The 56,044-nt window shown below is 72.6% G+C and carries 55 protein-coding genes and 1 riboswitch (1 of these 56 cut by a window edge); of the genes, 14 read left to right on the forward strand and 41 right to left on the reverse strand.

Annotated features, from left to right (window positions below):
• The first annotated feature begins 188 nt into the window (after positions 1-188).
• The 5 genes from ACIRYZ_RS19475 (at position 189) to ACIRYZ_RS19495 (ending at position 2,791) form a co-directional block, all read left to right on the forward strand.
• Positions 189-545 (forward strand): DUF6204 family protein, encoded by a 357-nt coding sequence (locus ACIRYZ_RS19475; protein WP_402945758.1) that lies wholly within the window; start codon positions 189-191, stop codon positions 543-545.
• Between the two features lie 76 nt (positions 546-621).
• A complete protein-coding gene (locus tag ACIRYZ_RS19480) occupies positions 622-1,098 on the forward strand; it encodes a MarR family winged helix-turn-helix transcriptional regulator (protein WP_402945760.1) in 477 nt (158 codons plus the stop codon).
• A gap of 59 nt (positions 1,099-1,157) precedes the next feature.
• Complete coding sequence (locus ACIRYZ_RS19485) at positions 1,158-1,844, forward strand: class I SAM-dependent methyltransferase (RefSeq protein WP_402945761.1); 687 nt, start codon at positions 1,158-1,160, stop codon at positions 1,842-1,844.
• On the forward strand, positions 1,841-2,155 hold the full coding sequence (locus ACIRYZ_RS19490; RefSeq protein ID WP_402945763.1) for a sulfurtransferase TusA family protein: 315 nt from the start codon (positions 1,841-1,843) through the stop codon (positions 2,153-2,155). Before ACIRYZ_RS19485 ends, ACIRYZ_RS19490 begins: the two co-directional genes overlap by 4 nt.
• A 189-nt stretch (positions 2,156-2,344) precedes the next feature.
• Positions 2,345-2,791 carry a hypothetical protein gene (locus ACIRYZ_RS19495; RefSeq protein ID WP_402945764.1) on the forward strand — a complete coding sequence of 149 codons (447 nt, stop codon included), beginning with the start codon at positions 2,345-2,347 and terminating at the stop codon, positions 2,789-2,791.
• An 11-nt stretch (positions 2,792-2,802) separates the two neighbouring features.
• On the opposite strand, the gene ACIRYZ_RS19500 is transcribed toward ACIRYZ_RS19495, so the two are convergent.
• The 4 genes from ACIRYZ_RS19500 to def all read right to left on the reverse strand — a co-directional run bounded on the left by ACIRYZ_RS19500 (position 2,803) and on the right by def (position 6,852).
• Entirely contained in the window at positions 2,803-3,744 is a 942-nt protein-coding gene (locus tag ACIRYZ_RS19500) for a MerR family transcriptional regulator (protein ID WP_402945766.1), read from the reverse strand.
• Positions 3,745-3,792: 48 nt separating this feature from the next.
• Entirely contained in the window at positions 3,793-5,226 is a 1,434-nt protein-coding gene (locus tag ACIRYZ_RS19505) for an RsmB/NOP family class I SAM-dependent RNA methyltransferase (RefSeq protein WP_402945768.1), read from the reverse strand.
• 78 nt (positions 5,227-5,304) lie between these two features.
• Complete coding sequence (gene fmt, locus ACIRYZ_RS19510; RefSeq protein ID WP_402945770.1) at positions 5,305-6,264, reverse strand: methionyl-tRNA formyltransferase; 960 nt, start codon at positions 6,262-6,264, stop codon at positions 5,305-5,307.
• A 42-nt stretch (positions 6,265-6,306) separates the two neighbouring features.
• A complete protein-coding gene (gene def, locus ACIRYZ_RS19515; protein ID WP_402945772.1) occupies positions 6,307-6,852 on the reverse strand; it encodes a peptide deformylase in 546 nt (181 codons plus the stop codon).
• A gap of 255 nt (positions 6,853-7,107) precedes the next feature.
• On the opposite strand from def, the gene ACIRYZ_RS19520 reads away from it, so the two are divergent.
• The gene (locus ACIRYZ_RS19520) at positions 7,108-7,710 is read left to right on the forward strand and encodes a hypothetical protein (protein ID WP_402945773.1); all 603 of its coding nucleotides are present in this window, start codon (positions 7,108-7,110) and stop codon (positions 7,708-7,710) included.
• A gap of 121 nt (positions 7,711-7,831) precedes the next feature.
• Here ACIRYZ_RS19520 and ACIRYZ_RS19525 read toward each other — a convergent pair whose 3' ends face one another.
• From ACIRYZ_RS19525 to pyrR, 14 genes are all read right to left on the reverse strand, one after another.
• Complete coding sequence (locus ACIRYZ_RS19525; protein ID WP_402945775.1) at positions 7,832-9,916, reverse strand: primosomal protein N'; 2,085 nt, start codon at positions 9,914-9,916, stop codon at positions 7,832-7,834.
• A 91-nt stretch (positions 9,917-10,007) separates the two neighbouring features.
• Positions 10,008-11,216: a methionine adenosyltransferase gene (gene metK, locus ACIRYZ_RS19530; RefSeq protein ID WP_402945777.1), complete on the reverse strand. Its 1,209-nt coding sequence runs from the start codon at positions 11,214-11,216 to the stop codon at positions 10,008-10,010.
• 150 nt (positions 11,217-11,366) lie between these two features.
• A complete protein-coding gene (gene coaBC / locus ACIRYZ_RS19535; RefSeq protein WP_402945779.1) occupies positions 11,367-12,602 on the reverse strand; it encodes a bifunctional phosphopantothenoylcysteine decarboxylase/phosphopantothenate--cysteine ligase CoaBC in 1,236 nt (411 codons plus the stop codon).
• 163 nt (positions 12,603-12,765) lie between these two features.
• Positions 12,766-13,032 carry a DNA-directed RNA polymerase subunit omega gene (gene rpoZ, locus ACIRYZ_RS19540; RefSeq protein WP_030240625.1) on the reverse strand — a complete coding sequence of 89 codons (267 nt, stop codon included), beginning with the start codon at positions 13,030-13,032 and terminating at the stop codon, positions 12,766-12,768.
• Positions 13,033-13,069: 37 nt separating this feature from the next.
• Entirely contained in the window at positions 13,070-13,627 is a 558-nt protein-coding gene (gene gmk / locus ACIRYZ_RS19545; RefSeq protein WP_387625733.1) for a guanylate kinase, read from the reverse strand.
• A 49-nt stretch (positions 13,628-13,676) separates the two neighbouring features.
• Positions 13,677-14,003: an integration host factor, actinobacterial type gene (gene mihF / locus ACIRYZ_RS19550; protein WP_030290269.1), complete on the reverse strand. Its 327-nt coding sequence runs from the start codon at positions 14,001-14,003 to the stop codon at positions 13,677-13,679.
• A gap of 383 nt (positions 14,004-14,386) precedes the next feature.
• Positions 14,387-15,220: an orotidine-5'-phosphate decarboxylase gene (pyrF, locus tag ACIRYZ_RS19555; RefSeq protein ID WP_402945781.1), complete on the reverse strand. Its 834-nt coding sequence runs from the start codon at positions 15,218-15,220 to the stop codon at positions 14,387-14,389.
• A gap of 53 nt (positions 15,221-15,273) precedes the next feature.
• The gene (locus ACIRYZ_RS19560; protein ID WP_402945783.1) at positions 15,274-16,377 is read right to left on the reverse strand and encodes a quinone-dependent dihydroorotate dehydrogenase; all 1,104 of its coding nucleotides are present in this window, start codon (positions 16,375-16,377) and stop codon (positions 15,274-15,276) included.
• 134 nt (positions 16,378-16,511) lie between these two features.
• Positions 16,512-19,823, reverse strand: coding sequence for a carbamoyl-phosphate synthase large subunit (carB, locus tag ACIRYZ_RS19565; protein WP_402945785.1), 3,312 nt, complete (start codon positions 19,821-19,823; stop codon positions 16,512-16,514).
• The gene (gene carA, locus ACIRYZ_RS19570) at positions 19,816-20,973 is read right to left on the reverse strand and encodes a glutamine-hydrolyzing carbamoyl-phosphate synthase small subunit (RefSeq protein WP_402945787.1); all 1,158 of its coding nucleotides are present in this window, start codon (positions 20,971-20,973) and stop codon (positions 19,816-19,818) included. Before carA ends, carB begins: the two co-directional genes overlap by 8 nt.
• On the reverse strand, positions 20,970-21,542 hold the full coding sequence (locus tag ACIRYZ_RS19575) for a hypothetical protein (RefSeq protein ID WP_402945789.1): 573 nt from the start codon (positions 21,540-21,542) through the stop codon (positions 20,970-20,972). Before ACIRYZ_RS19575 ends, carA begins: the two co-directional genes overlap by 4 nt.
• Positions 21,539-22,843: a dihydroorotase gene (locus ACIRYZ_RS19580; RefSeq protein WP_402946064.1), complete on the reverse strand. Its 1,305-nt coding sequence runs from the start codon at positions 22,841-22,843 to the stop codon at positions 21,539-21,541. The genes ACIRYZ_RS19575 and ACIRYZ_RS19580 overlap by 4 nt, the downstream gene beginning before the upstream one ends.
• Before the next feature lie 26 nt (positions 22,844-22,869).
• Entirely contained in the window at positions 22,870-23,856 is a 987-nt protein-coding gene (locus ACIRYZ_RS19585) for an aspartate carbamoyltransferase catalytic subunit (RefSeq protein WP_402945791.1), read from the reverse strand.
• A 5-nt stretch (positions 23,857-23,861) separates the two neighbouring features.
• Positions 23,862-24,485, reverse strand: coding sequence for a bifunctional pyr operon transcriptional regulator/uracil phosphoribosyltransferase PyrR (pyrR, locus tag ACIRYZ_RS19590; protein ID WP_402945793.1), 624 nt, complete (start codon positions 24,483-24,485; stop codon positions 23,862-23,864).
• Positions 24,486-24,816: 331 nt separating this feature from the next.
• Here pyrR and ACIRYZ_RS19595 point away from each other — a divergent pair, with 331 nt between their 5' ends.
• The gene (locus tag ACIRYZ_RS19595) at positions 24,817-25,320 is read left to right on the forward strand and encodes a transcriptional regulator (protein ID WP_030056198.1); all 504 of its coding nucleotides are present in this window, start codon (positions 24,817-24,819) and stop codon (positions 25,318-25,320) included.
• A 115-nt stretch (positions 25,321-25,435) separates the two neighbouring features.
• Here ACIRYZ_RS19595 and ACIRYZ_RS19600 read toward each other — a convergent pair whose 3' ends face one another.
• The 5 genes from ACIRYZ_RS19600 to ACIRYZ_RS19620 form a co-directional block, all read right to left on the reverse strand.
• Positions 25,436-26,356: a hypothetical protein gene (locus tag ACIRYZ_RS19600; RefSeq protein WP_402945795.1), complete on the reverse strand. Its 921-nt coding sequence runs from the start codon at positions 26,354-26,356 to the stop codon at positions 25,436-25,438.
• 159 nt (positions 26,357-26,515) lie between these two features.
• Entirely contained in the window at positions 26,516-27,343 is an 828-nt protein-coding gene (locus ACIRYZ_RS19605; protein ID WP_402945797.1) for a thioesterase family protein, read from the reverse strand.
• Between the two features lie 123 nt (positions 27,344-27,466).
• Positions 27,467-27,904: a transcription antitermination factor NusB gene (nusB, locus tag ACIRYZ_RS19610; RefSeq protein ID WP_393031387.1), complete on the reverse strand. Its 438-nt coding sequence runs from the start codon at positions 27,902-27,904 to the stop codon at positions 27,467-27,469.
• Positions 27,905-27,908: 4 nt separating this feature from the next.
• Positions 27,909-28,472 carry an elongation factor P gene (efp, locus tag ACIRYZ_RS19615; RefSeq protein WP_393031390.1) on the reverse strand — a complete coding sequence of 188 codons (564 nt, stop codon included), beginning with the start codon at positions 28,470-28,472 and terminating at the stop codon, positions 27,909-27,911.
• 79 nt (positions 28,473-28,551) lie between these two features.
• Positions 28,552-29,658: an aminopeptidase P family protein gene (locus ACIRYZ_RS19620; protein WP_393031393.1), complete on the reverse strand. Its 1,107-nt coding sequence runs from the start codon at positions 29,656-29,658 to the stop codon at positions 28,552-28,554.
• Positions 29,659-29,887: 229 nt separating this feature from the next.
• Between ACIRYZ_RS19620 and rpmG the strand changes: the two genes are divergently transcribed.
• Complete coding sequence (gene rpmG, locus ACIRYZ_RS19625; RefSeq protein ID WP_402945800.1) at positions 29,888-30,052, forward strand: 50S ribosomal protein L33; 165 nt, start codon at positions 29,888-29,890, stop codon at positions 30,050-30,052.
• 36 nt (positions 30,053-30,088) lie between these two features.
• Positions 30,089-30,337 (forward strand): type B 50S ribosomal protein L31, encoded by a 249-nt coding sequence (locus ACIRYZ_RS19630; protein WP_402945802.1) that lies wholly within the window; start codon positions 30,089-30,091, stop codon positions 30,335-30,337.
• Between the two features lie 62 nt (positions 30,338-30,399).
• On the opposite strand, the gene ACIRYZ_RS19635 is transcribed toward ACIRYZ_RS19630, so the two are convergent.
• Complete coding sequence (locus ACIRYZ_RS19635; protein WP_402945804.1) at positions 30,400-30,972, reverse strand: helix-turn-helix domain-containing protein; 573 nt, start codon at positions 30,970-30,972, stop codon at positions 30,400-30,402.
• Between the two features lie 151 nt (positions 30,973-31,123).
• Here ACIRYZ_RS19635 and ACIRYZ_RS19640 point away from each other — a divergent pair, with 151 nt between their 5' ends.
• Complete coding sequence (locus tag ACIRYZ_RS19640) at positions 31,124-31,975, forward strand: EamA family transporter (RefSeq protein ID WP_402945806.1); 852 nt, start codon at positions 31,124-31,126, stop codon at positions 31,973-31,975.
• An 8-nt stretch (positions 31,976-31,983) separates the two neighbouring features.
• Here the strand turns inward: ACIRYZ_RS19640 and ACIRYZ_RS19645 are convergent, their stop codons facing one another.
• Positions 31,984-33,093, reverse strand: a complete 1,110-nt coding sequence (locus tag ACIRYZ_RS19645; RefSeq protein ID WP_393031402.1) for a HoxN/HupN/NixA family nickel/cobalt transporter — start codon at positions 33,091-33,093, stop codon at positions 31,984-31,986.
• Positions 33,094-33,124: 31 nt separating this feature from the next.
• Positions 33,125-33,318: riboswitch (cobalamin riboswitch) on the reverse strand.
• A gap of 81 nt (positions 33,319-33,399) precedes the next feature.
• Here ACIRYZ_RS19645 and ACIRYZ_RS19650 point away from each other — a divergent pair.
• Complete coding sequence (locus tag ACIRYZ_RS19650; RefSeq protein ID WP_402945809.1) at positions 33,400-33,783, forward strand: ArsR/SmtB family transcription factor; 384 nt, start codon at positions 33,400-33,402, stop codon at positions 33,781-33,783.
• Positions 33,784-33,852: 69 nt separating this feature from the next.
• Positions 33,853-35,526 carry a hypothetical protein gene (locus ACIRYZ_RS19655; RefSeq protein ID WP_402945811.1) on the forward strand — a complete coding sequence of 558 codons (1,674 nt, stop codon included), beginning with the start codon at positions 33,853-33,855 and terminating at the stop codon, positions 35,524-35,526.
• On the opposite strand, the gene ACIRYZ_RS19660 is transcribed toward ACIRYZ_RS19655, so the two are convergent.
• The 15 genes from ACIRYZ_RS19660 to ACIRYZ_RS19730 all read right to left on the reverse strand — a co-directional run bounded on the left by ACIRYZ_RS19660 (position 35,523) and on the right by ACIRYZ_RS19730 (position 53,130).
• The gene (locus ACIRYZ_RS19660; RefSeq protein ID WP_402945812.1) at positions 35,523-37,511 is read right to left on the reverse strand and encodes an AAA family ATPase; all 1,989 of its coding nucleotides are present in this window, start codon (positions 37,509-37,511) and stop codon (positions 35,523-35,525) included. The two genes, ACIRYZ_RS19655 and ACIRYZ_RS19660, sit on opposite strands and share 4 nt — an antisense overlap.
• Positions 37,512-37,598: 87 nt before the next feature.
• Positions 37,599-38,408: an Fpg/Nei family DNA glycosylase gene (locus tag ACIRYZ_RS19665; protein WP_402945814.1), complete on the reverse strand. Its 810-nt coding sequence runs from the start codon at positions 38,406-38,408 to the stop codon at positions 37,599-37,601.
• An 82-nt stretch (positions 38,409-38,490) separates the two neighbouring features.
• Positions 38,491-39,384 carry an AAA family ATPase gene (locus ACIRYZ_RS19670; protein WP_402945816.1) on the reverse strand — a complete coding sequence of 298 codons (894 nt, stop codon included), beginning with the start codon at positions 39,382-39,384 and terminating at the stop codon, positions 38,491-38,493.
• Between the two features lie 165 nt (positions 39,385-39,549).
• Positions 39,550-39,978 (reverse strand): type II 3-dehydroquinate dehydratase, encoded by a 429-nt coding sequence (gene aroQ, locus ACIRYZ_RS19675; RefSeq protein ID WP_393031526.1) that lies wholly within the window; start codon positions 39,976-39,978, stop codon positions 39,550-39,552.
• An 8-nt stretch (positions 39,979-39,986) separates the two neighbouring features.
• Positions 39,987-41,078: a 3-dehydroquinate synthase gene (gene aroB, locus ACIRYZ_RS19680; protein ID WP_393031417.1), complete on the reverse strand. Its 1,092-nt coding sequence runs from the start codon at positions 41,076-41,078 to the stop codon at positions 39,987-39,989.
• The gene (locus ACIRYZ_RS19685) at positions 41,071-41,592 is read right to left on the reverse strand and encodes a shikimate kinase (protein WP_402945818.1); all 522 of its coding nucleotides are present in this window, start codon (positions 41,590-41,592) and stop codon (positions 41,071-41,073) included. The genes aroB and ACIRYZ_RS19685 overlap by 8 nt, the downstream gene beginning before the upstream one ends.
• Positions 41,589-42,773 carry a chorismate synthase gene (aroC, locus tag ACIRYZ_RS19690; RefSeq protein ID WP_402945820.1) on the reverse strand — a complete coding sequence of 395 codons (1,185 nt, stop codon included), beginning with the start codon at positions 42,771-42,773 and terminating at the stop codon, positions 41,589-41,591. The genes ACIRYZ_RS19685 and aroC overlap by 4 nt, the downstream gene beginning before the upstream one ends.
• A gap of 164 nt (positions 42,774-42,937) precedes the next feature.
• A complete protein-coding gene (locus ACIRYZ_RS19695) occupies positions 42,938-43,768 on the reverse strand; it encodes a shikimate dehydrogenase (RefSeq protein WP_402945822.1) in 831 nt (276 codons plus the stop codon).
• 34 nt (positions 43,769-43,802) lie between these two features.
• Positions 43,803-45,614, reverse strand: a complete 1,812-nt coding sequence (gene mltG, locus ACIRYZ_RS19700; protein WP_402945824.1) for an endolytic transglycosylase MltG — start codon at positions 45,612-45,614, stop codon at positions 43,803-43,805.
• Between the two features lie 136 nt (positions 45,615-45,750).
• Positions 45,751-47,382 (reverse strand): IS200/IS605 family accessory protein TnpB-related protein, encoded by a 1,632-nt coding sequence (locus tag ACIRYZ_RS19705; RefSeq protein ID WP_402945826.1) that lies wholly within the window; start codon positions 47,380-47,382, stop codon positions 45,751-45,753.
• 238 nt (positions 47,383-47,620) lie between these two features.
• A complete protein-coding gene (mltG, locus tag ACIRYZ_RS19710; protein WP_402945828.1) occupies positions 47,621-48,877 on the reverse strand; it encodes an endolytic transglycosylase MltG in 1,257 nt (418 codons plus the stop codon).
• Positions 48,878-49,063: 186 nt separating this feature from the next.
• Positions 49,064-49,546 carry a Holliday junction resolvase RuvX gene (gene ruvX / locus ACIRYZ_RS19715; RefSeq protein WP_380614083.1) on the reverse strand — a complete coding sequence of 161 codons (483 nt, stop codon included), beginning with the start codon at positions 49,544-49,546 and terminating at the stop codon, positions 49,064-49,066.
• Complete coding sequence (gene alaS, locus ACIRYZ_RS19720; protein ID WP_402945830.1) at positions 49,546-52,215, reverse strand: alanine--tRNA ligase; 2,670 nt, start codon at positions 52,213-52,215, stop codon at positions 49,546-49,548. The genes ruvX and alaS overlap by 1 nt, the downstream gene beginning before the upstream one ends.
• Positions 52,215-52,646, reverse strand: coding sequence for a DUF6167 family protein (locus tag ACIRYZ_RS19725; protein WP_393031438.1), 432 nt, complete (start codon positions 52,644-52,646; stop codon positions 52,215-52,217). The genes alaS and ACIRYZ_RS19725 overlap by 1 nt, the downstream gene beginning before the upstream one ends.
• Positions 52,647-52,650: 4 nt before the next feature.
• Complete coding sequence (locus tag ACIRYZ_RS19730; RefSeq protein ID WP_402945832.1) at positions 52,651-53,130, reverse strand: DUF948 domain-containing protein; 480 nt, start codon at positions 53,128-53,130, stop codon at positions 52,651-52,653.
• Positions 53,131-53,351: 221 nt separating this feature from the next.
• Between ACIRYZ_RS19730 and ACIRYZ_RS19735 the strand changes: the two genes are divergently transcribed.
• Both ACIRYZ_RS19735 and ACIRYZ_RS19740 read left to right on the forward strand, forming a co-directional pair.
• Entirely contained in the window at positions 53,352-55,565 is a 2,214-nt protein-coding gene (locus tag ACIRYZ_RS19735; protein WP_402945834.1) for an ATP-binding protein, read from the forward strand.
• 48 nt (positions 55,566-55,613) lie between these two features.
• The gene (locus ACIRYZ_RS19740; RefSeq protein ID WP_402945836.1) at positions 55,614-55,931 is read left to right on the forward strand and encodes a tetratricopeptide repeat protein; all 318 of its coding nucleotides are present in this window, start codon (positions 55,614-55,616) and stop codon (positions 55,929-55,931) included.
• Between the two features lie 83 nt (positions 55,932-56,014).
• Here ACIRYZ_RS19740 and rpsD read toward each other — a convergent pair whose 3' ends face one another.
• Positions 56,015-56,044 carry the 3' end of a 30S ribosomal protein S4 gene (gene rpsD / locus ACIRYZ_RS19745; RefSeq protein WP_196952100.1) on the reverse strand. Its footprint extends 585 nt past the window's final position, so the window shows 30 of its 615 coding nt (coding positions 586-615); its start codon lies beyond the right edge, outside the window — the gene reads right to left on this strand; its stop codon occupies positions 56,015-56,017.

Below are 56,044 nucleotides of genomic sequence, written 5' to 3' on the forward strand. Positions count from 1 at the left end.
GCGGCCGGACCTCTTCCATCTCCTCAGGTGTCACACCTGAAAGAAAATCACAGCCTATCCAGTGACGATCACTTGGGGTACCTAACAAAGCCCTACTAGGGCCCGCGGGTCCCGCCGCCGGACCGGGCGGCGGGACCTGGCGGAAATCGCATTGGCGGCCCACCGCCCCTGCTGCCTATCGTCGGGGCATGACTACCCGAACCTTCCGCATCATGGTGCGCGGCGTCTTCGACGGCCTCACCGACGAGCAGCGCGCCGAACTCCTGGCGGCCGCGCCCGAGCACGACGTGCTGCACGCCGCCTTCACCCGCGAGGGCCACCTCAGCTACGACCTCTCCGCGCGAACCGCCTTCACCTTCCGCTTCCTCGACGGGGGCGAGGCCGAGGAGGACATCCTGGAGGCCACCGAACGGGCCGAGCAGGCCGCGCAGTCCTGGCTGACGGGCCGCGGCTACGGCTTCAGGAACCTCCGCTCCCAGGCCGAGGACCTCTCCCAGGCGCCGCTCGGCAAGCGCCGGCGCCGCGCCGCCAACGCCACCGGCTGACCCGACCCCCCTCCCCCTCCGCCACCTCCTTGACGGCTCCGCACAGGCGTATACTTGAGCAGTCAAGGAGGCGGCAATGACAGAGCCCACGACACCCGATCCCCTGCACACCGCCCTGCGCCTGGTCCGCGCCCAGACGGCCGTCGTCAAACGCTTCGACGCCGGCCTCAGCGGCCTGCACGGCGTCAGTCTGTCCGACTTCACCCTGCTGCTGCACCTCGCCCAGGCCCCCGGCGGTCGGATGCGCCGGGTCGACCTCGCCGAGGCGCTCGGCCTCACCGCCTCCGGCGTCACCCGCGGCCTCGCCCCGCTGGAGCGCATCGGCCTGGTCAGCCGCGAGGCCGCCGCCCGCGACGCCCGGGTCGCCTACGCCGCCCTCACCCCGACCGGCCGCGAACGCCTCACCGAGATGCTGTACACCGCCCGCCAGGTCGCCGCCGACGCCTTCGCCCAGTGGCCCGCCGAGGACCTCACCCTCCTCTCCGACCTGCTCACCCGCCTCGGCGGCAGCGCCCCCGACACCGCCCGCCCCGCCGCACCGCCCCACCCCTAAGCTGAACCCGTACGGCACGCACCACCGGCACCACCGCACACCCCCGCTGAGGCAGCACCATGACCCACACCCCCGGCACGGCGCCCCGCCGGGAGCCCGCGCTCGCCGACGCCCAACGCGAGCACTGGCAGCGGACGTACCGCGCCCACCCCGGGATGTACGGCGAGCAGCCCTCCGCCCCCGCGCGGTACGCGGCCGAGGCCTTCGCCGCCGCCGGCGCCCGCGAAGTGCTCGAACTGGGCGCCGGCCACGGCCGTGACGCGCTGCACTTCGCCCGCGCCGGCTTCACCGTGCTGGCCACCGACTTCAGCCCGACCGGCCTGGCTCAGCTGCGCGCCGCCGCCGCCGAGCAGAGCCTGTCCGACCGGGTCGGCACCGCCGTCCACGACGTCCGCGAACCGCTGCCCCTGCCCGACGGCTCCGTCGACGCGGTCTTCGCCCACATGCTGCTCTGCATGGCGCTCTCCACCGAGGAGATCGCGGCGCTGGTCGCCGAGGTCCGCCGGGTGCTGCGCCCGGGCGGCACCTTCGTCTACACCGTCCGCCACACCGGCGACGCCCACTACGGCGCCGGCACCGGCCACGGGGACGGCATCTGGGAACACGGCGGCTTCGCCGTCCACTTCTTCCCCCGCGAGCTGGTGGACCGGCTCGCCGAGGGCTGGCACCTCGCCGACGTCCATCCCTTCGAGGAGGGCGAACTGCCCCGCCGCCTCTGGCGCATCACCCAGGAGACCCCGCGATGACCGCCCCCGACCGGACCGCCCCGGACACCACCCCCGATCTCACCGTCGACGGCACCGGACTGCTCTGCGTCCAGCTCCTGCTCCGGCTGCGCGCCCGGATCGCCCACCTCCCGGCCGGCGCGGTGGTCCACATCCACACCACCGACCCCGCCGCCCCGCTGGACCTGCCCGCCTGGTGCCACCTGACCGGCCACGCGTACCTGGGCCCGGTCCCGCACCCGGCCGACGACCGCGAGGTGTACGCGCTGCGCCTCACCTCCTCCCCGGTCCCGACCCGCCCCGACCGCCCCTGGCACCCCACCACGGACTGACCCGGGAATCCCCGCGCGCCCACCCCGCCCCGGGGTGAACACTGCCCCCATGCCCGCAGCCTCCGCCCCGAACGGCCCCAGCCCGAGCCGCCCGAGGACCGCTGGTGCCCCGGTCCGACAACCCGCCGGATGTGCCACGATGAGAGGGCGGGGGTACAACGGCCGCGCGACACAGGGAGGTTGACCACCATGGATCCGATCCTCAGCTGCCGCTGGCACAACCGGGACGGCGAGTGGGCACTGACCGTCAGCCACAACGGCAACAGCTGGGAGCTGTACGCCGCCGCACCGCTCTGGTCCGAGTCGCTCCCCTTCGCCGATCCGGACGACGTCCGCCGACTCGCCCAGGCCCTCCTCGACCTGCCCGCCGAGCCCGAACCCTACGAGTTCGAATGGCAGCTCTCCCGAACGGAGTTCGAGCGCACCGACAAGGAGCGGATCCACTTCGCGACCTTCGCCGTCGGCCTCGACCCGACCGACGGCCACCGCCCGTACCTCGCCTACCAGTCCTACTACCACCGGGGCCAGGCCACCGGACTCGGACTGGAGGTGGTCTGCGAGGATCCGCCGATCGACCACCTCCGTGCCCAGGCCCACGCCTTCCTCACCAACTGCCCGGGCCCGCTCCAGCCGTAGGGCCCGGCCCGCTACGAGCGCAGGGCCCGCACCGCCCAGTCCAGCGCCGGTGCCGAACTCTCCGGCGCCGCCCACCCGTTGACCACCGCGAGCAGCGTCAGGTAGCGCTCCCGTCGTGGATCCGCCATGGCCCGCAGCCGCTCCAGCAGCCGGGCGCGCGCCGGACGGTCCGCCCCGGCGACGCCCGGCAGCCCGGCATACCGCTCCAGCAGCCCGGCGACCACCCCGGCCGCCTCCGCCGACTCCGGCGCCACCCCCGCCGCGACCGCCCGTCCGGCCGACTCCCGCACCAGCACGGCCAGTCCGGGCCTGGGCGGGCCGCCCGCACCGCACTCCGCCGCCTCGTCCGCCGCCAAGCCGCGCAGCAGCTCCCGGAACCCGGCATCCCCGGCCAGCCGCGCCAACTCCACCCACGCCTGGACCTGTTCGGCCGAGGCGTCCTCCGGCAACTCCGGCGTCAGCGACCGGGCCACCCCTGCGAAACGACCGTCCGGGCCGAACACCTCGGCCAGGAACTCCCCGACCAGGCGCCGCCGTTCCTCCCCCGTCAACCGGGCCAACCGATGCACGAGCGTCAACTCCTCCGTGGTGGACCCGTGCCCGGCCACCGCCCCCAGTACCGCCCGCCGCAGCCGCAGCACCCGGATCTGGACGTCCAGCGCCTCGGCGTGCGCCGCCGCGACGTCGGACAGCGCGAGCTCGCGCGCCAGCACCCGCCGGATCACCGGCAGCCCGAGCCCGAGCTCGCGCAGGGTGCGGACCAGTTCCAGGCGGGCGACGGCGTCCGCGTCGTACCGCCGGTGGCCGGCCGGGTTGCGGTCGGCCGGCGACACGATCCCCTGGTCCGAGTAGAAGCGGACGGCCTTCACCGTCAGCCCGGTCCGCCGGGCCAGCTCGCCTATCGTGAGAAGCGGGCCGATCGTGAAGAGCGCGGGGAGCGCGTCGCCGTTCATGGCCACCACCCTGGCGCCTCCCCCTAGGGGAGATGCAAGCCGCCGCCCTCAGGCCGTCCGCCGCAGCAGCGCCAGGTACATCGCGTCCGTCCCGTGCAGGTGCGGCCACAGCTGGACGTCCGGCCCGTCCCCGAGTGCCGGGACGCCGGGCAGCAGCGGCCGCGCGTCGATCCACTCGACCCGGCCGCCCCCGCCGCGCAGCACGTCGTCGACCACCGCGCGGGTCTCCGCCAGGTGCGGCGAGCAGGTCGCGTAGCCGACCACCCCGCCGATCCGGGTGGCCTCGATCGCGGAGCGCAGCAGGTCCCGCTGCAGCGGCCCGAAGGCCGCGACGTCGGCCGGCCGGCGCCGCCAGCGCGCTTCGGGACGGCGGCGCAGCGCGCCCAGGCCGGAGCACGGCACGTCCACCAGCACCCGGTCGAAGCCTCCGGAGCGCCAGGCCGGGCGCGTCCCGTCCGCCGCGATCACCGTGTACGGGCCGGGGTTGCCCTCCAGGGCCCGTGCCACCAGCCGGGCCCGGTGCGGCTGCTTCTCGCTCGCGACCAGGGCCGCGCCCCGCTCGGCTGCCAGTGCGCCGAGCAGCGCCGCTTTACCGCCCGGTCCGGCGCAGCCGTCCAGCCAGAGCCGGTCCGGGCCCTCCACCGGTGCCGAGGCCAGCGCCAGTGCCACCAGCTGGCTGCCCTCGTCCTGCACGCCGGCCCGGTTCTCCCGGACGGCGGTCAGCGCGCCCGGGTCGCCGCCCTCGGCGAGCCGCAGCGCGAACGGGGACCAGCGGCCCGGCTCGGCCTCGGGCAGCGCGTCGGCCAGCTCGCCGACGGTGGCCCGGCCGGGGCGGGCGACCAGGGTGACCTCGGGCCGCTCGTTGTCGGCCCGCAGCAGCTCCTCCACGGCGGCGCGCCCGGAGGCGTCCGGCTGCCAGCGGCCGAGCGAGTCCCAGAGCGCGGAGACGACCCAGCGCGGGTGCGAGTGCACGACGGCGAGGTGGTCCTCGGCGTCCTGGTCGTACGGCGGGGCGACCTGCTCGATCCAGGTGTCCAGGTCGTGGGCGCTGATCCGGCGCAGCACGGCGTTGACGAACTTGGCCTTGCCGTCGCCGAGCACCACCCGGGCCAGTTCGACGGTCGCCGAGACCGCCGCGTGGGTGGGGATGCGGGTGGTGAGCAGCTGGTGGGCGCCGAGCGAGAGCACGTCCAGCACCGGCGGGTCGACCTTGCTCAGCGGCCGGTCGATGCAGGCCGCGATGACCGCGTCGTAGGTGCCCTGCAGGCGCAGGGTGCCGTAGACGAGCTCGGTGGCGAGGGCGGCGTCGCGCCGGTCCATGCCCTTCTGCTCGGCCTCGCGGAGCAGGGAGGGCAGGATCAGGTTGGCGTACGCGTCGCGCTCGTCGACGGCGCGCAGCGCGCGGAACGCGACGATCCGGGCCGGGTCCTTCTTCGGTCGGCGGTGCGGGCGGGGGGCGCGCTTGGCGCTGGGGGTGGTCACAGGTGCCTCAAGGTGCTGCGGTGGTTATCAGAAGATCTCAGACGAACAGTAACGCCAAACCCGGCGGTCAGCCCACGGTCAGCCCTCGGAGCCGCCGGCCGGGACGCCGAGCCGCGCCCCCGCCTCCAGCCGCGCCCCGCGCGCCCAGTCGGCCGCCCGCATCTCCTTCTTCCCCTGCGGACGCACCTCCCCGAGCTCCAGGTCGTGGCTCCCGGTGCCGACCCGCACGCTGTTCTTGCCGACCATCGCGAGCTCGCCCGGCGCCAGTTCGGCCGACTCCGGCAGCAGCTTGACCGGCCCGGTGACCTTCAGCCGCTCACCCCGGAACTCCGTCCACGCCCCCGGCGCGGGCGCGCAGCCGCGCACCACCCGGTCGATCCGCAGCGCGGGGTGGTTCCAGTCGATCCGCGCGTCCTCGACGGTGATCTTCGGTGCGAGCGTGACGCCCTCGGCCGGCTGCGGCACGGCGTGCAGCGAGCCGTCCTCGATGCCGTCCATGGTGGCCGCGAGCAGTCGCGCGCCGGAGACGGACAGCCGGGTGAGCAGCTCGCCGCTGGTGTCGCTCGGGCGGATCTCCTCGGTGATCACGCCGTAGACCGGGCCGGAGTCGAGGCCCTGCTCGATCAGGAAGGTGGAGGCGCCGGTGACCTCGTCGCCGGCCAGCACCGAGTGCTGCACCGGGGCCGCGCCGCGCCAGGCGGGCAGCAGCGAGAAGTGCAGGTTGACCCAGCCGTGCTTGGGGATCTCCAGGGTGCCGGGCCGCAGCAGCGCGCCGTAGGCGACCACCGGGCAGCAGTCGGGGGCGAGTTCGGTGAGCCGGGCGACGAACTCCGGGTCGCTGGGCTTCGCCGGCTTGAGGACCTCGATCCCGGCCTCCTCGGCACGCTGGGCGACGGGGCTGGCGACCAGCTTGCGGCCGCGCCCGGCCGGGGCGTCGGGGCGGGTGACCACCGCGACGACCTCGTGCCGGTCGGAGGCGAGCAGCGCCTCCAGGGCGGGGACGGCGACCTCGGGGGTGCCGGCGAACACGAGTCGCATCAAGTGCCTTTCTGTAAAAGGAAGTTCAGGAAGCCAACGAGATCAGCGAGCAGCGCCGAAAGTGCTGTGCGGCGAGACCTTGACGACCGGCGCCGGCCCGCCGCCCCAGTCCGTCTCCCGGATCGCCTTCAGCGCGGCCTTGCGCTGCTCCCGGTCGAGCCGGTCGATGAAGATGATGCCGTCCAGGTGGTCGGTCTCGTGCTGGATGCACCGGGCGAGCAGCTGGGTGCCCTCCAGCGTGACCGGGTCGCCGTACATGTTGAAGCCCTTGGCCACCACGCCGTACGCCCGCTTGGTGTCGTAGCGCAGACCGGGCAGCGAGAGGCAGCCCTCGGGGCCGTCCTGCTCCTCCTCGCTCAGCGACAGGTCCGGGTTGATCAGGTGCCCGGTGACGCCGTCCACGTGGTACGTGAACACCCGCAGCGAGACGCCGAGTTGGGGCGCGGCCAGGCCGGCGCCGGGGGCCTCCAGCATGGTGTCGGCGAGATCGCGGACCAGGTTGCGCAGTTCCTTGTCGAACGTGGTCACCGGCTGGGCGGTGGCCCGCAGGACGGGGTCTCCGAAGAGACGGATCGGCTGGATCGCCACGGGGTGCGGGCTCCTGTCCGTAAGGGCACTGGCTACGGGCAACGACTGGTTCACCGCAAGTCTATGCAACCCTCCCGGGGGATCCGTCGGGCCGTCCTGGGACAGCCGCACCGGTATCTGACATATCCCGAGTCTGCCGAGCCGCGTTACCCCGGCCCCCGGTTCGGCGTTGGTCAAGAGAGATTGACCGGGGCCGGGCGCACGGGACACCGCGCCCCGGCCGAGCTGAACCGTACGGAAGGTGGCACGTAGGCCATGGCCGAGCAGATCAACCACGACGCCCGGGCGCGGGCGAGCCTGCACCTGCTGGTACGGGACATCGAGCGGGTGAGGCGCCAGGTCGACGCGCTGCGGACGCTCACCGCCCAACTGGGCAACGTCTACCGACCGCGCCGCCCGAGCACCTCGGCCGGCTTCGTGGTGTACGGACGCGCGCCCGCGCCGACCGTGCGCCTGGCCCAGGAGCTGCGGGAGAGCGTGGAGACCCTGGTCGCGGCGGCGGTCGAGTTCGACCGGGCGCTGGGCTTCTCCTGGGACTCGGTGGGCTCCGCCCTCGGGGTCACCAAGCAGGCCGTGCACCGCCGCTACGGCATGCGCCGTCCGACCAGCGAACTCCTCGCCGCCGGCGGCGCCGTCCCGGGCCCGAGCCGCCCGGACTGCTCCGAGGACCTGCCCGCCCCCGCCGAACGCGGCGGCCTGGCCACCACCGTCCCCGCCGCCCGTCAGGGCGGCCTGGACCGCACCGCCCTGGACCGCGCCCCGATCGAGCGCACCCCCGTGGACCGCACGCCCATCGACCGCGGCAGCAGCATCGACCGCCCGCAGGCCGACCGCACCGGCATCCCCCTGCGCGGCTGACCGACCCCGCGCCACCGGGCCACCCGGGGCGGGGTGGCCCACTCACCCCGCCCCACCCGGCGCAGGGCCTGTCGTCGAACTCCCGCCCGCGGGGCGGACGACGCGAGTTCGAGGACAGGCCCTACCCGATGTCCGTCGGATCCACCCGCACCCGCACCGGCTCCGCCGTCCGCAGCGCGATCCGGGCGATCTGCGCCGCCTTGAGCGCCGCCGCCAGCGCGGACCCCTGGCCGGGCGCCACCCGCAGCAGCGCGCGCTCCTGCTCCTCCCCCCGCAGGGCGGGCACCGGCACCGGACCGAGCACGTCCGCCCCCTCCGGCAGCCGGATCAGGTTCAGCAGGTCGGCGACCGCCGCCGGGCTGCCGCTCACCGAGGCCATCCGCGACACCGGCGGGAAGTGCAGCTGCGCCCGCTCGTCCCGCTCCAACCCGGCGTGCCCAAGCGGGTCCCAGCGCACCAGCGCCTGCACCGGACGGGCCGACGGCTCGGCGACCACCACCACCGTCCCGCCCTCCGTCGCGGGCCGGGCCAGCGCGGCCGCCGCCAGCCAGAGCCGCAGCGTCTCCTCCCCGGCCCGCAGGTCCGGTCGGCTCAGCAGCGCCCAGCCGTCCAGCAGCAGCACGGCCCCGTACCCGGAGCCGTCCTCGACCACCGGCTCGGCGCCCGGCGTGGAGATCACCAGCGAGGGCTCGTCCGGCACGGTGGCCAGCACCGCCTCCCGCCCCGAGGTCCGCACCGGGATCCGCGGGAACGCCTTGCCCAGCTCCTCCGCCGTACGGCGGGCGCCGACCACCTGCGCCCGCAGCCGGAAGGAGCCGCACTCCGGGCAGTGCCAGTCACCCTCCGCCTCTCCGCACCAGCCGCACTGCAGGGAGGCGTCCGCCGAGGGCGCCTCCAGCGGCCCCTCGCAGCGCCGACAGCGGGCGGAGGTGCGGCAGCGTCCGCAGGCCAGCCGGGGAACGTAGCCGCGCCGGGGCACCTGGATGAGCACCGGATGCCCGGCCGCCAGCGACTCCCGGGCGGCCTCCCAGGCCACCGAGGGCAGCCGGGCGGCCTGCGCGGCGGCGTCCCGGTGCTGGTCCTGGTCGGTGACGGTGCGCGCCCTCGGCGCGACCTGCCGCACCGTCTCCCGGTCCGCGACCAGCGGCCGCGCCCAGCCGGTGCTGACCAGCTGCGCGCCCTCCACGGTCACCGCGTGCCCGCCGAGCAGCACAGCCGCGCCCTCCTCGGCCGCGCGCAGCAGCGCGACCTCGCGGACGTGCGGATGCGGGGCGCGCGGGTCGCTGTGGCTGCCGTCGCCGTCGGACCAGACCACCACCAGCCCGAGGTCGCGCACCGGCGCGAACATCGTGGCCCGGGTGCCGATCGCGGCGTGCACCGAGCCGCGGCTGACCGCGAGCCAGCGCCGGTAGCGCTCGCGCGGGCCGAGCTCGGCCTCCAGCGCCATGTGCATCCCGGGCCCGAGCAGCTCGGTGAGCGCCTGGTCCACCCGGGCCACCGACCGCCGGTCCGGCAGCACCACCAGCGCGCCGCGCCCGCTCGCCAGGGTCGCCGCCACCGCCCGGGCGATCTCGTACGGCCAGCCGGGCCCCGGCAGCGCCGCCCACACCGCGCGCGGCGAACCGCCGCCGGCCAGCGAGGACAGGAAGTCGGGGCCGGCCGGGTAGCGCTGCCAGCCGCCCGGCGCCGGGGGCTGGGGGCGCGCCGGCGGCGGCGGCGAGGGCTCGGCCTCGGCCTTGGCGTGCCGGGGCGGCACGGCCAGTTGCAGCACGTCGGCCAGCGTCCCGGCGTAGCGGTCGGCGACGGTGCGGCACAGCCGCAGCAGCTGCGGGGAGAGCACCGGCTCGGGCGAGAGTACCTGGGCGAGCGGCGCCAGCGGACCGGCGAAGTCGCTCTTCTCCAGCCGGGCGACGATGAAGCCGTCGTGCAGTTCCCCGCCCTCGCGCTGGCCCTTGACCACCCGGGCCCCGAAGCGCACCCGCACCCGGACGCCCGGCTGGGCCTCCTCGGCCATGGTGGCCGGGACCTCGTAGTCGAAGAGCTTGTCGATGGTGAGCACGCCCTTGTCCACCACGACCCGGGCCACCGGCAGGTGCTCGGCCCGCTTGGCACCCTTCCACGTCCGGGGTTTGGCCCGCTTGACCGTCTCCCGGATGAACGCCAGCTGCTCCGGCTCGGCGGCCCCGTTCTCCCCTGTGCTGCTCATCGCTCCCAAGTACTACCAGGTCGCACCGACAGGACGCACAAAGCGGCGCCCACCCCGCACCGGGGTGGGCGCCGCTTCAAGGCCCGGGACGTCAGTCCTGGACGGCAGCCTTCAGGGCGTCCACCCGGTCGGTGCGCTCCCAGGTGAAGTCCGGCAGCTCGCGGCCGAAGTGGCCGTAGGCGGCGGTCTGGGCGTAGATGGGCCGCAGCAGGTCCAGGTCGCGGATGATCGCGGCCGGACGCAGGTCGAAGACCTCGGAGACGGCCTTCTGGATGTCCAGCACCGGCACGGTCTCGGTGCCGAAGGTCTCGACGAACAGGCCGACCGGCTCGGCCTTGCCGATCGCGTACGCGACCTGCACCTCGGCGCGGCGGGCCAGGCCCGCGGCGACGATGTTCTTGGCGACCCAGCGCATCGCGTAGGCGGCCGAGCGGTCCACCTTGGACGGGTCCTTGCCGGAGAAGGCGCCGCCGCCGTGGCGGGCCATGCCGCCGTAGGTGTCGATGATGATCTTGCGGCCGGTCAGGCCGGCGTCGCCCATCGGGCCGCCGATCTCGAAGCGGCCGGTCGGGTTGACCAGCAGGCGGTAACCGTCGGTGACCAGCTTGATGCCCTGGTCGGCCAGCGCCTTCAGCTCCGGCTCCACGACGAACTCGCGGATGTCCGGGGTGAGCAGCGACTCCAGGTCGATGTCACTGGCGTGCTGCGTCGAGACGACCACGGTGTCGAGGCGGACGGCCTTGTCGCCGTCGTACTCGATGGTGACCTGGGTCTTGCCGTCGGGGCGCAGGTACGGGATGGTCCCGTTCTTGCGGACCTCGCTCAGACGGCGGGAGAGCCGGTGCGCCAGGGTGATCGGCAGCGGCATCAGCTCGGGCGTCTCGTCGGACGCGTAGCCGAACATCAGGCCCTGGTCGCCGGCACCCTGCTTGTCCAGGTCGTCCTCGTCGCCCTCGACCCGGGCCTCGTACGCGGTGTCGACGCCCTGCGCGATGTCGGGCGACTGGGCGCCGATGGACACCGAGACGCCGCAGGAGGCGCCGTCGAAGCCCTTCTTGGAGCTGTCGTAGCCGATCTCCAGGATCTTGTCCCGGACGAGCTGGGCGATCGGCGCGTACGCCTTGGTCGTCACCTCGCCGGCCACGTGCACCTGGCCGGTGGTGATGAGCGTCTCCACGGCGACCCGGGAGGTCGGGTCCTCCCGGAGGAGAGCGTCAAGGATCGTGTCGCTGATCTGGTCAGCGATCTTGTCGGGGTGTCCCTCGGTCACGGATTCCGAGGTGAACAGGCGGCGAGACACAGCGCTCCCTGGGGTTGCAGCGGCTGCTGACTGAAGGCCCCCGGCGAACCGGGGACATCCGGAAAGACTTGATTCCTGGAGTGTAACGGTCTGGTTCCGTCGAACGTGACCCAGTTCCAAAAATCAAGACCACATCGGAGCGCTGCTCGATCAGACGCCGACCGATCCGAGACGCTCCGCGACCAGGTCCCAGACCACGTCCGCCAAGGCCTCCTTCGGGCCCACCGGGATCGGCGTCTCACTGCCGTCCAACCCCAGGACGACGGCCTCGTTGACGTCCGTCCCGAAAGCCTTGCCGTTGCCCACCTCGTTGACGACCAGCAGGTCACAGCCCTTGCGGGCGAGCTTGGCGCGGCCGTTGGCGAGCACGTCGTCGGTCTCCGCCGCGAAACCCACGACCAGTTGGCCCGAACGGGGGCGGCGGGCCGACAGCTCGGCCAGGACGTCCGGGTTGCGGACGAGGGCGACCGGCGCCGGTTCGACCCCCTCGACCTTCTTGATCTTGCCGGTGGCGTACTCGGCGGGCCGGAAGTCCGCCACGGCCGCGGCCATCACCACGGCGTCCGCGTCCTCGGCCGCCTTCAGCGCCGCCTCGCGCAGTTCCAGGGCCGTCCCGACGTGCACCACGTCCACCCCGGCCGGGTCGGGCAGCTCGGCGTTGGCCGAGACCAGAGTCACCCGGGCGCCGCGCGCCGCGGCGGTGACGGCGAGCGCGTAGCCCTGCTTGCCGGAGGAGCGGTTGCCCAGGTAGCGCACCGGATCCAGCGGCTCCCGGGTGCCGCCGGCCGAGACCACCACGTGCCGACCGGCCAGGTCGGTCGGCACCGCCCCGCCGCGGCGCAGCACGGCCCGGCAGGCGTCGAAGATCGCGGACGGCTCGGGCAGCCGGCCCTTGCCGGTGTCCTTGCCGGTCAGCCGCCCGACGGCCGGCTCCAGCACGATCACGCCCCGGCGGCGCAGGGTGGCGACGTTGTCCCGGGTGGCGGGGTGCTCCCACATCTCGGTGTGCATGGCGGGCGCCAGCACGACCGGGCAGCGGGCGGTGAGCAGGGTGTTGGTCAGCAGGTCGTCGGCGAGCCCGTGGGCGGCCTTGGCGATCAGGTCGGCGGTGGCGGGGGCGACCACCACCAGGTCGGCCTGCTGCCCGATCCGCACGTGCGGCACCTCGTGCACGCGCTCCCAGGTCTCGGTGGCGGCCGGGCGGCCGGACAGCGCGGCCCAGGTGGCCTCGCCGACGAAGTGCAGCGCCGCGGCGGTCGGCACCACGGTGACCTGGTGGCCGGACTCGGCGAACCGGCGCAGCAGCTCGCAGGCCTTGTAGGCGGCGATCCCGCCGCTGACGCCGAGGACGACGCGAGGAGCGTCCGCGTCCGCGTTCGCGCTCATGTACCGACGACCTTTCTCAGGATCTGGGACCCGCCCACCCTACGACCCCTCAGCTGCCACCCGCACGGTGCCCCACCCCACAGCGCCGGGCCCCCGGTGGAAACGCCGGAGGGCCCGGCGGAAACGGTTCCGCCGGGCCCTCCGGGAAAGGGACGGGACTGCCTCAGGCAGCCTCGATCGCCTCGGCGGTCAGCATGCCCGCGTTGATCTCGCGCAGCGCGATCGACAGCGGCTTCTCGTGCACGTGGGTGTCGACCAGCGGGCCGACGTACTCCAGCAGGCCCTCGCCGAGCTGGGAGTAGTACGCGTTGATCTGGCGCGCGCGCTTGGCGGCGTAGATCACGAGGCTGTACTTCGAGTCAGTGGCCTCAAGCAGCTCGTCGATCGGCGGGTTGATGATGCCCTCGGGCGCGGTCATGGAAGAGGACACGCTAAAACCTTCCGAAAGGGTGGAAAAGACAGACAGGTCAGGCTACACCGAGCAAGGCTAGCAGTTCGGCCGCTACCTGCTCGACGGAGGTGTTGACAAGCGTCGTGTCGAACTCGGGCTCGGCCGCGAGTTCGACCTTGGCCGCCTCCAGCCGCTTCTCGATCACGTCCTGCGGCTCGGTGCCCCGGCCGGTCAGCCGGCGGACCAGCTCGTCCCAGCTCGGCGGAGCCAGGAAGACCAGCTGGGCCTCCGGCATCGACTCGCGCACCTGACGGGCACCCTGCAGATCGATCTCCAGCAGGACGGGCTCGCCGCGCTCCAGCTTCTCCAGCACCGCCGCGCGCGGGGTGCCGTAGCGGTTCCCGGCGAACTCGGCCCACTCCAGCAGCTCACCGTTGGCGATCAGCTTGTCGAACTCGTCGTTGTCGACGAAGTGGTACTGGACCCCGTTCTTCTCGCCAGGCCTCGGGTGGCGGGTCGTCGCCGACACCGAGAGCCAGACCTCGGGGTACATCTTCCTCATATGAGCGACGACCGTGCTCTTGCCGACCCCCGAAGGGCCGGAGAGCACGGTCAGCCGCGGACGCTCACTCATGCACCGATTATCCCGGATCGCGGACGATCCCGGGACCACGGGGGCACGGTCAGGCGGCGCCACCGCCGAACTCCCGCTCCAGGGAGGCGATCTGGTTCGTGCCGAGGCCGCGGACCCGCCGGCTCTCGCTGATGCCGAGGCGCTCCATGATCTGCTTGGCACGGACCTTGCCGACGCCCGGAAGGGACTCGAGCAGGGCCGACACCTTCATCTTGCCGATGACGTCGTTGTCGTTCTTGCCGGCCTTGATCACCTCGTGCAGGGAGGCGCCGGAGTGCTTGAGCCGGTTCTTGACCTCGGCGCGCTCCCGGCGAGCCTCGGCGGCCTTGGCGAGCGCGGCGGTGCGCTGTTCAGGGGTAAGGGGCGGAAGAGCCACGCCGTTCACCTCAGGGTGTGGAAGGAAGGGATTGAGCTATGACTGGTTCGGTACCGAGGACACCGTCCGCAATGGGAGCCCAATGGGGAACCACAGGGCCCTGACCTGCGGGAGCTACAGGTTTCGCAACTCGCCGATGACCTATCGCCGGACACTACCCGTATTGCGGCGCCACGTCAGGAAAAGAACACGAAAAGTCCTGGTCAGCCAAGGCCGACCAGGACTTTCCGGGGCAAAATGACCGCGATTGCGAAACTTTGACAGGGTCGATGTGACGGCGCTCACGTCAACTCCGGTGCCGCCCCGCCGTCCTGCGGACACTGCGGACGGTCACCGTCCGGCTACCCGGCGAACGGCTCCCGTCACGCACCGGCCACCGTCCGCTACTTGACGGCGTCCGCGAACTCGCCCACGAAGCGGTCCGCCGCGTCCCGCAGCGCGGCCACCGAGGGACCGTGCTTGAGCACGTCCCGGCTGACGCTCGGCACCACGTTGATCACCGAGGCGCCGAACACCCGCGGCAGGTCCGCCATGGTCGCGCCCTGGGCGCCGATCCCGGGGGCCAGCAGCGGGCCGTTGATGGCCAGCTCCACGCCCGCGTCGGCCAGCGTCGCGCCGACCACCGCGCCGAAGGAGCCCAGCGGCTCGGCGCCCGCGTTCTCGGCCGCCAGCTGCCGCAGCACCGCCGCCGCGACCGGCTCGCCGTCCGCACCGACCGCGCGCTGCACCTCGGCGCCCTCCGGATTGGAGGTGAGCGCCAGCGCGAACACGCCACAGCCCTGCTCCCGGGCCAGGTCCAGGGCCGGGCGCAGCGAGCCGAAGCCCAGGTACGGGCTGACCGTCACGGCGTCCGAGAACAGCGGGCTGGCGGGCGACAGGAAGGCCTCCGCGTAGGCGGCCATGGTGGAGCCGATGTCGCCGCGCTTGGCGTCCATCAGGACCAGCGCACCGGCCGCCCGGGCCTCCTCCACGCTCTTCTCCAGCACCGCGACGCCCTTGCTGCCGAAGCGCTCGAAGAAGGCGGCCTGCGGCTTGAGCACGGCCACCCGGTCGGCCAGCGCCTCGACCACGGTGCGGCTGAAGGTCTCCAGCCCGGCGAGGTCGTCGCCGAGCCCCCAGGCGGCGAGCAGGGAGGCGTGCGGGTCGATGCCGACGCAGAGCTGGCCACGGGTGTCGAGGGCCTGGCGCAGCCGGGCGCCGAACGGGGCGAGGGTCATGTCGTCCTTTCCAGACTTTCCGGAACCGATCGGGCCGGAACCGGTGAAGGGGGTCACGAGCTGCGGACGGCGCTGCCGACGGCCGCCGCGAGGTCCCGGAAGCCGGCCGCGCGGACCCGGGCGGAGAGGCCCTTGTGGATCCTGCGGCACCAGAACGGGCCCTCGTAGATGAAGGCGCTGTAGCCCTGGACCAGGTCGGCGCCGTGGATGATCCGCTGCCAGGCGTCCTCGGCGGTCTCCACGCCGCCCACCGAGACCAGCGTCAGCCGGCCCTCGGTGCGGGCACGCAGCCGCCGCAGCACCTCCAGGGCGCGGGCCTTGAGCGGGGCGCCGGACAGGCCGCCCATGCCGATCTCCGCGACCCGCTGGGCGTCGGCCCGCAGGCCCTCGCGGCCGATCGTGGTGTTGGTGGCGATGATGCCGTCCAGGCCCAGCTCCAGGGCGAGGTCGGCGACCTCGTCAATGTCCTCGTCGGCCAGGTCGGGGGCGATCTTGACCAGCAGCGGCACGTGGTGCGCGGTGGTGCGGTCGGCGGCCTCGCGGACGGCGGCCAGCAGCGGGCGCAGGTGGTCGACGGCCTGCAGGTTGCGCAGCCCGGGGGTGTTCGGCGAGCTGACGTTGACCACCAGGTAGTCGGCGTACTTGGCCAGCCGCTCGGTGGACTTGACGTAGTCGGCGACGGCGTCGGCCTCCTCGACCACCTTGGTCTTGCCGATGTTGACGCCGATCACCGGGGTGGAGCTGGTGTGCGGGCGGGCGGCCAGCCGGGCGGCGACCCGGGCCGAACCCTGGTTGTTGAAGCCCATCCGGTTGATCAGCGCGCGGTCCTCGACCAGGCGGAACAGCCGGGGCGTCGGGTTGCCGAGCTGGGGCTCGCCGGTGATGGTGCCGATCTCGACGTAGTCGAAGCCGAGCATCGCCAGACCGTCGATGCCGACGCCGTCCTTGTCGAAGCCGGCCGCGAGCCCGAACGGGCCGGGCAGGTCGAGGCCGAGGGCCCTGGTGTGCAGCGCCCGGTCACGCGGGGCGAGGACCAGCCGCACCAGGGTGCGCAGCCCGGGCACCGAGGAGGCGAGCCGGATCCAGAAGAAGGCGAGGTGGTGCGCCTTCTCCGGGTCCATCTTCTTGAAGACGAGGTCGAACAGGAGCTTGTACAAGATGGTTCAACTCCGAGGGCAGGTAGCGGAATTCAGGGCGCGGGCGCAGCCCGTCGCAGGCAGGGTGGTGGCGGGCGACGGGCATGGAAGTGGGGGGCACCAAACTGGCTCCGGTGCCCCCCACTGCGGTGGTGCTACTTGCTACGGCCGGCGTTGATCAGCTCGGCGTGCTCCTGGAGCGACATCACCCCGACCTCGTCGCGCAGCTGCGCGTCCATGCCCTGGACGGCTGCGCCCATCGCCTGGACGGTGGTCAGGCACGGGACCCCGCGCGAGACGGCCGCGGTGCGGATCTCGTAGCCGTCGAGGCGACCGCCGGTGCCGTACGGCGTGTTGATGATGAGGTCGACCTCACCGTCGTGGATCAGCTGGACGATGGTCTTCTCGCCGTTCGGGCCCTCGCCCTCGCTGTGCTTGCGCACCAGCGTGGACGGGATGCCGCCGCGCTGGAGCACCTCGGCGGTGCCGGCGGTGGCGAGCACCTCGAAGCCGAGGCCGACCAGCGCCCGGGCCGGGAAGACCAGGTTGCGCTTGTCGCGGTTGGCGACCGAGACGAAGACCTTGCCCTTGGTCGGCAGCGCGCCGTACGCGCCGGACTGGGCCTTGGCGTAGGCGGTGCCGAAGACCTTGTCGATGCCCATGACCTCACCGGTCGAGCGCATCTCCGGGCCGAGCACGGTGTCCACCCCGCGGCCGTGGATGTCGCGGAAGCGGCTCCACGGCATCACGGCCTCCTTGACCGAGATCGGGCAGTCGGCGGGCAGCGTGCCGCCGTCACCCTCGGCCGGGAGCAGGCCCTCGGCGCGCAGCTCGGCGATGGTGGCGCCGAGCGAGATCCGGGCGGCGGCCTTGGCCAGCGGCACCGCGGTCGCCTTGGAGGTGAACGGGACGGTGCGGGAGGCGCGCGGGTTGGCCTCCAGCACGTAGAGGATGTCCCCGGCCAGCGCGAACTGGATGTTGATCAGGCCGCGGACGCCGACACCGCGCGCGATGGCCTCGGTGGAGGTACGCAGACGCTTGATGTCGTAGCCGCCGAGGGTGATCGGGGGCAGCGCGCAAGCGGAGTCGCCGGAGTGGATGCCGGCCTCCTCGATGTGCTCCATGACGCCGCCGAGGTAGAGCTCGGTGCCGTCGTAGAGCGCGTCGACGTCGATCTCCACCGCGTCGTCCAGGAACCGGTCGATCAGCACCGGGTGCTCGGAGATCAGACCGGCGTGCCGCTCCAGGTAGGAGGCGAGCGAGGCCTCGTCGTAGACGATCTCCATGCCGCGGCCGCCGAGCACGTAGGACGGGCGGGCCAGGACGGGGTAGCCGATCTCGTCCGCGATCGCCTTGGCCTCCGCGAAGGAGAAGGCGGTGCCGTGCTTGGGGGCGGGCAGCCCGGCGTCGCGCAGCACGCGGCCGAAGGCGCCGCGCTCCTCGGCGAGGTCGATCGCCTCGGGCTGGGTGCCGACGATCGGCACGCCGTTGTCCTTGAGCGCCTGGGCCAGGCCGAGCGGGGTCTGGCCGCCGAGCTGGACGATCACACCGGCCAGCGGGCCGGCCTGCTGCTCGGCGTGGACGATCTCCAGCACGTCCTCCAGGGTGAGCGGCTCGAAGTAGAGCCGGTCGGAGGTGTCGTAGTCGGTGGAGACGGTCTCCGGGTTGCAGTTGACCATCACGGTCTCGTACCCGGCGTCGGCCAGCGCGAAGGAGGCGTGGACGCAGGAGTAGTCGAACTCGATGCCCTGGCCGATGCGGTTCGGGCCGGAGCCGAGGATGATCACGGCTGGCTTGGTGCGCGGGGCGACCTCGTTCTCCTCGTCGTAGGACGAGTAGAAGTACGGGGTCTTGGCGGCGAACTCGGCGGCGCAGGTGTCGACGGTCTTGAACACCGGGCGGATGCCGAGCGCGTGGCGCACCTCGCGGACCACGTCGGAGCGCAGGCCGCGGATCTCGCCGATCTGCTGGTCGGAGAAGCCGTGCCGCTTGGCGTGGCGCAGCAGCTCGGGGGTGAGCTCGGCCGCCTCGGCCAGCTCGCCGGCGATCTCGTCGAGCAGGAAGAGCTGGTCGACGAACCACGGGTCGATCTTGGTGGACTCGAACACCTCCTCCGAGGTGGCGCCGGCCCGGATGGCGTCCATCGCGGTGTTGATCCGGCCGTCGGTCGGCACGGCGGCCTTGACCAGCAGCTCCGCCTTGTCGCCGACCGGGGTGATCCAGCTGAACTGGGAGCCCTTCTTCTCCAGCGAGCGCAGCGCCTTCTGCAGCGCCTCGGGGAAGTTGCGGCCGAGGGCCATGCCCTCGCCGACGGACTTCATGGTGGTGGTCAGCGTCGCGTCGGCGCTCGGGAACTTCTCGAACGCGAACCGCGGCACCTTGACCACGACGTAGTCGAGGGTCGGCTCGAAGGAGGCCGGGGTCTCCTCGGTGATGTCGTTGGGGATCTCGTCCAGGGTGTAGCCGACGGCCAGCTTGGCGGCGATCTTGGCGATCGGGAAGCCGGTGGCCTTGGAGGCGAGCGCCGAGGAGCGGGAGACGCGCGGGTTCATCTCGATGACGATGACCCGGCCGTCGACGGGGTTGACGGCGAACTGGATGTTGCAGCCGCCGGTGTCGACGCCGACCTCGCGGATGACGGCGATGCCGACGTCGCGCAGGATCTGGTACTCGCGGTCGGTGAGGGTCATCGCCGGGGCGACGGTGATCGAGTCACCGGTGTGCACGCCCATCGGGTCGAAGTTCTCGATGGAGCAGACGACCACGACGTTGTCGTTCCGGTCGCGCATCAGCTCCAGCTCGTACTCCTTCCAGCCGAGGATGGACTCCTCCAGGAGCACCTCGGTGGTCGGCGAGAGGGCCAGGCCCTGGCCGGCGATCCGGCGCAGGTCCTCCTCGTTGTGGGCGAAGCCGGAGCCGGCGCCGCCCATGGTGAAGGAGGGGCGCACCACGACCGGGTAGCCGCCGAGCGTGTCGACGCCGACCAGCACCTCGTCCATGGTGTGGCAGATGACCGAGCGGGCGGACTCGCCGTGGCCGATCTTGGCGTTGACGGCCTCGACGACGCCCTTGAACAGGTCGCGGTCCTCGCCCTTGTTGATCGCCTCGACGTCGGCGCCGATCAGCTCGACGCCGTACTTCTCCAGCGTGCCCGCCTTGTGCAGCGAGATCGCGGTGTTCAGCGCGGTCTGGCCGCCCAGGGTCGGCAGCAGCGCGTCGGGGCGCTCCTTGGCGATGATCTTCTCGACGAACTCCGGGGTGATCGGCTCGACGTAGGTGGCGTCGGCGATCTCCGGGTCGGTCATGATCGTGGCCGGGTTGGAGTTGACCAGCACGACCCGCAGGCCCTCGGCCTTGAGAACGCGGCAGGCCTGCGTGCCCGAGTAGTCGAACTCGGCGGCCTGGCCGATGACGATCGGGCCGGAGCCGATCACCAGGACGGACTTGATGTCAGTGCGCTTAGGCACGCTGGCCCTCCATGAGCTTCACGAAGCGGTCGAACAGGTAGGCGGCGTCGTGCGGGCCGGCGGCCGCTTCGGGGTGGTACTGCACGCTGAAGGCGGGCACGTCGAGCGCCTGCAGGCCCTCGACCACGTCGTCGTTGAGGCAGACGTGGGAGACCTCGACCCGCCCGTAGGGGGTGTCGCTCACCTTGTCCAGCGGCGCGTTCACGGCGAAGCCGTGGTTGTGGGCGGTCACCTCGACCTTGCCGGTGGTGCGGTCCTGCACCGGCTGGTTGATGCCGCGGTGGCCGTACTTGAGCTTGTAGGTGCCGAAGCCCAGGGCGCGGCCGAGGATCTGGTTGCCGAAGCAGATCCCGAAGAACGGGGTCTTGCGTTCCAGCACGCCCTGCGCCACGGCGACCTGGTGGTCGGCGGTGGCCGGGTCGCCCGGGCCGTTGGAGAAGAAGACGCCGTCCGGGTTGACGGCGTAGACGTCCTCCAGGGTGGAGTTGGCCGGCAGCACGTGCACCTCGATGCCGCGCTCGGCCATCCGCTGCGGGGTCATCGCCTTGATGCCGAGGTCCAGCGCGGCGACGGTGAACCGCTTCTCACCGATCGCGGGCACGACGTACGGCTCGGTGGTGGCCACCTCGGCGCACAGGTCGGCGCCCTTCATCTCGGGCGACTGCTGCACCCGGGCGAGCAGGGCTGCCTGGTCGGCCACCGCCTCGCCGGAGAAGATGCCGCAGCGCATCGCGCCGCGCTCGCGCAGGTGGCGGGTCAGCGCGCGGGTGTCGATGCCGCTGATGCCGACGATGCCCTGGCGGACCAGTTCGTCGTCCAGCGAGCGGCGGGAGCGCCAGTTGGACGCCACCCGGGCGGGGTCGCGCACGATGTAGCCGGCGACCCAGATCTGCTGGGACTCGTCGTCCTCGTCGTTCCAGCCGGTGTTGCCGATCTGCGGGGCGGTCATCGCGACCACCTGGCGGTGGTACGACGGGTCGGTCAGGGTCTCCTGGTAGCCGGACATGCCGGTGTTGAAGACCGCCTCGCCGAAGGTCTCGCCGACGGCGCCGTAGGCCTGGCCGCGGAAGGTCCGGCCGTCCTCCAGGACGAGCACGGCGGGGATGCGCTCCCGCCGTTGGCGCTGCGTGGTGGGGGCAGGTGCGGTCATTGCGCGGCCTCTTCCGTCTTCTTCGTCTTCGTACGTGTTGCGAGCTGGGTGATCGCCTCGACCCAGGCGGTGTGCTCATCGGGGTGGTCGGCCCGGAAGCCGGAGTCCAGCTCGGTGCCCTCGTGCGTCCAGGTGACGACGAGCAGCCCGGAGGGGACGACCTTGCCGGCGATCGCGGAGTCCGTCCGGGCACCCGACAGGAGCTCGGCCGGGATCCAGAAGTCCACGTCGCCGGGGCGCTGCACCAGCAGGCCGTCCTCGCCGAGGGTGAGGTCGGCACGGCTGCGGGTGCCCAGGCCGTGCGCGACGACCCGGTCGAGCCAGTTCCCGGCGGTGGTGGTGCCGTGGTACCGGCCGCTGGTCTCCAGGACGGTCCGGCCGGCGCGGGCCGGCACGGCGGGCAGCGGCGGGATGCCGGACTGCAGGGTGCGCCGCCAGTTCCAGCCCTGGCGCATCAGCCAGTAGACCAGGCCGATGATGATCAGCAGGCCGACGGTCCAGCCGATGTACCCGGGCCAGTTGGTGACCTTCGCCTGCTCCTTGGCGAGCAGGATCGTCGCGCCGGTCACGCCGCGCCGCCCTGCTCGGCCAGCTCACCGGCCAGCACGGTGGCGCGACCGCGCAGGAAGGTGGCGTGCACCCGTCCGGGCAGGTCCATGCCCTTGTAGGGGGTGTTGCGGCTGCGGGTGGCGAAGCTGTCCGGGTTCACGGCACCACGGTACGCGGGATCGAACAGCACCAGGTTGGCGGGCTCACCAGCCGAGATCGGCCGGCCGTGCCCGGTGAGACGGCCGATCCGGGCCGGGCGGTGCGACATCCGGTCCGCGACGCCCTCCCAGTTCAGCAGGCCGGTGTCGACCATGGTCTGCTGGACGACCGACAGCGCGGTCTCCAGGCCGACCATGCCCATCGCGGCCACGGCCCACTCGCAGTCCTTGTCCTCGGCCGGGTGCGGCGCGTGGTCGGTGGCGACGGCGTCGATGGTGCCGTCGGCGAGCGCCTTGCGCAGCGCCTGAACGTCCTCGGCGGTGCGCAGCGGCGGGTTCACCTTGTACACCGGGTCGTAGGAGCGGACCAGCTCGTCGGTGAGCAGCAGGTGGTGCGGGGTGACCTCGGCGGTGACGTCCCAGCCCTTGGCCTTGGCCCAGCGGACGATCTCGACCGAGCCGGCCGTGGAGAGGTGGCAGACGTGCAGCCGGGAGCCGACGTGCGCGGCGAGCAGCACGTCGCGGGCGATGATCGACTCCTCGGCGACGGCCGGCCAGCCGCCGAGCCCGAGCTCGCCGGAGACCTGGCCCTCGTTCATCTGGGCGCCCTCGGTCAGCCGCGGCTCCTGGGCGTGCTGGGCGACGACGCCGTCGAAGGCCTTGACGTACTCCAGGGCGCGGCGCATCAGCACCGCGTCGTCCACGCACTTGCCGTCGTCCGAGAAGACCCGGACGGAGGCGGCGGACTCGTGCATCGCGCCGAGCTCGGCGAGCTTCTTGCCCTCCAGGCCGACGGTGACGGCGCCGACCGGCTGGACGTCGCAGTAGCCGGCCTCCTGGCCGAGCCGCCAGACCTGCTCGACCACGCCGGCGCTGTCGGCCACCGGGGTGGTGTTGGCCATCGCGTGCACGGCGGTGAAGCCGCCCATCGCGGCGGCCCGGGTGCCGGTGAGCACGGTCTCGGCGTCCTCGCGGCCGGGCTCGCGCAGGTGGGTGTGCAGGTCGACCAGGCCGGGCAGGGCGATCATGCCGGTGGCGTCGATCTCGATGTCCGCCTCGACCGCCAGACCGGTGCCGATCGCCTTGATGACACCGTCGGCGAGGTGGAGGTCCTGCGGGGCGCCGCCCAGGATCTTGGCGTTGCGGATCAGGTAGCTGACCATGTTGTCGGTTCGCTCGCTGCGCTCGTTCACTGGGCGGTCTCCACGAAGTCGGTGCGGGGGGCGGCGGCGGCGTCGGCGAGGGTGACACCGCCGAGCAGCAGGTAGAGGACGGCCATCCGGACGGAGACGCCGTTGGCGACCTGCTCGACCACGGTGCAGCGCGGCGAGTCGGCGACCTCGGCGGTGATCTCCATGCCGCGGACCATCGGGCCGGGGTGCATCACGATGGCGTGCTCGGGCAGCTGGGCCATCCGGATGCCGTTCATGCCGTAGCGGCGGCTGTACTCGCGCTCGGTCGGGAAGAACGCGGCGTTCATCCGCTCGCGCTGCACCCGCAGCATCATCAGCGCGTCGGTCTTGGGCAGCACGCTGTCGAGGTCGTAGCTGATCTCGCAGGGCCAGTTCCGGATGCCGATCGGCAGCAGGGTCGGTGGGGCGACGAAGGTGACCTGGGCACCGAGGGTGGTCAGCAGGTGCACGTTGGAGCGGGCGACCCGGCTGTGCAGGACGTCGCCGACGATGGTCACCCGGCGCCCGGCGAGGTCCTTGCCCAGCCCGGCGTTGAGGTGGCGGCGCATGGTGAAGGCGTCGAGCAGCGCCTGGGTGGGGTGCTCGTGGGTGCCGTCACCGGCGTTGATCACGCTGCCGTGCAGCCAGTCGGACTGGGCCAGCCGGGCCGGCGCGCCCGAGGCGTGGTGCCGGATGACGACCGCGTCGGCGCCCATCGCCTGCAGGGTCAGCGCGGTGTCCTTGAGGCTCTCGCCCTTGGAGACCGAGGAGCCCTTGGCGGAGAAGTTGATGACATCGGCGGAGAGCCGCTTCTCGGCGACCTCGAAGGAGGTCTTGGTGCGGGTGGAGTCCTCGAAGAAGAGGTTGACGACGGTGCGGCCGCGCAGCGTGGGGAGCTTCTTGACGGCCCGGCCGGAGAGCTGGGCCAGCTCCTCGGCGGTGTCCAGGATCAGCAGCGCGTCGTCGCGGCTGAGATCGGCGGCGGAGACGAGGTGGCGCTTCACGCGGGTTACTCCGGGAGGTGCGGTTCGGTGGGCTGGGAGGCCAGGGCCTGCGAGCTGCGGGCGGTGCAGTCGCGGTCGCCGACCAGGACGGCGTCCACGCCGTCGGTGTCGGACAGGCGCACCTGCACGGCCTCGCGCAGCGAGGTGGGGAGGTTCTTGCCCACGTAGTCGGCCCGGATCGGCAGCTCGCGGTGGCCGCGGTCGACCAGGACGGCGAGCTGGACGGCGCGCGGGCGGCCGATGTCGCTCAGCGCGTCGAGCGCGGCGCGGATGGTGCGGCCGGAGAAGAGCACGTCGTCGACCAGGATCACCAGCTTGCCGTCGATGCCGCCGGGCGGGATCTCGGTGTGCTCCAGGGCGCGGGCGGGCTTCAGCCGCAGGTCGTCCCGGTACATGGTGATGTCCAGGGTGCCCAGCGGGATCTCGCTCCCGGTGATCTGGGCCAGCCGGCCGTGCAGGCGGCGGGCGAGGTGGACGCCCCTGGTGTGGATGCCGAGCAGCACGACGTCCTCCGCGCCCTTGGCGCGCTCGACGATCTCGTGCGCTATCCGGGTGACGACCCGGGCGATGTCCGTGCCGTCCAGCACCTGGTGCGGCGGCCGCGGCGTCGGTTCTCGGTGTGTGGTCATGCCGAAGCGGACCTCCTTCCCCGCCTCACGGGACGGGCCTTAAAGGATGTCTGGGAATTGCCCTCGCCGAACCGGGCGCGGGCTTTGGGTCATCCTATCAGCGCCCCCGGAGGCAAGTGGACGTCCATCATTCCGCTTCATCGAATTAACGCCCCGGATGCGCCGACGATGCGGGCCATTCGCACGACTGCCCCATTCGGCTTGACGCAACACCTTACTCTACGTAACCTCACAGTGAGTTACGAGATGCGCGTCGAACCCACCGGTAACGACGTCGGCAATCGCCCGTGACCCACCACTGAACGCGAAGCAATCTCGTCCGGGGAGATCAATGTCCAGCGACTACGCGAAGCAGCTCGGAGGCAAGCTCCGAGCGATCCGCACTCAGCAGGGTCTCTCCCTGCACGGTGTCGAGGAGAAGTCCCAGGGGCGCTGGAAGGCAGTCGTCGTCGGCTCGTACGAGCGCGGCGACCGTGCGGTCACCGTGCAGCGGCTGGCCGAGCTCGCCGAGTTCTACGGCGTTCCGGTGCAGGAGCTCCTGCCCGGCGGTACGCCGGGCGGCGCGGCCGAGCCGCCGCCGCGCCTGGTCCTCGACCTGGAGAGACTGACCCAGGTCCCGTCCGAGAAGGCCGGCCCGCTGCAGCGCTACGCGGCGACCATCCAGAGCCAGCGCGGCGACTACAACGGCAAGGTCCTCTCGATCCGCCAGGACGATCTGCGCACGCTGGCCGTGATCTACGACCAGTCGCCGTCGATCCTCACCGAGCAGCTGATCTCCTGGGGCGTGCTCAACCCCGACGCGCGCCGCGCGGTGCGCGAGGAGGACGCGAGCTGACGCTCGCCGCACCGGCTCCCATCGGTGAGCAACACCAAGTAGTACCAAGCAGAAACGTCACGGCGCGGTCCCGGGGTTCGGGGGCCGCGCCGCGGTGTCTCCCGGCGACGTCCGGTCAGCAGACCGTGCCCAGGCTGTAGCCCGGCTGCGCCGCGACGCCGTCCAGCCGCACCGGCCGGGCGGCCGGCGCCCAGTCCGGCCCGCCGCTGGACCAGGCCCAGGCCGCGGGAAGGTACTCGCCGCAGGAGGCGGCCGAGCCCTGCGAGCCGTGCAGCACCGCGACGGCCGGCAGCTCCAGCGCCAGCCCGGCGCAGAGCACCGCGCAGACCAGCTCCAGGTCCTCGTCGTTGATCCGCACCACGCCGTCCTCCCACTGCAGCACCCGGGCCGCGGCGGTGAGCTTGCCGTCCGGCGCGTCCACCCGCAGGCGCAGCTCGTAGACCCCGGCGCCCGCGCCGACCAGCATCCGGCGGAACACCTCGCCCCCGCGCTGGTAGGCGGCGCGCACCCAGCGGGCCTGCTCCTCGTCGGCCTCGCCCGCGCCCCCGTACAGACCGCCGTCGAGCAGCAGGTCGACGTGGCAGAGCGTCAGCCCGTTCTCCCGGGCCCGGACCAGGCGCGGCACGAAGTCCCCGGCCAGTTCCTCGCCCCGGTAGGCCAGCAGCTGGGTCTGCAGCGGCGGGTTGACCAGGTAGCGGTCGCGCGCGGCGGGCTCGGTCGGGTCCAGCCGGTGCAGCAGGCAGAACTCCTCGAAGTCCTGCGGGTGGAACATCCGGGCCCGGACGGTCTCGAACCGCTCCAGCGCGTCGGCCAGCAGTTCGGCGGTGTCGGCCAGGTAGCGCTCGAAGTCAGGGGCGTCGCACACGCCCCAGGCACGGGCCCGCTGGAAGTCCGCGGCGTTGGTGAGCACCCCGATGACGAACGCCTGCTCGGCCCCCTCGGCCGGCCGCAGCCGGTGCGGTGCCCGCAGCGCGGGCCGCAGGCCGCCGGCGGTGCAGTCGGAGTTACGGCGGGCGCGGCCCTTGCGGCTGGTCATCGAGGCTCCTGGCGTCGGCGGGCGACCGTCGGCGGTGCGACGGTCAGCGGCGGGGGCTCGCCGCTGACCGTGTTACTCCCCAGTTCCGCGCGCCACACACGTACGGCGTGTCACAGGAATGTAACCACCGGTAATACCGGTCGCCGTCTCCGCGTCACCTCACGCCGAACGCGGCACCCGGGCCAGCTGGCGGGACTGGGCGACCAGGCGGCCTGCCTCGTCCCAGATCTCGGCGTCCTCCTCGAAGTAGCCGCCGGCCAGGTTGCGGGTGGCGTGGGTGACCCGCAGCCAGCCCGGGGCCGGCCTGGCCCGCAGGTGGACGGTCAGTTCGACGGTCGGGGCCCAGCCGGGCAGGCCGAGGTCGAAGGTGACCGGCGGCAGCGCGTCGGCGACCAGCAGGAGCAGCAGCGGGTCGGGCTCGCGGCCGTCGCGGAGCCGGAACCAGCCCTGGATCCGCCCGTTGCCGGAGGGCTGCCCGAGTGCCCAGCCGACGGTGGCCGGGTCGAGCCGCAGGTCGAAGCGCTCCAGCAGGGCGGCCTGCTCGATCAGCTGCCGGGGCGCGTGCTCGACGCCGATGCACCGGTCCGGCGGCGGCAGCTGCGGCGGAACGGCACTGGTGCGCACCTCACCGTCGGCGGCGGCGAGGTCACCGTGGCTGGCCACCACCCGCAGCCGCTCGACGCCGTCCTGACTGAGCGAGGCGGTGCCGGTGGACAGGCCGCGACCGGTGCGCAGCACCTCGGTGCGGACGGTGGCCGGGCCGGGGGTCGAGGCGGACAGGTAGTAACCGCTGATCGACACCGGGTCGGGGTGCTCGCCGTGCTCCAGCGACAGCGCGTGTCCGGCCACGGCGAGCAGCAGCCCCCCGTTGACCCCGCCGCCGATCTGCCAGCCGGCACCGAGCTCGGCGTCGTAGCGGCCGGCCTCGTCGGGGTGTCTGGTCAGGGCGATGCCCTGGTCGAACTCGCTGCGGGTCGCAGTGGTCATGGGGGTGGCCTGCCCTTCAAGTTACTGGCGAGTAGGGCTCCACATTACGCCTGCCGGGTGAAACACGGAACGGCCGTCGGATCCGGGTTCGCGGATCCGACGGCCGTTCGCAGGGCATGACCGTTACCGGCGGATGCTCGGCTTCAGCTCCAGGAAGCGGGCGAGCATGCCGTTCACGAAGGCCGGGGAGTCGTCCGTGGAGAACTCCTTGGCGATCTCGACGGCCTCGTCCAGGACGACCGCGTCCGGGACGCCGTCCTCCCAGATCAGCTCGTACGCGCCGAGCCGCAGGACGTTGCGGTCCACGATCGGCATCCGGTCGAGGGTCCAGCCCACCGCGTACTGCTCGATCAGGTCGTCGATGCGACGGGCGTGCTGGACGTACCCCTCGATCAGCTCCATGGTGTACTCACCGACCTGCGGGGTGCCCTCGTCGGGCTTCGGGTCGCGGGCGCGGGCCACCCAGTCGGCGAGGACCTGCTGCGGGTCGACCCCGCGGTGGTCGGCCTCGAAGAGGATCTGGAAGGCCCGGGTACGGGCCTTGCTACGTGCGGCCGACACGGACTTACTTCACCCGGCCGAGGTAGCTGCCGTCGCGGGTGTCGACCTTGACCTTCTCACCGGTGGTGATGAAGAGCGGGACCTGGATCTCGGCACCGGTCTCCAGGGTGGCCGGCTTGGTGCCACCGGTGGAGCGGTCGCCCTGGACGCCCGGCTCGGTCTGGGCGATGACCAGCTCGACGGAGGTCGGGAGCTCGATGTACAGCACCGCGCCCTCGTTGGTGGCGACCAGGGCCTCGAAGCCCTCCAGCAGGTAGTTGGCGGCGTCGCCGACGACGGCCGGCTCGATCGCGATCTGGTCGTAGGTGTCCATGTCCATGAACACGAAGTTCTCGCCGTCCTTGTACGAGAACTGCATGCCGCGCTTGTCGACGTTGGCGGTCTCGACCTTGGTGCCGGCGTTGAAGGTCTTGTCGACGACCTTGCCCGTCAGGACCTCCTTGAGCTTGGTCCGAACGAAGGCCGGGCCCTTGCCGGGCTTGACGTGCTGGAACTCGACGACGGACCAGAGCTTGCCGCCCTCCAGCTTGAGGACCATGCCGTTCTTGAGATCGTTCGTGGAAGCCACGGGCGCACTTACTCCTGGATATAGCTGTCAAGGAACCAAGGGTTCGCGTCCTGCCACGGACGGCCGTCGGGGGCCGCCGTCACAGGGCGAGGAGCTCCTTGGTGGTGATGGTGAGCAGCTCGGGCCCGCCCTCTTCGAGGGGGCGCACGACGAGCGTGTCCTCGATCCGGACCCCGCCCTTGCCCGGGAGGTGAACCCCTGGGCCGACGGTGACCGGTACGCGGCTGTCCAGTTTACCCATGTCCGACGGACCGAGGCGCGGCGCCTCCCGGATCTCCAGCCCGATGCCGTGGCCCACCGGGTGCGGCGAGGCCTCGCTGTGGCCCGCCGCCTCCAGGACCTGCCGCGCGGCCCGGTCGGGTACGCACTGCTCCACGCCCGGTCCGAGCGCCTCCCGGCCGGCCCGCTGGGCACGGAAGACCAGCCGGTGCAGCTCGACCTGCCAGGGCGCGGGGGCGGCGCCGATCACGAAGGTCCGGGCGGTCGAGACGCGGTAGCCGCGGTACTGGGCGCCCATCACCACGGTGAGGAAGTCGCCCTCCTCCACCCGGCGGTCGGTCGGCTGGTGGGCGGGCTGGCCGGAGTGGCTGCCGGTGCCGACCGAGACCGGGAAGGCGGCCCGGTCGGCGCCGTGGTCGATCATCCGGCGCTCCAGCTCCATCGCCAGGTGCCGCTCGGTGCGGCCGACCAGGATCGACTCCAGCAGCTCGCCGAGCGCCTGGTCGGCGATCTCGGCGGCGATCCTCAGGTCGGCGATCTCGCGCTCGTCCTTCACCACCCGCAGCCGCTCCACCACCTGGCCGAGGTCCGCCAGCCGGGCGCCCTCCGCCAGGTTCCCCACCGCCCGGTGCCGGGTGACGGTCAGGTCGTGCTCCTCCACCGCCAGGTCCCGCACCCCCAGCCGCGCGGCCGCGGCCGTGGCGGCCAGCGCGGTGTCCGCCCCGGCCGGTACCGGCATCTGGGTGACGTCGGCGGTGATCAGGTGCTCCCCCGAGTCGTCCGGCGGCAGGTCGTCCGGCACCGCCAGCAACGCCCGCTCCCTGGTCAGCAGCAAGGTCGCCCCGCACGGCGCGCAGCCCGTCAGGTACCGCACGTTCGCCGCCCGGGTGACCAGCGCCGCATCGGCCCCGGCCACACTGCAGTGCTCCCGCACCCGCTCCCGCCGCCCCGTGTACGCATCGGCCATGCGTCGAGCCTACGAACCCCCGGCCCGAACCGCCCGCCGAGCGCCCCCAGGGGGAGGGCGACGGTCGCGCGCCGCTGCCCGTTCTCGACCATCGGACCTTGCCCCGCGCGCCTCCGGGAATGGGCGGGGCGGAGTTCACGTTGAGGCCAGATGAAAACGACTTCCATTTCGGTGTACGGTTTCGACCCAGCCCCTCGAACCCGGCACCCGAGGCCCAGGAGGACACCCCATGGCCCGCAGCGAACTACGCCCCGTGATCAGGCTCCGCTCCACCGCCGGCACCGGCTACACGTACGTGACCCGCAAGAACCGCCGGAACGACCCGGACCGGATGGTCCTGCGCAAGTACGACCCGGTCGTGGGCCGGCACGTCGACTTCCGCGAAGAGCGCTGAACGAACACCCCGCAACCACCCCGGAGGAGCCCAGCCATGAAGTCCGGAATCCATCCCAGCTACCGCCCGGTCGTCTTCCGCGACAAGGTCGGCGGCCTCGCCTTCCTCACCTGCTCGACGGTCACCAGCGACCGCACCGTCGAGTGGGAGGACGGCAACACCTACCCGGTGATCGACGTCGAGATCTCCTCGGCGAGCCACCCCTTCTACACCGGCCAGTCCCGGGTGCTCGACACCGCCGGCCGGGTCGAGCAGTTCCGCCGCCGGTACGGCGACCGGCACTGACGACGAGCGAAACGGCGCCTCCCCGCCCGGGGGAGGCGCCGTTTCGGCGTCCGGAAGGAGCCTCAGCGCGGCGGCGGGACCGACACCACCATGGTCAGCCGCAGCGCCCGCTCCCCTGCATTGCGGTAGACGTGCGCGTACGAGGCGTCGAAGGAGACCGTGCTGCCGGCCGGCACCGGGTGGTCCGTGCCGTCGTGCACCAGGGTCAGCTCGCCCTCGTCGACCCGGACGATCTCCACCGTCCCGGCCGGGTGCGGCTCGGAGGAGTACTCCTCGCCCGGCTCCATCCGCCACTCCCACAGCTCCAGCGGCCCGGGCGCCTCGATCCCGTGCAGCAGGGTGCCGGTCCCGCCGCTCTCACCGCTCCAGAGCGGCACGGCCTGGTCGCCGGGGATGATCCGGACGTCCGGGCCCTCCTCGTAGTCGAGCAGCGTGGCGATGGAGACGCCGAGCGCGTCGCCGAGCCGGACCACGGTGGCCACGCTCGGGTTGGTGCGGCCCTGCTCGATCTGGACGATCATGCCGCGGCTCACCCCGGAGCGGGCGGCGAGGGCGTCCAGGGTGTGGCCGCGCTCGGCGCGCAGTCGCTTGAGGTTCCGGGCGAGGGCCTGGGAGACGAGGTCGGGGTCCGGCACGCGGGCAGTCCTCCGGTGTCCACAATACGGAAAGTGCAGAATATTGTTCGGCGAGGTGCAGCTCAGTGAACTACGCTGCCTTCTCGGCAACGAGTCCATCCGACTGTACTTCGGAGTGCATTGTGCTGTCCTCGATCTCCTGGCACCTCCAGTGACCGTCCTGCTCGCCCTCTCCGCCAGCCTGCTCACCGGCCTGGGCGACTTCGGCGGCGGCGTCCTCACCCGCCGACTGCCCGCGCTCGCCGTCGTGGTCGTCTCCCAGACCGCGGCCACCGTCGTCCTCCTCCTCGCGGTCCTGGCCACCGGCGGCTGGGCGGACGCCTCCCCCGCCCTCTGGTACGCCGTCGCCGCCGGGGTGATCGGCCCGTTCGCGATGCTCGCCTTCTACCGGGCGCTCGCGCTCGGCCCGATGGGCGTGGTGTCCCCGCTGGCCACCGTCGGCGTCGTGGTGCCGGTCGGCGTCGGGCTGGCGCTCGGCGAGCGGCCCGGTCTCGGCCAGGTGGCCGGGATCGCGGTGGCCGTGGCCGGCGTGGTGCTGGCCGGCGGCCCCGAGCGCGGCGGGCCGTCCGCCGCCCGTACGGCCCTGCTGCTCACCCTGGCCGCCGCGTTCGGCTTCGGCGCCAACATGGCCCTGCTCGCCCAGGCCTCGGCCGGCGGCGGGTTGCTGCTCGTGCTGTGCGTCCAGCGGCTCGTCAACGTCGCCGTCGGCGGCGCCGCGCTGCTGTTCGGCCTGCGCGGTACCGACACCTCCGGGCTGCTGCCCGAGCTGCGCGCCCGGCTGCCCCTGCTCACCGCCGTCGGGCTGGCCGACGTCGCCGGCAACGCCACGTACGCGATGGCCTCGCACAGCGGCTCGGCGGCGGTGGCCGCCGTGCTCGCCTCGCTCTACCCCGTGGTCACCGCGCTGCTGGCGCGCGGAGTACTCAAGGAGCGGCTGCGCCCGGTCCAGGTGGTCGGCGCCGGGCTCGCCGTCGCGGGCACGCTGCTGCTCGCGGCAGCGTGACCGACGGACTACTCCGCGGGCGTCCAGCGCTTCTCGACCCCGGCCAGCTTCCAGTAGGCGATCGCGATCGCCCACACCACCACGAACAGCCCGGCGATCGCGTACCCGACGTTGTCCAGCGAGATGTCCGCGATGAACCCGGTGACCGGGTCGGTCAGGTCGAGCTTCTCGTGCAGCACCCCGACCAGCTCGATGGTGCCGATGATGAAGGCCACCGCGATCGACAGCCCGGTGATGGTCAGGTTGTAGTACACCTTGCGCACCGGGTTGGAGAACGCCCACTGGTACGCGAAGTTCATGAAGGTCCCGTCCAGGGTGTCGAACAGGCTCATCCCCGCCGCGAACAGCAGCGGCAGGCAGACGATCGCGTACCAGGGCAGCCCGGCCGCCGCACCCGAGCCGGCCATCACCATCAGGGTGACCTCGGTCGCGGTGTCGAAGCCCAGGCCCAGCACCATGCCCACCGGGAACATCTGTCCGGGCCGGGTGATCGAGCGGGTCGCCCGGTTCAGCACCCGGGCCATGAAGCCGCGCGAGTTGAGGTGCTCCTCCAGCTGCGCCTCGTCGTACTTCCCGGCCCGCATCGAGCGGAACACCTTGAGGATGCCGACCAGCGCCGCCAGGTTGAGCGCGCCGATCAGGTAGAGGAAGGCGCCGGAGGCCGTGGTGCCGACCAGCCCGAGCCACTTGTGGGTGGCCGAGTCGTCGTCCATCAGCGTGTTCGCCAGCTGGGCGCCGCCCGCCACCAGGGCGGCCATGAGGACCACCATCGAGGAGTGCCCGAGGGCGAACCAGAACCCGACCGAGACCGGCCGCTTGCCGTCCGCCATCAGCTTGCGGGTGGTGTTGTCGATCACCGCGATGTGGTCGGCGTCGAAGGCGTGCCGCATGCCGAGGGTGTACGCGGTGATACCCAGGCCCACCCCGAAGACCTGGGTCCCGACCGCGTAGTTGTGCGGCGCGACCAGGAAGACGAGCGTCCCGAAGGCCACCACGTGCATGGCCAGGATCACCCCCATCAACCCGGCCGTGCGGATGGTGTCCTCGCGCTTCCACCTGAAGGTGGGCAGGACCGAGGGGGCCGCCTCCGTGGGAGTGGCGGTTTCGGGCAGGGTCATCTTCGGATCACGCTCCAGCACCTCGTGGAAAGACTTCGTGAGATGCCGTGGCCGGTCTCCTGGCTTACGGGGCTTCCGGACCCGCCTTCCCAGGCGCACGAGGCGCCCAGTGGCACGTGGGTTCGGACAACTCTCCCCCGATCACAGTGGCGAGGGCCGCTCCGGACTGGGACCCCTGAGGGTCCGTCACCGGTCTTCCCGAGCACCACGGCGGGGAACACCGTAGGGGCAGTCCACCACCCTCGCAAGGTTGCGCACCTGTGCAGGTGTCCAGGATCACAGGTCGTGAGCTGCCAGAATGTCCGCATGCATCTCGTACCGGCCGACCGCGCGGGCCACCGCACCATCGACGGCCACCGGGTCTGCGAGGCCATCGCCGCGATCGGCGACACCGCGCACGTCCGGTCCTGGGCCGAGCGGTTCTCCCTGCTCGCCGACCCCGGACGGCTCGCCCTGCTGCTCGCCCTGCACCGGGCTGGCCCGCTCGCCGTCAGCGACCTGGCGGTTGCCACCGGCATGCGCGACCCCGCCGTCTCCCAGGCCCTGCGACTGCTGCGCACGGCGGGCGTGGTCACCGGGGACAAGGACGGACGCGTGGTGCGCTACCGGCTCGTGGACGACAGCATGCGCCCCCTCCTCGACGAGTGCGCCGCCGGAGAACACCACGAACCCACCGCAGCGGCGGGCTGACCGACACTCGGGCCCGGCCGTCTCTCGCAAGGGGCCCCCGGGAGCGGCCCGGATGAGTACGATCATGAGGTGCCGTCCCACCCCCACGTCTGGCCCGCCGACCGCTGGAACACCCGCCCGGTCAAGGCCCGCGTGCTGGCGGTCGCCCGCACCCTCACCTCGGCGACCCGGGTCCTGGACGTCCTCACCCTGCTGAACCAGGACGGCATCGAGCGGTACTTCACCGTCAACCCCGGCTCCGCCTTCGCCGACCGCGGCCTCACCGACTACCTGCGCGACCTGCCCGGCTACACCGTGCTGGAGTGGGAGGACGCCGTCCGCCGCCGCTTCGACCTGGCCGTCGCCTGCGCCGTCCACGCCTCCATGCACCGGCTGGACGCCCACCTGGTCGTCCTCCCGCACGGCGCCGGCTACAACCGCCTGGTCACCGAGTCCACCGGCGACACGGTCAGCGCCGCGGGCCTGTCCCGCAACGAACTCACCCACCGGGGGCGGGTGTTCGTGGACGTCCTCGGCCTCTCCCACCCCGAGCAGCTGGACCGGCTGCGGGTCTCCTGCCCCGAGGCCCTGGACGTCGCCCGGGTCGTCGGCGACCCGTGCTTCGACCGGATCCTCGGCAGCGTACGCTCCCGGGACGCCTACCGCGCCGCACTCGGCGCCGTCGACGGCCGCCGGCTCGTCGTCGTCAACTCCACCTGGAGCGGGCACTCGTTACTCGGCCGCCGCCCCGACCTGCCCCGCCGCCTGGTCCGCCGGCTGCCCGCCGACGAGTACACGGTGGCCGTCGTGCTGCACCCCAACATCTGGAGCCGGCACGACCCCGAGACGCTGCTCGACGACGCCCGCCGGATGGGCCTGCGGCTGATCCCGCCGCACCAGGGCTGGCAGGCCGCACTGGTCGCCGCCGACTGCCTGATCGGCGACCACGGCTCGGTCTCCGTCTACGGCGCCGCCCTGGGCCGCCGCACCCTGCTGGTCGCCACCGGCGCCGCCGAACTCGACCCGCACTCCCCCAGCTACGCCTTCGGCCAGGCCGCGCCCGTCCTCGACCCGGACGGCGACCTCGCCGCCCAGCTCGAACAGGCCCTGGCCCGGGACCCGGCCGACCTCAGCGACATCACCGACCGCTCGCTCGCCCACCACGGCGAATCCGCCCGGCTGCTGCGCCCGCTGCTCTACTCCTTCCTGGAGCGCCTGGACGAACCCGAGGGCGAACCCGTCCTGCCGCCCTACCCCAAGCCCGTCCCGCGCCCCGGCGGCACCGACCGGCCCACCGCGTACGACGTCGAGGGCAAGAGCGAGGGGACGGAGGTCAGCCTGCGGCGCTACCCCTTCGACCCGAACGACCCCACCCCGCGCGGCTTCCACGCGCTCACCGACGACCACCCGGGCGACGCCCTGCGCTACACCGCCGAGGTCCTCGCCCGCACCGAGCCGCACGCCGAACACCCCGCCACCCACTGGCTCGCCGACACCGCCGCCGAACTCCCCGGCCTCGCCGTCGCGGTGGCCGCCCTCGGCCCGGCCCGCCACCTGCTCAGGCTGCACACCGGCCGGCTGCTGGAGGCCCTCGCCGAACGGGACTTCGGCCGTGCCGAGCCCGTTCTCGACCCGCTGCTGCTCGGCTCCGCCGTGGCCTCCTGGCTCGCCGACGGCGGCGACCCGGCCGGCCTGCCCGAACACGGCCTCACCGTCCGCACCGGCGAGCACCGCACCCGGGTGTCCTTCCGGACCGGTCCTTAGGGCCGCAGCTCCCGCAGCCGGGCGCGGCTGCGCTCCGCCAGATCCGGGTCTTCCAGCTCCTCGGCCAGGGCGACCAGCAGGGTGTGGGCCTGGGCCTCCTTGGGGTACTGGCTCAACTCCCTGGCCTTCCGAACACAGGCCTCGGCCTGGGTCACGGCGACGTCGAGCTGTCCGAGAGCGTGGTGTGCCCGCGCTCGAACCAGCGGCAGCTTCATCAGCATGTCGAGGTCCTCGGTGCCCTCCGCCCGCGTGGCGGCCTCGGCAAGGACGGTCAACGCCTGCTCGGGGCGACCGTCAGCGATCAGCGCCTGCGCGAGGTGGTACCGCTGCACGGTCTCGCCGTGATCGTCGCCCCGGTTCTCCTCCAGGGCCAGTGTGAACCGCTCCACTGCCCGCCCCGGCCGTCCGTCAGCGAGGCACAGCAGGCCGTCCATCTCGTAGAGAACACCCACGACGAGGCGGTCGGTCACCAACGGAACCAACTCGGTGGCGCGCGCCAACTGCTCGGCGGCGAGCAGGTACTCCTTACGCTCGTAGTGAGCGCGGGCAAGCTGGTTGCGGAGTCGGACCACAACGTTGGGCTGGTTGTCCCACTGAGCCGACTCGACACCGAGCCGGTGGGTGGCGATCAGGTCCTGGTAGTGCTTGCGGTTGTGGTAGAGCGGCCAGAGCGACTCGCAGATCCGCCACACCTCGCCGTGCCATCGCTGCTCAGCGGCCGTCTCCACCACCGCGCGCAGATTGGCACGCTCCGCCTGCATCCATTCCAGTGCCTCCGCATAGGAGCCGAAGCCCGGCAGACCCTCGCCGCTCGGGTCCTGCAGTCGCAACCGCGCCCCCATCGCACGGTCCGCCAGCGACGCGCGCCCCCGGAAGTACGCCACCACACGAGCCAGGATCTCGGTCCGGTTCGGGAGCTCACGGGTCCGGTCGTAGGCGTGCAGCCGCACCACGTCATGAGCCCGGAAGCGTTCCTCTTCGTCGTCGTCCACCACCTCATCGAGCAGGTGCACGGCGCGGAGCTCGTTCAGCGCTTCCCGCGCCTGCTCGACTCCCACCGCGCAGGCCAGTTCGACCGAGACGAAAGGTCCCGGGTGCACACCGATCAGGTGGTAGAGGGCCCGGCCCTCCGACGAGAGTCGCTCGTAGACCAGGTCGTAGGTCGGGCGAAGGTCTCCCTCTTCATCGTTCAGCATGACCAACCTGCCCTCCCGATCGTGCAGTTCGGCCACCACCCGGCCAACTGCCAGCCGATCGCGGTCCAACAGCTGGCTCCCGACCGCATTCAGCGCGAGCGGTAGCCCACCGCACAGCTCGACCAACTCCGCCAACTCCTGGTCGGTACCCCGCTCCGCACCCAGCCAAGCCCGCACCAGATCGGCGCCGGCCGCCGCGCTCAACGGCCCGAGCTGCCGCACCTCGGCGCCGTCCGTCCGCAGCGCGGGCAGCCGCCGCCGACTCGCCACCACCACCAGCCCGCTGGACGGGAGCAACGCCCGGACCTCGGCTGCGTGTTCGACGTTGTCCAGGAAGAACAGGCAGCGGCGCTCGGCGGTGACGGTACGGAACTCGGTGAACCGCTCCGCCTCCACCGCCGGGGGCTCCGTACCGAGGGCACGCAGGAATCCGGCCAGGAGTTCGGCGAGGTCCACCCCGCCCTGGTGCCGGTAGGCCTGGAGATCGGCGTAGAGGTCGCCGTCCGGGAAGTGCGACCGGTGCTCCTTGGTGAACCTGGCGATCAACTCGGTCTTCCCGACCCCGCCGAGTCCGGTGATCACGACGATGGCCGGCTCACCCTCGTCGAGCCGATCGAGCGCCCCGGTCAGCGCGGCGAGTTCCGGCTCGCGGTTGACGAAGGGGCCGTGCGGCGCGCGGACCTGACGTGGCCTCGGCACCGGATCCGGCTGGTGGAAGTGCACCGACCCGATGCTGTCGGCCTGCACCACGTGGCCGCCCACCGTGGCGCCTGACACGGTGTTCGTCACCTCGCGCCGATCCATCCGTGTGCTCCCTCCGGCCGGTCTGGGCCCAGCCTACGGGCCGGGCCTGCGGCCGGTGGGCGGATCAGCCGTTCAGGCCGCCTGGCAGGTCGGGCACCAGAACAGGTTGCGGGCGGCGTGCTCCTCGGTCCGGACGCCCGTGCCGCAGACCAGGCAGGGCATCGCGGCGCGGCGGTAGACGTACACCTCGCCGCCGTGGTCGTCCACCCGGGGCGGACGGCCCATGGCCTCGGGGGTGTGCTCGGGGCGGACGGTGTCGATCCGGCCGGCGGCGACGCCCTCGCGCATCAGGGCGACCAGGTCGGCCCAGATCGCGTCCCACTCGCCGCGGGTGAGGTCGCGGCCGGCCCGGTGCGGGTTGATGTGGTGCCGGAACAGCACCTCGGCGCGGTAGACGTTGCCCACCCCGGCCAGCACCTTCTGGTCCATCAGCAGCGCGGCGACGGTCGTACGGCTGCCGGATATCCGGCGCCAGGCGGCCTCCGGGTCGGCGTCGGCGCGCAGCGGGTCCGGGCCGAGCCGGGCGGCGACAGCGGCCTTCTCGGCACCGGTGATCAGCTTGCAGGTGTTGGGGCCGCGCAGGTCGGCGTAGCCGTCGTCGTTGGCCAACCGCAGCCGGACCAGCCCGACCGGCTCGGGCGCGGGACCGGTGCCGAAGGTGAGACCGCCGTAGAGGCCGAGGTGGATGTGCACCCAGGCGCCCTCCTCGAAGCCGAGGAAGAGGTGCTTGCCGGTGGCCTCCGCGCCCGTGAGCAGCTGCCCGTCGATCACCTTGGCCTCGTCGGCGAACCGGCCCTGCGGGCTGGAGACCGCGACCGGGCGGTCACCGAAGGCCTTGCGGTTCTCGGCGGCGAGGCGGTGGATGATGTGGCCTTCCGGCACGGGCGTCAGCTCCTCCAGAAGTGGTACGGCAGGACAGGGTCCATCATCGCAGCCGCCACCGACAGCTCCACGACCGCGCAGGTCAGCGGACCGGCATGCCCATCAGCCGGGCCAGGATGACCCGGTCCAGCTCGGCGGCCGTACCGGCGACGTCCAGGTAGGAGTTGTCGATGATCGGCAGCCCGGAGTTGTACCAGCCGGCCATCCGCCCGTGGATCCGCGCCACCTCCTCGTCGCCGAGCCGCCGGGTGCCGCTGCGGCGGGCGTTGCGGCGCAGCACCGAGTCCAGGCTGGGCAGCAGGACGACCGGGATCATGCCGGGGCCGATGTGCCGCTTCCAGCCGCCGAGGCCGATGGCCGGGCGATCCGGGAAGACGGCGTCGTCGATGATGCAGGAGATGCCGTTGGCCAGGTAGTTGCGGCAGGCGAAGCCGCAGGTGCGACGGGCCAGCCGGTACTGGGCCTCGGAGGCGTTGTTCCAGCCGGACTGCGGGTTGGCGAAGCCGGACTGCACCCACTCCCGGACGTCGTCCAGGCTGATGTGCGCGGTCGGGGTGGCCCGGCGCTCGGCCCAGTACCGGGCGACGGTGGTCTTGCCCGCCCCGGCGGGGCCGATCAGCAGGACGGCGATCGGACCGGCGGGCGCGTGCCGCTGCGGCGGGTGGGCGGGGAGCTGGACGGGCGCGCCGGTGGGCAGCACGAAGTGCCCGGTGCCCCCGGCCGGAACGGGCGCGCTCGGCGCGGGCGCGGGCGCCGCGGCCGGAGCGGGCGCGGGCACAGCAGCCGGAGCGGGTGCGGGAGCCGGTGCGGGAGCCGGTGCGGGCGGCGCAGCGGGCGCGGGTGCCTGCGCGGGCGGCGGTGCCGCGGCGGGCACCGGCCCCGGAGCGACGGCAGGAGCAGCCGCGGGCCGGACCGTCGGCGGCGGCAGAGAAGGCGGCGGAGAAGGCGGCGGAACCGGCGCCCCCGACGGGGTCACCCCCGTACCGCCCCCCGGCGGCGCCGGCGGAGCGGCGGGACGCGGCGGGACCTGCCCACCTGCGGCGTACTGCGTCACGACACCTCCCGACCACACCTCTCACCGGGGACACTACACGGCGGCCCGGCGGCGGGCACAGTCCGCCGCCGGGCCACTGACCAGCGGTCAGCGCGAGGTGAGCTGCTCCGCCAGGGCGCGCAGCGCCAGCTCGTACGACCCGATCCCGAAGCCCGCGATGGTCCCGGAGGCCACCGCCGCGATCACCGAGTTGTGCCGGAAGGTCTCCCGGGCGTACGGGTTGGAGATGTGCACCTCGATCAGCGGCGCGGTGCGCTGCGCCGCCGCGTCCCGCATCGCGTACGAGTAGTGGGTGAACGCGCCCGGGTTGATCACCACGGGCACCTTCCCGTCGGCCGCCTCGTGCAGCCACTCCACCATCCGCTGCTCGGAGTTGGTCTCGTGCACCTCGACCTCGAAGCCGAACTCCTTGCCCAGCGCGGTGCAGCGCTCGACCAGTCCGGCGTACGAGGTGGCGCCGTAGACGTCCGGCTCGCGGCTGCCCAGCCGACCGAGGTTGGGGCCGTTGAGCACCATCACCCGGGTCACGCCGAGACCTCCGCGTACGCGGCGACCAGCAGGGACGGGTCCGGGCCCTCCAGCACGGAGGTCTTGCCGAGGCCGTCCAGGACGATGAAGCGGATCAGGTCGCCGCGCGACTTCTTGTCGATCTTCATCGCGTCCAGCAGCTTCGGCCAGGCGTCCGCCCGGTAGCTCAGCGGCAGGCCGACCGAGGCCAGCACGGTGCGGTGCCGGTCGGCCGTCTCGTCGTCCAACCGCCCGGCCAGCCGGCCGAGTTCGGCGGCGAAGACCATGCCGATGGAGATCGCCGCGCCGTGCCGCCACTTGTAGCGCTCGTTGCGCTCGATGGCGTGGCCCAGGGTGTGGCCGTAGTTGAGGATCTCCCGCCGGCCGGACTCCTTGAGGTCCCCGGAGACCACGTCGGCCTTGACCTGGATGGCGCGGCGAATGAGCTCGACGGTGTGCGGGCCGGCCGGGGTCTTCGCTCCCTCCGGGTCGGCCTCGATCAGGTCGAGGATGGCCGGGTCGGCGATGAAGCCGCACTTGATGACCTCGGCGAGGCCGGAGACGTAGTCGTGCTTGGGCACGGTCTCCAGGGTGCCGAGGTCGGCCAGCACGCCCACCGGCGGGTGGAAGGCGCCGACCATGTTCTTGCCCTCGGCGATGTTGATGCCGGTCTTGCCGCCGACGGCCGCGTCGACCATGCCGAGCAGCGTGGTGGGCATGGAGATCCAGCGCACCCCGCGCAGCCAGGTCGCGGCGACGAAGCCGGCCAGGTCGGTGGTGGCGCCGCCGCCGAGGCCGACGATGACGTCACTGCGGGTGAACCCGGTCTGCCCGAGCACCGACCAGCAGTACGCGGCGACCTCGGCGCTCTTCGCGTCCTCGGCGTTGGGCACCTGGAGCGCGATCGCCTCGTACCCCTCGCCGACCAGGTCGTCCCGGACGGCGTCGGCGGTGGCGGCCAGCGCCTCCGGGTGGATGATCGCGACCCGCTTGGCCCGGCCGCCGATGAGCGGCGCCAGCTCACCGAGCAGCTGGTGCCCGATCAGCACGTCGTACGGGTCGTGGCCGGCGCTGCCGCCGACGTGGATCCTGACGATGTTGTCAGTCATGGGGGGTCTTCAGCTCCAGTGCTTCCAGTACGGCGTCCGCGACCTGCGCGGGGGTTCGGCCGGCGGTGTCGACCACGGCGGTGGCCACCTCCAGGTAGAGGGGGCGGCGGGCCTCCATCAGCTCGCGCCAGCGGGCCCGCGGGTTGACGGCCAGCAGCGGGCGCGGGGCGTCCAGGCCGACCCGCTTGACCGCGTCGCCCAGCGGGACCTCCAGGAAGACCACCGGCAGCTCGCGCAGCAGCTCACGGGTGGCCTCGGCCATCACCGCGCCGCCGCCGAGCGCCAGCACCCCGTCGTACTCGGTGGCGGCGGCCCGCACAGCGGCCTCCTCCAGCTCGCGGAAGTGCGGCTCGCCCTCGTCGATGAAGATCTCCGGGATCGGCTTGCCGGCCAGCGCCTCGATGTCGGCATCGGTGTCCCGGAAGCCGACGCCCAGGCGCTCGGCCAGGGCCCGCCCGACGGTGGACTTGCCACTTCCGGGCGGGCCGACCAGCACCACGACGGGGTTGGTCATCGGATGATCAGGTGGTCGAGGTAGTTCTCCACGTTGCGGCGGGTCTCCGACACGTTGTCACCGCCGAACTTCTCGTTCACCGCGTCGGCCAGCACCAGCGCGACCATCGCCTCGGCGACGATCCCGGCCGCCGGCACCGCGCAGACGTCCGAGCGCTGGTGGTGCGCCTTGGCCGGCTCGCCGGTGCGCACGTCCAGGGTCTGCAGCGCCCGCGGCACGGTGGCGATCGGCTTCATCGCGGCGCGCACCCGCAGCACCTCGCCGGTGGACAGGCCGCCCTCGGTGCCGCCGGAGCGGCCGGAGGTGCGCTTGACGCCCTCGGGGGTCGGCACGATCTCGTCGTGCGCCTTCGAACCCGGCACCCGGGCCAGCTCGAAGCCGTCGCCGACCTCGACGCCCTTGATCGCCTGGATGCCCATCAGCGCGGCGGCCAGCCGCGCGTCCAGCCGACGGTCCCAGTGCACGTGCGAGCCGAGGCCCACCGGCACGCCGTACGCGAGCACCTCGACCACGCCGCCGAGGGTGTCGCCGTCCTTGTGGGCCTGGTCGATCTCGGCGACCATCGCCTTCGAGGCGTCCGCGTCCAGGCAGCGCACCGGGTCGGCATCCAGCCGGGCCTCGTCCGAGGGCAGCGGCAGCACACCGGCCGGCGCCTTGGCGGCGGCCAGCTCGACCACGTGGCTGACGATCTCGATCCCGCAGGTCTCCTTCAGGTACGAGCGGGCGACCGCGCCCAGCGCGACCCGGGCGGCCGTCTCGCGGGCGCTGGCGCGCTCCAGGATCGGTCGGGCCTCGTCGATCGAGTACTTCTGCATGCCGGCCAGGTCGGCGTGGCCGGGCCGGGGACGGGTCAGCGCCTCGTTGCGGGCCAGACCGGCCAGTACCTCGGGGTCGACCGGGTCGGCCGACATGACCTGCTCCCACTTGGGCCACTCGGTGTTGCCGACCATGACCGCCACCGGGCTGCCCATGGTCAGACCGTGCCGGACGCCGCCGAGGAAGGTCACCTCGTCCTGCTCGAACTTCATCCGCGCCCCGCGGCCGTAACCGAGCCGGCGGCGCGCCAGCGCGTCGGCCACCATGGCGGTGGTGACCGGTACACCGGCGGGCAGGCCTTCCAGCGTCGCGACGAGTGCGGGGCCGTGCGACTCCCCCGCCGTCAGCCAGCGCAACGTACCCAACGGAGCTCCTTCATCAGCGGACCGGCCCACGGCACCGCCGCGGCCCGCCCCGGGCGTGCCTTGTGCCTGAATCCTTTCATGCCCCAGCGGCACCCGGGGTCACAGTCCGCGTGACGGACAGCAACCGGTCACCATCCGGCCGTGGGGTGGCCGCAAGCTGCGACTCAGCGCCCCGCCAACGCCTTCTCGCCCGCCTCGCGCATCGCCGCCAGCGGCCCGGGCCTGCGCCCGGTGAAGGCCTCGCTCTGCAGCACCGCCTGGTGCACCAGCAGGTCCAGCCCGCCCAGGACGGTCGCCCCGCGCTCGGCGCAGGCGGCGGCCAGCGCCGTCGGCCACGGGTGGTAGAGCACGTCGAACAGCGCCCCCGGCGCGGCGGGCAGAGCGGCCGCGAAGCCGTCCGTCGCGCCGACCGGCGTGGTGGAGACGGTCAGCGGCCGCTGCAGCGCCTCGGCCCCGCGCTCCCAGTCGGCGGTCCGGACGACGATGCCGAGCCGCTCGCCCAGCTCGGCCATCTCCCGGGCCCGCTCGGCGCTGCGCACGTAGACCGTCACCTCGCCGGTGCAGATCTGGGCGAGCGCCGCCAGGGCCGAGGAGGCAGTGGCCCCGGCGCCCAGCACGGCGGCGGCGGGCACCTCGGTGATGCCGCGCTCGCGCAGCGCGTTGACCAGCCCGGGCACGTCGGTGTTGTCCCCGGTGCGCCGGCCGTCGGCGGTGAACACCACGGTGTTGACCGCGTCCACCGAGCGGGCCGTCGCGCTGACCTCGTCCAGCAGCGGGATGACCGCCCGCTTGAGCGGCATGGTCAGCGACAGCCCGGCCCACTCGGCCTCGTCCAGTCCGGCGACGAAGCCGGGAAGGCCGGCCTCGTCGATCTCGAAGTGGTCGTAACGCCAGTCGTCCAGCCCGAGCGCCGCGAAGGCGGCCCGGTGCAGGTCCGGCGAGAGCGAGTGGGCGATCGGCGAGCCGAGGACGGCCGCCCGGTGCTTGCTGGTCAACGCTGCTTCTCCGTGCGCGGGTTACCGGTGCGGACTACTTGGTGGTGCAGTGGCCGCGGGCCTCGTCGAAGCCCTGGCCGGCCGCCTGGCAGTACTCCTTGACGTTGACGTAGTGCTCCTTGGCCGTCTCGGCGAAGCGGGTCTCGGTCGGGGACATCGCGATGAAGTACAGCCACTTGCCGTCCGCCGGGTGCAGCACCGCGTTGATCGCGTCGTCGCCGGGGTTGGAGATCGGCGTCGGCGGCAGGCCCGGGTTGACGTAGGTGTTGTACTTGTTGGACGCGTTGTCCATGTCGCTCCTGCTGAGGTCCTTGCGGCCCAGCGAGTACTGCAGCGTGGTGTCCATGCCGAGGCGGTGGTGGGTCTCGGGCTCGTTGGCCAGGCGGTTCTGGATGGTCTTGGCCATCTTGGCGAAGTCCGCGGTGTTGTTGCCCTCGCGCTGCAGGATGCTCGCCTCGGTGATCACCTCGTAGGCGTTCTTGAGGCCCACCGAGGCGGCCTGGCCGTCCAGGTTCGCGTACTTGTCGGTGGCGTTCTTCACCATCTGCTTGAGCAGGTCCTCGGGCTTCATGCCGTCGGCGACGTTGTAGCGGGTCGGCCAGAGGAAGCCCTCGATGTTGCCGTTCGCGTACGCGGGCAGGCCGAGGTCGTTGACCTGGGCCTTGGCGACGTTCGCCGTGGTGCCCTTCTGGAGCTTCAGCTTGTCGTCGATCTTGGCGTAGATCTCGGAGGAGTTCTTGCCCTCCGGGATCACGAGGGCCGCGCCACCCGCCTGGTCGAGCAGCTCCTTGAGCGCGGCGGCCGCCGACATCTCCTTCTTCATCTCGTAGAAGCCGTACTGGATGGTGCCGCACTTGGGCTCGGCGTTGCAGGCCTTGGTGAACGCGTCGACGCTCTTGACCACGCCGGCGTTCTTCAGCACGAGACCGATCTGCCCGCCGACCGCGCCCTGCTTGACCTCGACCTGGACGGAGCCGGTGCCCTCGCCGGTGAAGTCCGGCGGCGGGCCGAAGTGGTCCTGGTAGAAGCCGTAGCCCCACCAGCCGGCGCCGCCCATGGCACCGAGCAGCACCAGCGCGACCAGCAGGCAGGCGCCGCCGTTGCGGCGGCCCGCCTTCTTGCCCTTCTCCTTGCGCTTCTTCTTGGCCTCGCGCGAGTCGTCCTGCGCGCCGAGGAAGCCCTCCTCCTCGGCCTCGACGTGCTCCTCGAGGTACCCGTCCTCCTCGTGGTGGCCGTCCTCGTGGCCGTCCCACTCCTCGACCTCGGGCTCGTGCGCCGCGCCGACCGGGTCGGCACCGGACTCCAGCGCGGCGGCCTCGGCCTCCCAGTCGATCCCGTCCGGACCGGGGCCGGCGGCGGGCGCGGCCGGCTGGGCCTGCTGCGGCGCCTGCTGCTGGAGGGGCGGCTGCTGGACCTGCTGCTGCGGCATGCCCTGCTGCTGCATCGGCATCTGCTGCTGGGCCGTCATCTGCTGGGGGTGGCCCTGCTGCATCTGCTGCATCTGCTGCATTTGCTGCTGCGGCATGCCCTGCTGCTGCATCGGCATCTGCTGCTGGGGGTAGCCCTGCTGGGGCATCTGCTGCTGGTAGCCCTCGGCCGCCATCATCTGCTGGGGGTGGCCCTGCTGCGGCATCTGCTGCTCGTACCCCTGAGGGTATGCCTGCTGCTGCATCTGCTGCTGGTACGCCTGCTGCTGCACGTCACCGTACGGCTGCTGGACCTGCTGCGGGTACTGCTGCCACTGGCCGTCCTGCTGGCCGGGGACCGGCTGCTGGCCGCCGTACCCGGGATCACCGGGGTGCCACGGCTCGCCCTGGGGGCCGTAGCCCCGACCCAGATCGGTCATTGATCCCCTTAACCGACGGTGACGACCGGAGGATCGGACCGGCCGTCCGGGACGACGCCGTCCCGGCTGATTCTCGAACCGGCGTGCTAGCGCAGCGCCTGGGAGGAGACGTTACCGTACCGCAGCCGCACCGTTCCTAAAGGCTGAGCGGGAGTGAGTCCTGTTGCCAGGACCCCTGCTCAGCCGAACGCCCCGAACGGTCTTGGGCGTTCTGGTCGACCGCGTTCCTGCCGCGTCCAGCTCCGACGGATCGTGTCCGTGGTCCGGGTACGCGGGAGCGGTTTCCCTCACGCCCCGGGTCACCGGGTCGGGCCTGGGCGGTCCGATGCCCGCGACGATCACTCCGGTCGTCGCGGGGCGGCGCCGTCCGTCGCCTGATCCGGTGACCGAGGGCGCGTCGTCCGATCGCCACGCCTGCCGCCTGGTGGCGGGTGACGGAGCGACGGTCAGTGGAGAGGGGCTTCTGCCAGTGCTCGGCCCCCCACATCGAGGTGTAAGCGGGATCGACGGCGATCACGCCGATACCGGCCTCCGCGCACATGGACAGCAGGCGTGCGCGGAGTCTGCCGGTGGGGATGCCCGAGATGAGCTGCCGGAACCGCTTCCTGCGGCCGTGCTTCTCCCGGGTCCTGGAGTCGGTGAAGTCGAGGTCTTCGATCGCGATGGCCTGCACGCCGGTGGCCTTGGCCCAGTGCAGGAGGCGGGTGAGGGCGTGGCGGAGTTGGGCGTCGCGGTGGGTGGCGGTGCCGGTGAGCCGGTAGTCGAAGCGGCGCGGCGTACCCATCGGGTTGCCGTACTCGTCCAGCCGCCAGGCGGCGAGGTGGTCGGCGTTCATGTCCACGCCGATCACGCCCCCGGCGCGCAGGACATCCAGCGCGATGACCGGCAGGTCTTTGCGGGTCCAGGAGGCGTCGAGGTACCAGCGGCCCTTGGCCGGGTCGAGGTGGATGCGGTAGGCAACGGCCCGGTTCGCTTCGATCCGGTCGCGCCACTCCTCGCCCCGGTGCGGAAACGACACCGTCGCGGCCAGGACGTACCGGCCATAAGGTGCGTTGGCGAGATGCGTCAGCGGTGTCGGCAGCTTGAGGCTGACCTCACCGCCCGGGGTGACCCGGATCGTCTCGTTCCCGTAGCGCTTGCCGGACTCGCCGTCCGCGGCGAGGAACCAGCGGGCCGCCTGCCACTGGGCGCGCCACTGCCCGACGCTCTTCCCGGCAGCCTGGAGGTTGTGCCGCTGGTTGAGCAGCTTCCGGCCGCCGCGCACCACCGACACCCGACCGGCCTCGTGGTCGGCCTTCACCCGCCCGTACTCGCGTTCCAGGTGCGCCAGACGCCGCGACTTGGCGTGCCACTCCCCGCGCGACCGGTACCCTCCGGGCTGCCGTTTGGTGCCCTTCTCGCCGATCGGCAGTGCGAGGCGGCGGCGGATCACGGCGATCCCCGCGGCAAGCCCCTGCAGGTGCTGCCACTGCGCACGGCGCGACAGGCCCCACTGGTCATGCGTGGCCTTCGTGACGGACCCGGCCCAGCGCGACGACGACTGCGGAGTGAGGTCCCGCTTACGATCAGCCCAGGTCCTGGTGGAGTGCTCCGGGCCGTCGGCGACGCGCCGGGCCAGATCCCGCGAGGCGAGCGAACCCAGGTGTCCGCCGACCAGGCGCAGCACCGCGTCGTCCTCGGCGGTCAGGCCCTTGAGCCGGTCCCGTATGCACACACCCGATGCGGCCTCGGCGACGAACGGCCGGGCGATCTGCCGCAACACCGCCAACCCCGACCCCCGCCCTCGCAAAACCCTTCGACCACGCACATGCTGGCACACCCAGCAGCACCAACGGCCCGGAACAGGCGAAGCGAAACCTTCTCGACAGTAGTTCAGCAGAAAGCAACGAAATCATACTCGTGATCACCAAAGATCACTCAACAACACTCAGCTGCCAACGGTTCACCGCCCCCGCCCGGGCGGACGTACCGTCAGTGAGCGACCTCGCCCTCGGCGCACAGGCCCGTCACGGCGTCGCCGCGCCCGTGGCCGAGGGCGTGGCGGCGGCCGGACCGGAGGGCGTCGCAGCGGCCGGACCGGCGGGCGTGGCGCTCGGCTTCGCCGAGGCCCGGGCGGCGTTGAACTCCGCCACGTTGCGCTGCTGCACCTCGAAGCTGTCGGTGAAGCGGGTGTCCCCCGGCTTCACGGTGACGAAGTACACCCAGTCCCCCGGCGTCGGGTCCAGGGCCGCCATGATCGCCTGCCGCCCCGGGTTGGAGATCGGCGAGGGCGGCAGCCCGGGGTGCAGGTAGGTGTTGTACGGGGAGTCCAGCTTGGTGTCGGTGACGGTGGTGTTCAGGGTCGAGCGGCCGAGCGCGTAGTTGATCGTGGAGTCCAGCTGCAGCGGCATGCCCTTGGCCAGCCGGTTGTAGATGACCCGGGCCACCTTGCCCATGTCCTCGGTGTTGTCGGCCTCGCCCTGGACCATGCTGGCCACGGTGACCAGCCCGTACAGGCTCTGGCCGAGGGTCTGCGCCACGACGTTGACGTCGTCCCGGCTGAACTCCTTGCCGGCCCGCCCGACCATCTGCTTCAGCAGGTCGAGCGCGGTGGTCCCGTCGGTGACGCTGTACGTCGCGGGGAACAGGTAGCCCTCGGGGCTGCCCTTGGCGAAGTCCGGCAGGCCCAGTTCGGCGGCCTGCTCCTGGGCGGTCTTCCGGCTGGTGCCCTCGGGCAGCTTCAGCTTCTTGTCGATCGCCGCGAAGATCTGGTCACCGCGCCAACCCTCGGGAATGGTGAGGCCGTTGGCGTTGGCCGGGTCGATCAGGACGGCCAGTGCCGCGACCGCCGACATCTTCTGCTTCAGGGTGTACGTCCCGGGCTGGATCCGCCCGGCGGCGGCCGCGCTGCCCTTCGCCGCCCTGGTGAAGGCGAGCGAGCTGGCCACCACCCCGTTGCGGACCAGCGCGGAGGCGATCTGGGCCAGGCCCGCGCCGTCCGGCACCGAGACCTGGACGCTGCCGGTGCCCTGCCCCGCGTAGTCGGCGGCGGCCAGGGGTTTGCGCTGCCCCTGGAGCCAGGTGTAGCCGGTCAGCCCGATCCCGCCGAACACCGCGATCAGCGCGAACGCGGTGAGGCCGCAAGCCAGTCCGTTGCGCCGTCGGTGCGGATCCGGCGCATCGAAGCGCGGCCGGGGCGCGCTCGGGGGGCGGCCCTCCGGCTCCAGTACCGGAGCGCCCAGGTGTCCGGGCGTGAGCCCCGGGTGGAAGTCCTGGTCGGTCATGGCTCGCGCCCCCTCGGCGATCCCGAATCGCTTCGAAACGGTCCGAACCGCTCCGAGTCACTCACATCGATCTGCATTGATCTGCATCGATCTGGACCAACCCGAAACGGATACGGAGTCAAACGAAAAGGGGTCCGTGCGGACGCGTCCGCACGGACCCCTCAACGGGACGTTAGAGCAGGCCGATCAACCGACCGCCTCGACGCTCTCACCGGGCGGGCGTCCGCTCACCCGTTCGGACTCAAGGGCGGTCTGCAGGATCACCACCGCGGCGGCCTGGTCGACCACCGAGCGGCCCTTCTTCGCCTTGACCCCCGAGGCACGCAGCCCGTGGGTCGCGGTGACGGTCGACATCCGCTCGTCCACCAGCCGTACCGGCACCGGGTAGAGCCGGTTGGCCAGCCGGGCGGCGTACGCGCGGACCTTCTCCGCCGCCGGGCCCTCCTTGCCGCTGAGCGAGCGCGGCAGCCCGACGACCACCTCGATCGCGTCGTACTCCTCGACGATCGCGGCGATCCGGGCCTGCGACTTCACCCCGGCCGGGACGGTCTCCACGGGCGTGGCGAGCACCCCGTCGGGGTCGCAGGACGCGACCCCGATCCGGGCGTCGCCGACGTCGACGGCGATCCGCCGCCCACGCCGGAAGGGCCTCGGCTCCTGCTCGGTCATCAGGAGGCGCGCTCCGCGACCAGGCCGCGCACCGCGGCGATGGCCTCGCCGACCGCGGCCGGGTTGGAGCCGCCGCCCTGGGCGACGTCGTCCTTGCCGCCACCGCCGCCGCCGAGGGTCTTGGCGGCGGTCCGGACCAGCTCGCCGGCCTTGATGCCGCGGCCGCGGGCGTCCTCGTTGGTGGCGATCACGGTCAGCGGGCGGTCGTTCGCCACGGTGAACGCGGCGACCACGGCCGGGCGCGAGCCCAGCCGGCCGCGCACGTCCAGGACCAGCTTGCGCAGCTCGTCCGCACCGACGCCGTCGGCGACCTGGGCGGCGACCACGGCGATGCCGTGCACGTCCTCGGCCGAGTCGACCAGGCCGGCCGCGGCGGCCAGCACCTTCTCGGCGCGGAAGCGCTCGATCTCCTTCTCGGCGTCCTTGAGCTTGGCGAGCATGCCCGAGATCTTCTCCGGCAGCTCCTCCGGGCGGCCCTTGACCAGCTCGGTGAGCTGGGAGACCACGGTGTGCTCACGGGCCAGGAACCTGTACGCGTCGACGCCGACCAGCGCCTCCACGCGGCGCACGCCGGAGCCGATCGAGGACTCGCCGAGCAGCTTCACCAGGCCCAGCTGGGCGGTGTTGCCGACGTGCGTGCCACCGCACAGCTCCTTGGAGAAGTCGCCGATCGTGACGACCCGGACCTCGTCGCCGTACTTCTCGCCGAACATCGCGATGGCGCCGGCCTTGCGGGCCTGGTCCATCGTCATGACCTCGGCGGTGACGTCGAGCTCACGGCCCAGCACGTCGTTGATCTTCTGCTCGACGTCCACCAGCACGCTGCCCGGAACGGCGGCGGGCGAGCCGAAGTCGAACCGGAAGCGGCCCGGGGCGTTCTCGGAGCCGGCCTGGGCGGCCGTCGGGCCGAGCGCGTCGCGCAGCGCCTGGTGGGTCAGGTGGGTGGCCGAGTGGGCGCGGGCGATCGCCCGGCGGCGCTCGGTGTCGATGGTGGCGTACGCCGAGGCGCCGAGGACGACCTCGCCGAACAGCACGCCGCCCGAGTGCACGACGACGCCCGGGACGGGCTGCTGCACGTCGCGGATCTCCACCACCGCGCCGGACTCCAGCCGGATCCGGCCGTGGTCGGCGAGCTGGCCGCCGCCCTCGGCGTAGAAGGGGGTGCGGTCGAGGATGATCTCGACCTCGTCGCCCTCGGAGGCGGCCGGCGAGGGAACGCCGTCGACCAGCAGGCCGACCACGGCGGCCTCGCCCTCGGTCAGGGTGTAGCCGGTGAAGACGCTGGCGCCGGACTTGTCGGCGACGTCGCGGTACGCGGCGACGTCGGCGTGGCCCATCTTCTTGGCCTTGGCGTCGGCCTTGGCGCGGTCCCGCTGCTCCTGCATCAGGCGGCGGAAGCCGGCCTCGTCCACCTGGAGGCCCTGCTCCTCGGCCATCTCCAGGGTGAGGTCGATCGGGAAGCCGTAGGTGTCGTGCAGCTTGAACGCCTGCTCGCCGGAGAGCACCACGCCGCCGGACTGCTTGGTCTCGGTGACCGCGACGTCCAGCAGGTTGGTGCCCGCCTTCAGGGTCTGCAGGAAGGCCGACTCCTCGCCGATGACGACCGTCTCGATGCGCTTGCGGTCGGTCTCCAGCTCGGGGTACTGCGGGGCCATCGCCTTGATCGCGACGTCGATGAGCTCCTTGGCCACCGGCTCGGTGGCGCCCAGCAGGCGCATGTTGCGGATGGCGCGGCGCAGGATGCGGCGCAGCACGTAGCCGCGGCCCTCGTTGCCGGGGGTGACGCCGTCGCCGACCAGCATCAGCGCGGTGCGGATGTGGTCGGTGACCACGCGCAGCGACACGTCCGACTTGTGGTCGGCGCCGTAGGTGTGGCCGGTCAGCTCGGCGGCGCGGTCGAGGATCATCCGGCTGGTGTCGATCTCGAAGAGGTTGTCGACGCCCTGCAGGATGGCGGCGAGGCGCTCCAGGCCGAGACCGGTGTCGATGTTCTTGCTCGGCAGGTCGCCGAGGATCTCGAACCCGTCCTTGCCGTCGCCGTGGCCGCGCTCGTACTGCATGAAGACCAGGTTCCAGATCTCCAGGTAGCGCTCGCCGTTGACGGCCGGGCCGCCCTCCTCGCCGTACGCGGGGCCGCGGTCGTAGTTGATCTCCGAGCACGGGCCGCACGGGCCGGGGACGCCCATCGACCAGAAGTTGTCCTTCATGCCGAGGCGCTGGATCCGCTCGGAGGGCACGCCGATGACGTCACGCCAGATCTGCTCGGCCTCGTCGTCGTCCTTGTAGACGGTGATCCAGAGCTTCTCCTTCTCCAGGCCGTAGCCGCCGTCCGCGACGGGAGTGGTGAGCAGCTCCCACGCGAACTTGATGGCCCCTTCCTTGAAGTAGTCGCCGAAGGAGAAGTTGCCGCACATCTGGAAGAAGGAGCCGTGCCGGGTGGTCTTCCCGACCTCCTCGATGTCCAGGGTGCGCACGCACTTCTGGACGCTGGTGGCGCGCGAGAACTGCGGCTTGACCTCGCCCAGGAAGTAGGGCTTGAACGGCACCATGCCGGCGTTGACCAGCAGCAGGGTGGGGTCGTCGGCGACCAGGGACGCCGACGGAACGACGGTGTGGCCGCGCTCCTCGAAGAAGCGCAGCCAGCGGCGGCGGATCTCAGCCGACTCCATTAGTGGTCCTTCCGGTTCGTTCCGCCCCGCGGCAGGGCTCGGCGGGGCGTCTCTTCAATGGTCTGTGGGGTGGTGCGGCCCCTACCGTCGGGCAGGGTGCGAGCGGGTGGCAGGGCGGCGGCCGGGCGACCGGGCGCCGCCGAGATAGCTCGGTACTGCGGCTCACCGCGCAGCACCCGGCGGGTGCTGCGGGGCTCGACGACGGCAGTGCCGCGCAGTCCGAGGTCGTCCTTCAGCTGCTCCTCGCGCTCGGCCATGCCGGCCCGCACGTCCTGGGCGAACTGCTTGGCGAGATCGCCCAGGTGCAGCGCACCGCGCGCGGCGGTGCCGGAGAGGCTGTCGGGGGTGAGCCGGTGAACGGCCGCGTTGGCCTTCTTCATGGCCCAGACGGTGGCGCCGGCGCCGACCGCCATCCAGAAGATGCGTGCCATGTCGTCAGCCCCTCACCACGCGCCGGACCCTGGAGAGCAGGCCGTTCCTGGGCGCGGTCGCGGCGCGCACCTCGGCCCTGATCAGCCGGGCGAGTTCCTCGCGGTCACCGGCCTGGGGCGGCACGGTCGACAGACCGCCCTGCTGCTTGGCGACGGCCTTGCGGACGCCGTAGCTGAAGGCCGCGACCTTCACCAGCGGTCCACCCAGCGTGGCGGCGACGGTGGAGGACAGCGCGTTGGCGTTGGCGGCGGCGTCCTGCACGTTGGCGGTGATCTCGTCCACCCGCTCCAGCTGCTCGTTGGCGCTGCGCACCGCGGCGCCCGCCTCGGTCAGCAGCGGCACGGCCTGTTCGGTGACGGCGGAGACCAGGACAGTGGCCTCCTTCAGCACCCGCGAGAGACGGACCAGCACCACGGCGAGCAGGGTGACCAGGACCGCCCAGAACACGGCGACGAGCAATCCGGCCAGCTCTCCCACGGACACTTCTGCGCGCTCCCTCGCCTTGCTGTTCTCCAAGCCAAACCCTATCGCGCCCACACCCGGTTTCCGGACCGGGCCGTCGACGGCGGCCTCGCCCGGGTGTGCGAACCGCGCGCGTAACCTACCGGCCGGTCACCTCGTTCTGCCAGGCGGGCCGTCGCCCGTACGGCCCGACGCACGTCCGGACCTCGACGGTCCGGGCCCGGAACAACGGGGAGCAGCGCTTGGCCGGCGACTGGAGAGCACAGCCCGCAGCGTGGCCGCGCGAGCCGGAGCCCGGCCGACTGCCGGCCGAGGTGACCGGCTTCGTCGGGCGGCAGCGGGAACTGGTCGCGCTGGCGGGCCTGCTCGCCGGCGCCCGACTGGTGACCGTGACCGGGCCCGGCGGGGTGGGCAAGAGCCGGCTCGCGCTGCGCGCCGCGGCCCGGGCGGCCGGCGCCTTCCCGGACGGCACCTGGCTGGTGGACGTGGCCCCGGTGCAGGACCCGCTGCTGCTCGGCCACGCCGTGCTGGAGGCGCTGCGACTGACCGACGGCACCGCCCGCCCGCCGCTGGACGTGCTGGGCGAGCGGCTGGCCGGGCGCCGCCTGCTGCTGGTGCTGGACGGCTGCGAACACCTGGTGGAGGCCTGCGCCGAGCTGGCCGACGCGCTGCTGCGCGCGCTGCCCGGGCTGCGGGTGCTGGCCACCAGCCGCTCCGCCCTGCGGGCCCCGGGCGAGCACGTACTGACCCTGGCCCCGCTTCCGGTCGACCCGCTGCCGGACAGACCGACGGGCACGCTGCCGGACGCGGTGCGGCTGTTCGCCGACCGGGCCCGGGCGGTGCTGCCCTCCTTCGAGGTGACCGCGGCCAACGCGGAGGCGGTCGGCCTGCTCTGCCGCCGACTGGACGGCATCCCGCTGGCCGTGGAGCTGGCGGCCGGGCGGCTGCGGGCGCTGTCGGTGGAGCAGATCACCGCCCGGTTGAACGACCGGTTCCGGCTGCTCACCGGGGGCAGCCGAACGGCGCTGCCCAGACACCAGACCATGCGCACCACGATCGGCTGGAGCCACGAGCTCTGCACAGCGCAGGAACGTTTACTCTGGGCCCGCCTGTCGATCTTCGCCGGCAGCTTCGACCTGGAGGCCGCCGAGTACGTCTGCGCCGGCGACGGCATCGAGCCCGAGGACGTGCTCGACCTGCTCGACGAACTCATCGCCAAGTCCGTCGTCCTGCGCGAGGACAGCACCTTCGGCGTCCGCTTCCGCCTGCTGGACACCCTGCGCGAGTACGGCGGCCACTGGCTGCGCGCCGCCGGCGAGGAGCCGCGGCTGCTGCGCCGCCACCGGGACTGGTACCTGGGCGTCGCCACCTGGGGCGAGGTCGAGTGGTTCGGCCCCCGGCAGGTCGAGACCGCCGGACGCACCGGGCTCGCCCACACCAACCTGCGGGCCGCGCTGGAGTTCTGCCTCGCCGAGCCCGGTGAGGAGCAGATCGCCCTGCTGCTGGCCGGCACCCTGTGGTTCTACTGGGTCGGCTGCGGCCACCTCGGCGAGGGCCGGCACTGGCTGGACCGGGCGCTCACCCTGGACCGCGAACCCACCGAGGCCCGCGCCAAGGCCCTCTGGGTGACCGGTTACATGGCCACCCTGCAGGGCGACCTCGGCGCCGCCCGTCCGGCTCTGGAGGAGTGCCGCCGCCAGGCTCTGGACACCGGCGACGACCGGGCCCTCGCCTACGCCGTCCACCGTCAGGGCTGCGCCGCCCTGATCGGAGACGACCCGGAGCGCGCCGCCGAGCTGTTCGAGGAGGCGCTCTGGCACTACCGGACCATCGGCGAGCTCAACAGCAACGTCGTGATGGGCATGATCGAGCTGGGCCTCGCCTACCTGTTCCAGGGCGACCAGGACAGCGGCGAGCTCTGGTTCGGCCAGGCCCGCGAGGTGTGCGAGGAGCACGGCGAGCAGTGGGCGTACGCCTACGTGCTGTACGCGTCGGCGTACTCGCACTACCTGGACGGCGAGGTCCAGCAGGCCCGCGCCCTGGCCCGGGAGTGCGTGCGGCTGAACCACCTCTTCCACGACCTGCTCGGCATCGTGCTGGGGATCGACCTGCTGGCGCTGCTGGAGACCGAGCCGGCCGGCCCGGGCGAGCCCGCCCACCTGTGCGAGGCCCGGGTGCTGCAGGGCGCCGCGCACCGGATCTGGCGGACGGTCGGCAACCCCTTCCTGGGCTCGTGCTCCTTCTTCGGCACCCACCAGGAGTGCGCCGACCGGGCCCGGGCCGGGCTGACCGAGCAGCAGTACGAGGAGTACTACCAGGCCGGCGCCCGGCTGGACCTGGACGCCGCCGTCTCCCGGGCGCTCGGCGGCGGGGGCTCGGCGGACGGCCCTGAGCCGGGCCCCCGCCCCTGCTCGGCGCCGCCCGCGCCGGCGCCCTCGCCGGTGCGGAATAGCTGAAACTTGCCGATTGCTTGAGGAGGCAAGGAACCACCCGGAAGGAGCACCATGGCCGTCCACGACGAGTACCGCCTCGCGAACTTCTACTTCGAGTCCAAGGCGTACGCCGATGCCGCCCGCATGCTCGAAGGCGTGCTGACCGAGGAGCCGGCCAACCTCTCCGTCCGGCTGCTGCTGGCCCGCAGCTACTACCACTCCGCCCAGCTCGGCCGCGCCGAGGCCGAACTGCGCCGGATCCTCGACCTCGACCCGGCCGAGGACTACGCCCGGCTGATGCTCGGCCGCACCCTGGAGCGCCAGGGCCGCGCCGAGGAGGCCCGCCCGCACCTGCGGCTGGCCATCGCGATGACCGGCGAGAGCATCTGACCGCACCGAGCAGCGAGCCCCCGCCGCCTCGAAAGGCAACGGGGGCTCGCTGTGGTTTCGCGAACTGCGGAACCGAGCGCGGGTCAGCGCGAGTAGTACTCGACGACCAGCTG

Source organism: Kitasatospora sp. NPDC101155 (assembly GCF_044768305.1).
In the GTDB taxonomy this organism is placed as follows: domain Bacteria; phylum Actinomycetota; class Actinomycetes; order Streptomycetales; family Streptomycetaceae; genus Kitasatospora.

Excerpts from the sequence above, each read along its gene's own strand:
- ACIRYZ_RS19475 (WP_402945758.1), top strand. The coding sequence starts at position 189 with ATGACTACCCGAACCTTCCGCATCATGGTGCGCGGCGTCTTCGACGGC.
- ACIRYZ_RS19480 (WP_402945760.1), top strand. The coding sequence starts at position 622 with ATGACAGAGCCCACGACACCCGATCCCCTGCACACCGCCCTGCGCCTG.
- ACIRYZ_RS19485 (WP_402945761.1), top strand. The coding sequence starts at position 1,158 with ATGACCCACACCCCCGGCACGGCGCCCCGCCGGGAGCCCGCGCTCGCC.
- ACIRYZ_RS19490 (WP_402945763.1), top strand. The coding sequence starts at position 1,841 with ATGACCGCCCCCGACCGGACCGCCCCGGACACCACCCCCGATCTCACC.
- ACIRYZ_RS19495 (WP_402945764.1), top strand. The coding sequence starts at position 2,345 with ATGGATCCGATCCTCAGCTGCCGCTGGCACAACCGGGACGGCGAGTGG.
- ACIRYZ_RS19500 (WP_402945766.1), bottom strand. The coding sequence starts at position 3,744 with ATGAACGGCGACGCGCTCCCCGCGCTCTTCACGATCGGCCCGCTTCTC.
- fmt (WP_402945770.1), bottom strand. The coding sequence starts at position 6,264 with ATGCGACTCGTGTTCGCCGGCACCCCCGAGGTCGCCGTCCCCGCCCTG.
- ACIRYZ_RS19520 (WP_402945773.1), top strand. The coding sequence starts at position 7,108 with ATGGCCGAGCAGATCAACCACGACGCCCGGGCGCGGGCGAGCCTGCAC.
- ACIRYZ_RS19525 (WP_402945775.1), bottom strand. The coding sequence starts at position 9,916 with ATGAGCAGCACAGGGGAGAACGGGGCCGCCGAGCCGGAGCAGCTGGCG.
- coaBC (WP_402945779.1), bottom strand. The coding sequence starts at position 12,602 with ATGAGCGCGAACGCGGACGCGGACGCTCCTCGCGTCGTCCTCGGCGTC.
- gmk (WP_387625733.1), bottom strand. The coding sequence starts at position 13,627 with ATGAGTGAGCGTCCGCGGCTGACCGTGCTCTCCGGCCCTTCGGGGGTC.
- pyrF (WP_402945781.1), bottom strand. The coding sequence starts at position 15,220 with ATGACCCTCGCCCCGTTCGGCGCCCGGCTGCGCCAGGCCCTCGACACC.
- carA (WP_402945787.1), bottom strand. The coding sequence starts at position 20,973 with ATGACCGCACCTGCCCCCACCACGCAGCGCCAACGGCGGGAGCGCATC.
- ACIRYZ_RS19580 (WP_402946064.1), bottom strand. The coding sequence starts at position 22,843 with ATGGTCAGCTACCTGATCCGCAACGCCAAGATCCTGGGCGGCGCCCCG.
- pyrR (WP_402945793.1), bottom strand. The coding sequence starts at position 24,485 with ATGACCACACACCGAGAACCGACGCCGCGGCCGCCGCACCAGGTGCTG.
- ACIRYZ_RS19595 (WP_030056198.1), top strand. The coding sequence starts at position 24,817 with ATGTCCAGCGACTACGCGAAGCAGCTCGGAGGCAAGCTCCGAGCGATC.
- ACIRYZ_RS19600 (WP_402945795.1), bottom strand. The coding sequence starts at position 26,356 with ATGACCAGCCGCAAGGGCCGCGCCCGCCGTAACTCCGACTGCACCGCC.
- ACIRYZ_RS19605 (WP_402945797.1), bottom strand. The coding sequence starts at position 27,343 with ATGACCACTGCGACCCGCAGCGAGTTCGACCAGGGCATCGCCCTGACC.
- ACIRYZ_RS19620 (WP_393031393.1), bottom strand. The coding sequence starts at position 29,658 with ATGGCCGATGCGTACACGGGGCGGCGGGAGCGGGTGCGGGAGCACTGC.
- rpmG (WP_402945800.1), top strand. The coding sequence starts at position 29,888 with ATGGCCCGCAGCGAACTACGCCCCGTGATCAGGCTCCGCTCCACCGCC.
- ACIRYZ_RS19630 (WP_402945802.1), top strand. The coding sequence starts at position 30,089 with ATGAAGTCCGGAATCCATCCCAGCTACCGCCCGGTCGTCTTCCGCGAC.
- ACIRYZ_RS19645 (WP_393031402.1), bottom strand. The coding sequence starts at position 33,093 with ATGACCCTGCCCGAAACCGCCACTCCCACGGAGGCGGCCCCCTCGGTC.
- ACIRYZ_RS19650 (WP_402945809.1), top strand. The coding sequence starts at position 33,400 with ATGCATCTCGTACCGGCCGACCGCGCGGGCCACCGCACCATCGACGGC.
- aroQ (WP_393031526.1), bottom strand. The coding sequence starts at position 39,978 with ATGGTGCTCAACGGCCCCAACCTCGGTCGGCTGGGCAGCCGCGAGCCG.
- aroB (WP_393031417.1), bottom strand. The coding sequence starts at position 41,078 with ATGACTGACAACATCGTCAGGATCCACGTCGGCGGCAGCGCCGGCCAC.
- ACIRYZ_RS19685 (WP_402945818.1), bottom strand. The coding sequence starts at position 41,592 with ATGACCAACCCCGTCGTGGTGCTGGTCGGCCCGCCCGGAAGTGGCAAG.
- mltG (WP_402945824.1), bottom strand. The coding sequence starts at position 45,614 with ATGACCGATCTGGGTCGGGGCTACGGCCCCCAGGGCGAGCCGTGGCAC.
- mltG (WP_402945828.1), bottom strand. The coding sequence starts at position 48,877 with ATGACCGACCAGGACTTCCACCCGGGGCTCACGCCCGGACACCTGGGC.
- ruvX (WP_380614083.1), bottom strand. The coding sequence starts at position 49,546 with ATGACCGAGCAGGAGCCGAGGCCCTTCCGGCGTGGGCGGCGGATCGCC.
- alaS (WP_402945830.1), bottom strand. The coding sequence starts at position 52,215 with ATGGAGTCGGCTGAGATCCGCCGCCGCTGGCTGCGCTTCTTCGAGGAG.
- ACIRYZ_RS19725 (WP_393031438.1), bottom strand. The coding sequence starts at position 52,646 with ATGGCACGCATCTTCTGGATGGCGGTCGGCGCCGGCGCCACCGTCTGG.
- ACIRYZ_RS19740 (WP_402945836.1), top strand. The coding sequence starts at position 55,614 with ATGGCCGTCCACGACGAGTACCGCCTCGCGAACTTCTACTTCGAGTCC.